Origin of the sequence: Mucilaginibacter aquariorum, from assembly GCF_024498135.1 — a bacterium.
Lineage (GTDB): Bacteria > Bacteroidota > Bacteroidia > Sphingobacteriales > Sphingobacteriaceae > Mucilaginibacter > Mucilaginibacter aquariorum.
Map to the genome: position 1 here is coordinate 461,372 of NZ_JANHOH010000001.1, position 57,671 is coordinate 519,042.

Annotated in this window: 51 protein-coding genes (1 of these 51 cut by a window edge); 31 read left to right on the forward strand and 20 right to left on the reverse strand. The window is 42.1% G+C overall.

The features are described from left to right. From NPE20_RS01905 to NPE20_RS01920, 4 genes are all read right to left on the reverse strand, one after another. On the reverse strand, positions 1–3,030 hold the 5' portion of the coding sequence (locus NPE20_RS01905; protein ID WP_256536900.1) for a GH92 family glycosyl hydrolase. Its footprint begins 9 nt before the window's first position; the window shows 3,030 of its 3,039 coding nt (coding positions 1–3,030); the start codon lies at positions 3,028–3,030; its stop codon lies beyond the left edge, outside the window. A 182-nt stretch (positions 3,031–3,212) separates the two neighbouring features. Continuing rightward, a complete protein-coding gene (locus tag NPE20_RS01910) occupies positions 3,213–3,992 on the reverse strand; it encodes an amidohydrolase (protein ID WP_256536901.1) in 780 nt (259 codons plus the stop codon). 57 nt (positions 3,993–4,049) lie between these two features. Further along, complete coding sequence (locus NPE20_RS01915) at positions 4,050–5,195, reverse strand: methionine aminotransferase (protein WP_256536902.1); 1,146 nt, start codon at positions 5,193–5,195, stop codon at positions 4,050–4,052. Between the two features lie 79 nt (positions 5,196–5,274). Further along, positions 5,275–6,519, reverse strand: coding sequence for a TPR end-of-group domain-containing protein (locus NPE20_RS01920; RefSeq protein WP_256536903.1), 1,245 nt, complete (start codon positions 6,517–6,519; stop codon positions 5,275–5,277). Positions 6,520–6,633: 114 nt separating this feature from the next. On the opposite strand from NPE20_RS01920, the gene NPE20_RS01925 reads away from it, so the two are divergent. The 4 genes from NPE20_RS01925 to NPE20_RS01940 all read left to right on the forward strand — a co-directional run bounded on the left by NPE20_RS01925 (position 6,634) and on the right by NPE20_RS01940 (position 10,191). Next, entirely contained in the window at positions 6,634–7,605 is a 972-nt protein-coding gene (locus tag NPE20_RS01925; RefSeq protein ID WP_256536904.1) for an ABC transporter substrate-binding protein, read from the forward strand. After that, positions 7,605–8,471, forward strand: coding sequence for an ABC transporter permease (locus NPE20_RS01930; protein WP_256536905.1), 867 nt, complete (start codon positions 7,605–7,607; stop codon positions 8,469–8,471). Before NPE20_RS01925 ends, NPE20_RS01930 begins: the two co-directional genes overlap by 1 nt. After that, positions 8,468–9,217 (forward strand): ABC transporter ATP-binding protein, encoded by a 750-nt coding sequence (locus NPE20_RS01935; protein WP_256536906.1) that lies wholly within the window; start codon positions 8,468–8,470, stop codon positions 9,215–9,217. Before NPE20_RS01930 ends, NPE20_RS01935 begins: the two co-directional genes overlap by 4 nt. 452 nt (positions 9,218–9,669) lie before the next feature. Beyond that, entirely contained in the window at positions 9,670–10,191 is a 522-nt protein-coding gene (locus NPE20_RS01940; protein ID WP_256536907.1) for a tetratricopeptide repeat protein, read from the forward strand. A 57-nt stretch (positions 10,192–10,248) separates the two neighbouring features. On the opposite strand, the gene NPE20_RS01945 is transcribed toward NPE20_RS01940, so the two are convergent. After that, positions 10,249–11,562, reverse strand: a complete 1,314-nt coding sequence (locus tag NPE20_RS01945) for a PQQ-dependent sugar dehydrogenase (RefSeq protein ID WP_256536908.1) — start codon at positions 11,560–11,562, stop codon at positions 10,249–10,251. 308 nt (positions 11,563–11,870) lie between these two features. Between NPE20_RS01945 and NPE20_RS01950 the strand changes: the two genes are divergently transcribed. Beyond that, complete coding sequence (locus NPE20_RS01950; RefSeq protein WP_256536909.1) at positions 11,871–12,635, forward strand: hypothetical protein; 765 nt, start codon at positions 11,871–11,873, stop codon at positions 12,633–12,635. 75 nt (positions 12,636–12,710) lie between these two features. On the opposite strand, the gene NPE20_RS01955 is transcribed toward NPE20_RS01950, so the two are convergent. Together NPE20_RS01955 and NPE20_RS01960 are read right to left on the reverse strand one after the other, a co-directional pair. Further along, positions 12,711–13,658 (reverse strand): aldo/keto reductase, encoded by a 948-nt coding sequence (locus tag NPE20_RS01955; RefSeq protein WP_256536910.1) that lies wholly within the window; start codon positions 13,656–13,658, stop codon positions 12,711–12,713. Positions 13,659–13,670: 12 nt separating this feature from the next. Next, entirely contained in the window at positions 13,671–13,895 is a 225-nt protein-coding gene (locus NPE20_RS01960) for a hypothetical protein (RefSeq protein WP_256536911.1), read from the reverse strand. A 330-nt stretch (positions 13,896–14,225) separates the two neighbouring features. On the opposite strand from NPE20_RS01960, the gene NPE20_RS01965 reads away from it, so the two are divergent. The 3 genes from NPE20_RS01965 (at position 14,226) to msrA (ending at position 16,299) form a co-directional block, all read left to right on the forward strand. Beyond that, on the forward strand, positions 14,226–15,152 hold the full coding sequence (locus NPE20_RS01965) for an MBL fold metallo-hydrolase (protein ID WP_256536912.1): 927 nt from the start codon (positions 14,226–14,228) through the stop codon (positions 15,150–15,152). A gap of 25 nt (positions 15,153–15,177) precedes the next feature. Then, positions 15,178–15,417, forward strand: coding sequence for a DUF3820 family protein (locus NPE20_RS01970; RefSeq protein WP_256536913.1), 240 nt, complete (start codon positions 15,178–15,180; stop codon positions 15,415–15,417). A gap of 228 nt (positions 15,418–15,645) precedes the next feature. Next, the gene (gene msrA / locus NPE20_RS01975; RefSeq protein WP_256536914.1) at positions 15,646–16,299 is read left to right on the forward strand and encodes a peptide-methionine (S)-S-oxide reductase MsrA; all 654 of its coding nucleotides are present in this window, start codon (positions 15,646–15,648) and stop codon (positions 16,297–16,299) included. Positions 16,300–16,508: 209 nt separating this feature from the next. Here msrA and NPE20_RS01980 read toward each other — a convergent pair whose 3' ends face one another. Then, entirely contained in the window at positions 16,509–17,840 is a 1,332-nt protein-coding gene (locus tag NPE20_RS01980; RefSeq protein ID WP_256536915.1) for an ATP-binding protein, read from the reverse strand. A 182-nt stretch (positions 17,841–18,022) separates the two neighbouring features. Between NPE20_RS01980 and clpB the strand changes: the two genes are divergently transcribed. Then, on the forward strand, positions 18,023–20,620 hold the full coding sequence (gene clpB / locus NPE20_RS01985; protein WP_256536916.1) for an ATP-dependent chaperone ClpB: 2,598 nt from the start codon (positions 18,023–18,025) through the stop codon (positions 20,618–20,620). A 113-nt stretch (positions 20,621–20,733) separates the two neighbouring features. On the opposite strand, the gene NPE20_RS01990 is transcribed toward clpB, so the two are convergent. Beyond that, on the reverse strand, positions 20,734–21,540 hold the full coding sequence (locus NPE20_RS01990) for a hypothetical protein (RefSeq protein ID WP_256536917.1): 807 nt from the start codon (positions 21,538–21,540) through the stop codon (positions 20,734–20,736). A 194-nt stretch (positions 21,541–21,734) separates the two neighbouring features. On the opposite strand from NPE20_RS01990, the gene NPE20_RS01995 reads away from it, so the two are divergent. Beyond that, positions 21,735–22,079 carry a phosphoribosylpyrophosphate synthetase gene (locus NPE20_RS01995; protein ID WP_256536918.1) on the forward strand — a complete coding sequence of 115 codons (345 nt, stop codon included), beginning with the start codon at positions 21,735–21,737 and terminating at the stop codon, positions 22,077–22,079. 72 nt (positions 22,080–22,151) lie between these two features. Here NPE20_RS01995 and NPE20_RS02000 read toward each other — a convergent pair whose 3' ends face one another. Further along, a complete protein-coding gene (locus NPE20_RS02000) occupies positions 22,152–22,718 on the reverse strand; it encodes a HEAT-like fold family protein (protein WP_256536919.1) in 567 nt (188 codons plus the stop codon). Positions 22,719–22,784: 66 nt separating this feature from the next. Between NPE20_RS02000 and NPE20_RS02005 the strand changes: the two genes are divergently transcribed. The 12 genes from NPE20_RS02005 to NPE20_RS02060 all read left to right on the forward strand — a co-directional run bounded on the left by NPE20_RS02005 (position 22,785) and on the right by NPE20_RS02060 (position 36,295). Next, positions 22,785–23,090: a DUF3175 domain-containing protein gene (locus NPE20_RS02005; protein WP_256536920.1), complete on the forward strand. Its 306-nt coding sequence runs from the start codon at positions 22,785–22,787 to the stop codon at positions 23,088–23,090. Between the two features lie 132 nt (positions 23,091–23,222). Beyond that, positions 23,223–24,491, forward strand: coding sequence for a M16 family metallopeptidase (locus NPE20_RS02010; RefSeq protein ID WP_256536922.1), 1,269 nt, complete (start codon positions 23,223–23,225; stop codon positions 24,489–24,491). A 19-nt stretch (positions 24,492–24,510) separates the two neighbouring features. Further along, a complete protein-coding gene (locus NPE20_RS02015) occupies positions 24,511–25,794 on the forward strand; it encodes a M16 family metallopeptidase (RefSeq protein WP_290427155.1) in 1,284 nt (427 codons plus the stop codon). Between the two features lie 232 nt (positions 25,795–26,026). Further along, positions 26,027–27,496: an IMP dehydrogenase gene (gene guaB, locus NPE20_RS02020; protein WP_256536923.1), complete on the forward strand. Its 1,470-nt coding sequence runs from the start codon at positions 26,027–26,029 to the stop codon at positions 27,494–27,496. 92 nt (positions 27,497–27,588) lie between these two features. Continuing rightward, positions 27,589–28,173, forward strand: coding sequence for an LOG family protein (locus tag NPE20_RS02025; RefSeq protein ID WP_256536924.1), 585 nt, complete (start codon positions 27,589–27,591; stop codon positions 28,171–28,173). Between the two features lie 120 nt (positions 28,174–28,293). Then, positions 28,294–29,922 (forward strand): acyl-CoA carboxylase subunit beta, encoded by a 1,629-nt coding sequence (locus NPE20_RS02030; RefSeq protein WP_256536925.1) that lies wholly within the window; start codon positions 28,294–28,296, stop codon positions 29,920–29,922. 47 nt (positions 29,923–29,969) lie between these two features. Further along, positions 29,970–30,431, forward strand: a complete 462-nt coding sequence (locus tag NPE20_RS02035) for a DUF3592 domain-containing protein (RefSeq protein WP_256536926.1) — start codon at positions 29,970–29,972, stop codon at positions 30,429–30,431. A 24-nt stretch (positions 30,432–30,455) separates the two neighbouring features. Then, positions 30,456–31,631: a dipeptidase gene (locus tag NPE20_RS02040; RefSeq protein WP_256536927.1), complete on the forward strand. Its 1,176-nt coding sequence runs from the start codon at positions 30,456–30,458 to the stop codon at positions 31,629–31,631. An 85-nt stretch (positions 31,632–31,716) separates the two neighbouring features. Then, a complete protein-coding gene (gene trxB, locus NPE20_RS02045) occupies positions 31,717–32,673 on the forward strand; it encodes a thioredoxin-disulfide reductase (protein ID WP_256536928.1) in 957 nt (318 codons plus the stop codon). 176 nt (positions 32,674–32,849) lie between these two features. Next, entirely contained in the window at positions 32,850–35,165 is a 2,316-nt protein-coding gene (locus NPE20_RS02050) for a family 20 glycosylhydrolase (RefSeq protein ID WP_256536929.1), read from the forward strand. A 16-nt stretch (positions 35,166–35,181) separates the two neighbouring features. Beyond that, entirely contained in the window at positions 35,182–35,928 is a 747-nt protein-coding gene (locus NPE20_RS02055) for a PliI family lysozyme inhibitor of I-type lysozyme (RefSeq protein ID WP_256536930.1), read from the forward strand. Between the two features lie 79 nt (positions 35,929–36,007). Next, positions 36,008–36,295 (forward strand): hypothetical protein, encoded by a 288-nt coding sequence (locus tag NPE20_RS02060; protein WP_256536931.1) that lies wholly within the window; start codon positions 36,008–36,010, stop codon positions 36,293–36,295. Here the strand turns inward: NPE20_RS02060 and NPE20_RS02065 are convergent. Further along, positions 36,243–37,016, reverse strand: a complete 774-nt coding sequence (locus tag NPE20_RS02065) for a DUF72 domain-containing protein (RefSeq protein WP_256536932.1) — start codon at positions 37,014–37,016, stop codon at positions 36,243–36,245. The two genes, NPE20_RS02060 and NPE20_RS02065, sit on opposite strands and share 53 nt — an antisense overlap. Positions 37,017–37,111: 95 nt before the next feature. Further along, positions 37,112–38,665, reverse strand: a complete 1,554-nt coding sequence (locus NPE20_RS02070; RefSeq protein WP_256536933.1) for a M20/M25/M40 family metallo-hydrolase — start codon at positions 38,663–38,665, stop codon at positions 37,112–37,114. A gap of 674 nt (positions 38,666–39,339) precedes the next feature. On the opposite strand from NPE20_RS02070, the gene NPE20_RS02075 reads away from it, so the two are divergent. The 6 genes from NPE20_RS02075 (at position 39,340) to NPE20_RS02100 (ending at position 45,529) form a co-directional block, all read left to right on the forward strand. After that, positions 39,340–41,397: a BatA domain-containing protein gene (locus tag NPE20_RS02075; protein WP_256536934.1), complete on the forward strand. Its 2,058-nt coding sequence runs from the start codon at positions 39,340–39,342 to the stop codon at positions 41,395–41,397. A gap of 21 nt (positions 41,398–41,418) precedes the next feature. Further along, positions 41,419–42,678, forward strand: coding sequence for a dihydroorotase (locus NPE20_RS02080; protein ID WP_256536935.1), 1,260 nt, complete (start codon positions 41,419–41,421; stop codon positions 42,676–42,678). Between the two features lie 3 nt (positions 42,679–42,681). After that, positions 42,682–43,350 carry a hypothetical protein gene (locus tag NPE20_RS02085; RefSeq protein ID WP_256536936.1) on the forward strand — a complete coding sequence of 223 codons (669 nt, stop codon included), beginning with the start codon at positions 42,682–42,684 and terminating at the stop codon, positions 43,348–43,350. 70 nt (positions 43,351–43,420) lie between these two features. Then, complete coding sequence (locus NPE20_RS02090; RefSeq protein ID WP_256536937.1) at positions 43,421–43,954, forward strand: DUF4199 domain-containing protein; 534 nt, start codon at positions 43,421–43,423, stop codon at positions 43,952–43,954. Between the two features lie 157 nt (positions 43,955–44,111). Beyond that, a complete protein-coding gene (locus NPE20_RS02095) occupies positions 44,112–45,101 on the forward strand; it encodes a WD40/YVTN/BNR-like repeat-containing protein (RefSeq protein WP_256536938.1) in 990 nt (329 codons plus the stop codon). Then, entirely contained in the window at positions 45,101–45,529 is a 429-nt protein-coding gene (locus tag NPE20_RS02100; RefSeq protein ID WP_256536939.1) for a hypothetical protein, read from the forward strand. Before NPE20_RS02095 ends, NPE20_RS02100 begins: the two co-directional genes overlap by 1 nt. Positions 45,530–45,602: 73 nt before the next feature. Here the strand turns inward: NPE20_RS02100 and rseP are convergent, their stop codons facing one another. The 7 genes from rseP to NPE20_RS02135 form a co-directional block, all read right to left on the reverse strand. Further along, entirely contained in the window at positions 45,603–46,934 is a 1,332-nt protein-coding gene (rseP, locus tag NPE20_RS02105) for an RIP metalloprotease RseP (protein ID WP_256536940.1), read from the reverse strand. 16 nt (positions 46,935–46,950) lie between these two features. Continuing rightward, on the reverse strand, positions 46,951–48,126 hold the full coding sequence (locus NPE20_RS02110; protein ID WP_256538664.1) for a 1-deoxy-D-xylulose-5-phosphate reductoisomerase: 1,176 nt from the start codon (positions 48,124–48,126) through the stop codon (positions 46,951–46,953). Between the two features lie 63 nt (positions 48,127–48,189). Next, positions 48,190–48,567 carry a four helix bundle protein gene (locus tag NPE20_RS02115; protein ID WP_256536941.1) on the reverse strand — a complete coding sequence of 126 codons (378 nt, stop codon included), beginning with the start codon at positions 48,565–48,567 and terminating at the stop codon, positions 48,190–48,192. 38 nt (positions 48,568–48,605) lie between these two features. Further along, positions 48,606–50,105 carry a GH3 auxin-responsive promoter family protein gene (locus NPE20_RS02120; protein WP_256536942.1) on the reverse strand — a complete coding sequence of 500 codons (1,500 nt, stop codon included), beginning with the start codon at positions 50,103–50,105 and terminating at the stop codon, positions 48,606–48,608. A gap of 2 nt (positions 50,106–50,107) precedes the next feature. Further along, the gene (locus NPE20_RS02125) at positions 50,108–50,836 is read right to left on the reverse strand and encodes a hypothetical protein (RefSeq protein ID WP_256536943.1); all 729 of its coding nucleotides are present in this window, start codon (positions 50,834–50,836) and stop codon (positions 50,108–50,110) included. Between the two features lie 9 nt (positions 50,837–50,845). After that, on the reverse strand, positions 50,846–51,814 hold the full coding sequence (locus NPE20_RS02130; RefSeq protein ID WP_256536944.1) for a glycosyltransferase family 2 protein: 969 nt from the start codon (positions 51,812–51,814) through the stop codon (positions 50,846–50,848). Between the two features lie 102 nt (positions 51,815–51,916). Beyond that, a complete protein-coding gene (locus NPE20_RS02135; RefSeq protein ID WP_256536945.1) occupies positions 51,917–52,867 on the reverse strand; it encodes a glycosyltransferase family 2 protein in 951 nt (316 codons plus the stop codon). A gap of 160 nt (positions 52,868–53,027) precedes the next feature. Between NPE20_RS02135 and NPE20_RS02140 the strand changes: the two genes are divergently transcribed. Beyond that, on the forward strand, positions 53,028–54,020 hold the full coding sequence (locus NPE20_RS02140; protein WP_256536946.1) for an energy transducer TonB: 993 nt from the start codon (positions 53,028–53,030) through the stop codon (positions 54,018–54,020). A 19-nt stretch (positions 54,021–54,039) separates the two neighbouring features. Here the strand turns inward: NPE20_RS02140 and NPE20_RS02145 are convergent, their stop codons facing one another. Continuing rightward, positions 54,040–55,569, reverse strand: coding sequence for a malate:quinone oxidoreductase (locus NPE20_RS02145; protein ID WP_256536947.1), 1,530 nt, complete (start codon positions 55,567–55,569; stop codon positions 54,040–54,042). 282 nt (positions 55,570–55,851) lie between these two features. Between NPE20_RS02145 and NPE20_RS02150 the strand changes: the two genes are divergently transcribed. Together NPE20_RS02150 and NPE20_RS02155 are read left to right on the forward strand one after the other, a co-directional pair. After that, on the forward strand, positions 55,852–56,367 hold the full coding sequence (locus NPE20_RS02150; RefSeq protein ID WP_256536948.1) for a hypothetical protein: 516 nt from the start codon (positions 55,852–55,854) through the stop codon (positions 56,365–56,367). A 272-nt stretch (positions 56,368–56,639) separates the two neighbouring features. After that, positions 56,640–57,650: a glutamine synthetase beta-grasp domain-containing protein gene (locus tag NPE20_RS02155; protein ID WP_256536949.1), complete on the forward strand. Its 1,011-nt coding sequence runs from the start codon at positions 56,640–56,642 to the stop codon at positions 57,648–57,650. Positions 57,651–57,671 lie beyond the last annotated feature (21 nt).

Sequence of the window (57,671 nt, forward strand, 5' to 3'; positions counted from 1 at the left end):
AGTTATTTCATCCGCAAAAATGTACGATTGGTTGCCTTTGCTTTCATGCCATTCGGGTAAAGCGCCGTATTGCTTGGCTATCAGTTTAATATACCGTGCCTTTTTGTTTATTGGCGCGGTGTATTGCTGTGTTTGAGGCTCAAGTTCTTTAACATCAATCTTGGTGTTAACAGTTGCGGCCAGTTTATAGTTTTTACCATCATCAGATAACCAGTATTGCACCGAAGACGGGAATACTATCCATGCCCGGCTATCCTGTAAAGCGCCAATGCTTACTTGCTTTATTGGTTTTACCTGCCCCATATCAATCACAGCTTCCAGATCATTATTCTGATAGCCCTGCCAGTTACCCACACGCCAGTTAGCTGTTCCGTGGATGCCGTTTATCAGTGTCTCATCGCCTTGTGCTGAATAATTGGGTAGATATTTATTGATAAGGGTTAATTTAATATCACCGCGGATCTTGGTAAAGGTAGCTTCATCAACAAAACTGCTTTTACCATCTTTAACTGCAATAGCTTTAACCGTTGTGTTTACCATTATGGCAATGGGCTTATTGTATTGGGTAGAAGCCGCGGTAGGCGTAGTGCCATCAAGCGTGTAATATATTTTTGCCAGGCTATCGGCGCAAGCTATCTCAACAGTAATAGATTGCTTAAAAGTTTTGGTGCCCGATGTAATGTAGGGGTTAGGTACGATCAGTTCATCGCTGATCTTTGAAGTTGGTTTCTCCAGTTCCTGCATAAACAGTTTGTTAGCAAGCGACCCTGTGAATACCTCAAAATCGCCGCCTTTGGCAACGTCCTCATAATCGATATATAATTTATTGTAAGGCTTTTTATTCAGGTTCATTCCCTGTACATAGTAATTGCCGCGCCCCACTGTAGCGCCCGGATTATGTATAGTGAATTTTTTGCCATTCTCCAGGTTAATAACCATTTTCTCAAACTGCGGTACGCCTATCTGATACTGTTGCTGCCCGGGTGCAATATTGTAGATGCCCAACGAGCTCATGATATACCAGGCCGACATTTGTCCGCAATCTTCATTGCCCGACAGGCCATCTGGTTTAGCGCTGTACTGCTCTTTCAAGATCTTGTTTACATAATACTGTGTTTTATCGGGCGAGTTGGTAAAGTTGTACAGGTAGGCTATATGATGGCTTGGCTCGTTGCCATGCGCATATTGCCCCACCAAACCTGTAACATCATCCTGCTGGCGCCCACTTAACTTTGCATTGGTGCTGAATAACTCGTCGAGCTTAGTCTCAAAGTTTGTTTTACCACCAAGGCTTTTTATTAATCCCTCAACATCCTGCGGCACTAAAAAGCTGTATTGCCATGCATTACCTTCGGTATAGTTGTTATTGATCTCGGTGGGTTCAAAAGGGGTATACCAGCCACCATTTTCCCTTGCCTGCATAAAACCATTTTGGTTGTTATGAACGTTTTTCCAGTATTGCGCCCTTTTAATGTATTCGGCATAATCCTGTGGTTTGTTCAGCATTTTTGCCATTTGGGCAATACACCAGTCGTCAATGGCGTAATCAAGTGTTTTTGCTACCGATTCATGCTCAACATCAGAATTAACAGCGCCTGTTTTGCGGTAATTATCCAAACCAAACTGGTTACGGTTAACGGCGGCTTTCATAGCGGTAAAAGCTTCTTCGGCGTCAAAGTCACGTATCCCCTTGGCGTAAGCATCTACAATTACCGGGATAGAGTGGTTGCCCACCATGCAATAGGTTTCGGTTGTAGCCAGCGGCCATATAGGCAATAAACCGCCTTGTTCGTAAACCGCCAAAAAGGTTTTTATAAAATCTGAAGTGCGTTTGCGGTCAATAATATTTAACAGCGGGTTTTCGGCACGATAGGTATCCCACAAGGAGAATGCTGTATAATAATTAAAGCCTTTTGCGGTATGTATCTTTTGATCAAGGCCTCGATACTGGCCATCCACATCGTTATAGATACTTGGGGCTACCATACAATGATACAGGGCCGAATAAAACATGATCTGTTTTTCTTTAGCGTGATCTGGTGCCGCTACTTTCTTTTTCCCGCGTGTCGCGGGTGAATTGTACCCGTAAGGGTTATACACCGCATTGGCTTGCTGTTGCTGTGATACAGCGGGCGCGCCGCCTTCAACCTGTATCTTTGATAACTCTTCGTTCCAGGCAAGTTTGGCCGCTTTAGCTACCTTCTTAAAATCAAAATCGGGTACTTCGGCATCCATGTTTTTCAAGGCACCTTCGTCACTTACCGAAGATATGCTCACTTTTGAGATCACCACTTTTGGGTCATCAAACCGGATAAACATTTTTACATTTTTACCCCTTACTTTGCTTTGGCCTTGCTGTACCTGATCGTTTAACGCTATGCCGTAAGCTTTAAATGGTTTTGAAAATTTCGCGTAAAAAAACAGATGCTGGTCGGTGGCCCATGACTTTGACCGACGAAAACCCCGTATCTCGTGATCATTAACCACCTCTATCCATGAATCCAGCACTTCATCACGGTGCTGCAGATCAATAATGATATTGCCTTGAGTGGCATTATTATAATCGTATTTATGTACGCCAACACGTGTGGTAGCTGTAAGTTCAACGCCAATGTTGTATTTATCCAGTTGGGTTGCATAATATCCGGGGGAAGCTTCCTCATTCTTTTTTTGAAAGCCAGAACGATAGTCGGTATTTTTTAGTTGAGGCTCGCCTGTAGTGGGCATAAAAAGCACATCGCAAAAGTCGGCAATACCCGTACCGCTCAGGTGGGTATGCGAAAATCCATAAACAAGACTATCTGTGTAATGATAACCAGAAACGCCGTCCCAACCCTCTAAACGGGTATCCGGACTTAACTGCACCATACCAAAAGGGGCAACCGCGCCCGGGTACGTATGCCCATGCCCGCCCGTGCCTATAAATGGGTCAACAAACTGGGTAAGGTCTTTCTTTTTCTTTTGCGCCAATGCGTTAAACGCGCTAAACAGGGCCAATACAATTACAACACCACGAACTATCAATCTCATTTAAAAACGTTTTTAGGAACACGCAAAATACTAAGATTAGCATGGAAATGAAAGAGGAAAGGATATTATCGTTTTGTGATGCCGGGCACAAAGCATTATGCGCCGACTTATTGTCCATCGTATTTTCACTATAAACTCCATCGCTGTTGTGCAGCTTGACAAAAAAAGGCAGAATAAGTTAACTATTCTATGATCTTAAACTTATCCGCATCCTTCAAAAAAGGCATGGCACGGCGCGCTTTTTTTACCTCATCGCCGATGATAGAGAAGGTATATACATCCTCTTCATCACGTTTGTAGTAAACTACATTGCCGTTAGGGTCGATACAGGTGGAGTCGCCGGAGTGGTAAACCTCGTTACCATCGTGGCCAACACGGTTAACGCCAATAACATACGACTGGTTCTCGACAGCGCGGGCGGGGATAAGTGTGCGCCAGTGCAGGGCGCGTTTTTCGGGCCAGTTGGCCACTATCATTAACAGGTCGTAATCTTCATCAACATTGCGCAACCAAACCGGGAAACGCAGGTCATAGCATATAGCCGGACAAATTTTCCAGCCGTTTAATTCAACTATCAGTTTTTTAGTGCCTGCGGTGTAAACGCTGTCTTCCTTGCCTAAAGCAAAAAGGTGGCGTTTATCGTAATGTTCATGAGTGCCATCCGGCCTAACCCATAATAAGCGGTTATAAAATTTACCTTTTTCTTTGATAATTATACTGCCCGTTACCACGCACTCAAATTTTTGAGCTATTTTTTGCATCCATTGCATGGTTTTACCATCCATGGTTTCGCCCAATGCTTCGGCATTCATGGTAAAGCCGGTATTGAACATTTCTGGCAGTATAATCAGATTAGTTTTTTCGCGTATGCCGGATAATCGCAACGAAATGTTTTGCAGATTTTTATCGGTGTTTTCCCAAAATAAATATCCCTGGTATACTGTAATTTTCAGATTATCCATAAACTGTGCTTTTTTTAGCGTGGAGGCAAAAATTTATACGTAAAAACTGCTGTAAGGTTAAACCTTTATCAATCTATCAACGGCTTTATCTAAAGTTTCTTGCATTTTGGCAAAACAAAATCGCAAAACATGCCTGTCGGTACCTTTGCGGTAAAAGGCTGAAACAGGTATGGCAGCCACACCAATTTCCTTTGTTAAGCGGATTGCAAAATCGGTATCTTTTTCATCAGTAATGGCATCATAAGTTACCGATTGAAAGTACGAACCCGAACATGGAAGCAAGGAAAACCTGCTTTGTTCTAAACCCTTACGGAAGTGATCGCGCTTATCCTGAAAAAACTCCGGAAGGTTTAAATAGGTATTCTCATCCTTTAAATATTCGGCAATAGCATGTTGTAAGGGCGTATTAACACTGAACACTAAAAACTGGTGTATCTTCCTAAATTCCTGCATTAAATAGGCAGGGGCAAGGCAATAACCCATTTTCCAACCTGTAGCATGGAAGGTTTTACCAAACGATGCTACTATCATACTACGCTGCTGCAGCTCCGGGTAGCGTGCCATACTGTGATGCTCCTGATTATCAAAAACCAGGTGTTCGTAAACCTCGTCGCTTAGTATCAGTATATCCTGGTTTTTAACTAATGCGCTTAATTCGTCAATATCCTCTTTGCTCAAAATTGTAGCAGTAGGGTTATGCGGCGAATTAAGGATGATCATCTTTGTTTTATTGTTGATGAGCCTTTTCACCATATCCCAGGCAATGCGATAATCTGGTGGTTCCAGTTCTAATGATTTTACCACACCGCCCATCAGTTTAATAGCGGGGGCATAGCAATCATAGGCCGGTTCAAAAATAATTACTTCATCATTAGGATGAATAACCGCGCTTATGGCCGTAAACACGGCTTGTGTTCCACCCGCAGTTATGGTTATTTCCGTTTCTGGATTGTATTGTGCACCGTATAGTTTTTCTGTTTTAATGGCCACTTGCTCGCGCAGGGCCATTACGCCGGCCATTGGGGCATATTGATTATGGCCATCTTGCATGGCTTTATTTACCAATTCTATCAGTTGCGGCGAGCAGGAGTAATCCGGAAAACCTTGCGAAAGATTTATTGCACCATACTCGGCAGCCAACGCCGACATAGTGGTGAAGATGGTGGTTCCGGTTTGGGGTAATTTAGAAATAACAGGTATCATGTAGCGGCTAAATTAACCAAAAAGGCGTTACACAATCAATGTTTTTACAATAAAGAGAATTTGTTTCTTTATTTATTTACTAAAGCTTCCAAAATGCGTCGGCATTATTGGTGCGATAACGCTCTATTATAAGGTTTGTATCCTTATTTCTATCTTCAGACCTGTCCGGGCTTTGTTTAAAATACTCTAATGGTAGTAGGCTGATGTAAGTGATGGTTTTATTCTTATCACGTGTTTCGTAATTATACTCATTACGCTGCGGACTATAAACCCGGTACAAGTTTTTAGCCATATAACTATCCAGGTAAAAATCCTTAGTTATTTTCTGGCGATTGTTCCAGTTAGCATCATCATTTATAAACAAAGGCTGATTTTTAATCAAGCGTTCGCGCACTTCGGCTATGCCTAATAGTTTGTTATTCTCATCTTTCACGTAGGCATTATTGGTTGGATCCATCCAAACCCATTTGCTAAGGGTTGGCAGGTACACCACATTAATAACGTGCGAATCATAATCAACATTCAAACTATCTTTAGGAAAACAATACACTTTGCGTGATTTCCAACCCATAGCCAGGTAACATTCGTTAAGGGTTGTGGCTAGTTCGCCACATGATACGCCTATCTTTTTTGAAGTTGCTTTGCTGATGATCTCGTTAGCATTTATAAGCTGTATGCCGCTTTCATGCTGCCCATCGTGCTGAACGGTATTGTGCACCCATTTAAGGATATTGATCGCCTTTGAAGCTTCATCACCTTTGCCAGCAATAGAATCGAGCTTAAATTTTTTGCGGATAGCCACCAAATTAGGGTCTGTTGCCGATTGATAAGTAAAAGCGGGCACTTTGCGCTGATCATCCGGGTTAAATTTTTCTGCTTTTTGCAGAATGTATTTGTAATCGCCTACCGAGCGCAGCAATTCGCTGATCTGTTTAAATTTTGGCTCGTTTTTGATATTGGCAAAGTCGGTATCCTCTTGTAAGTGGGCATAATTTATGTATCCATAATAAACAGCGCTATCCAAAGTGCTTATTGCTTCGGGTTTTTTATTGATCAAAGAATAAAGGCAGCTTACGTTATACCAGTTATTAGTTAAATAGCCTTTGTACATACGCTTATCCTGTGGGTTGAGTTGGTTGTATTGAGCCATTAGCTCGCTCATTAGTTTGATGCCTTCAGCATCGTCACGTTTGTCATATGCTTTTTTTACTAATCCGCTTTGTTTGTTGGCAAAATCATTAAACGGATTAGTATTTGCATTTTGCGCAAACAGGCAGCCTGCAGAAAAAAGGAAAATCCCCGAAAGTATAAGTTTAAATTTCATATTGGTTATTGGCTTAGCAAATATAATTGATAAACTCATTTAAGACGGCTTAACCCATCAAAACGTTACTTTTTAATGTTTTTCTTTTTTGGGTGTATTATATACCTTAGTACTATGAAATTTCTACGGATCTTACCTATACTGCTATTCACTATCATCATTGCATCCTGCTCGTCATCTACCAAAAACAATGTACCTGTTGTAGGTTTTATCGATGCTTTTGAAGATGCCACCATATCGCAGGCAAAAAATGGCTTTATTGATGCTTTAAAGCAGAACGGGTTTAGCGAGGAAAAAAAGAATATCAAAATAGAATATCGCAACGCACAGGGGAGTATCCCTACACTTACGCAAATAGTGAATTACTTTGTATCCGAGAAGGTAGATCTGCTGGCCACTTCAACCACACTATCAACCGTTGCCGCTATACAGAAAACCAAAACTATCCCCATTTTCCAGATGGTATCGCCAACACCTGATAGAATGAAAGTGACAGATGCTACCGGTAAAGCCCCTGCAAATCTGTACGGCACAATGGAAGAACTGAATTACATCGATACATCCTTCGCCATCATCCCAAAGCTGTTAAAGCCAAAAGGAACACGGTTAACTATTGGTATGATCTATAATCAATCAGAACCGCAATCTGCCGATGCTTTACAGCGGATACAGGGGCTTGCCGCTAAACTTAATGTAAAGGTAATTGCCCTACCATTAAATTCATCTGCCGATGCGCAACTGGTGACACAAGCTTTGCTCAATAAAAATATAGACGCGTTTTTTGCTAATCCGGATAATACCGTGTTTGCAGCCTTTGAAACGATATTGAAAAGTTGTAACGAAAAAAACATCCCCATATTTACCAGCGAAGCTGGATTGGTTCAGCGTGGTGCAGTGGCTGCCTTTGGTGCCGATATTTATCAATGGGGATATCAATCTGGTCTGCAAGCTGCCGAGTACCTTAAAACCCATAAAACCGATGGGTTGAAACTGGAGATGGTGAAGATCCGTAAGCGGGTTTATAATGCGGCGGCGGCCAAAAAGTATAACATTAATATTCCTGCTGAATTTGAAGCTGTAAAATAATGGATTTTTACCTCACCGCCTTATTGCAGGGACTATGTTTCGCGGGTATAGCGTTCGGGATCTATATATCCATGAAAATATTTAACATTCCCGATATAACTACCGATGGCAGCTATACGCTTGGTGGTGTAGTAACAGGAATAATGCTTACCCACAATCAACCCGGATATATTATTTTACCAACGGTACTTTTAGCAGGTGCACTGGCAGGTGCGCTTACAGGTATTATCCATACCAAATTAAAGATAAACGCCCTGCTTGCCGGTATTTTGGTAATGACAGCGCTTTATTCGGTGAACCTTACCATCCTCGGCCGTTCTAATTTGCCGCTATTAAGTATGCCCACCTTATTCTCGGTTGTTAATTTAATTACTAATGTTAATCAAAACTCACTCTTAATACTTATTGGCTTTGTTTTAATAGTAGCACTTATTATTGGCTACTTGCTTAAAACAGATTTTGGCATAGCTATGCGCGCCACAGGCAACAGCGAGCCTATGGTACGTGCCTTAGGTGTAAATACCGACCGCATGAAAATTACCGGTCTGGCCATTGCAAATGCCTTAACAGCGCTAAGCGGCTACCTTATTGTACAGTTACAAGGTTTTGCCGATATCAGTATGGGAATAGGTATTGTAATTGTAGGTTTGGGCTCGGTGATCATTGCCGAAACTATTATCAACTGGTTACAGATAACTTCTGTATGGCTGAGTTTGATTTTGGTAATGGCAGGGGCGGTGATATTCCAGTTTGTATTGGCCTTTACGCTATATATTGGGGTAGATGCCAACCTGTTAAAGCTTGTAACGGCGGCTTTTGTATTACTCATTGTAGGTTTTCCACGCTTAACCGGGAGGGCATCATGATTCAGCTAAGCAACATTAATAAAACCTTTAATACGGGTAAGCCTAACCAGGTAACAGCTATAAATAATATTGATCTGGATATTAAAACAGGGGAATTTGTAGTCATAGTAGGCTCAAACGGGTCGGGTAAAACAACCTTACTGAACCTTGTTTCGGGTAATATCCTGCCAAATTCAGGTTCAATAACTATCGACGGTAATAACGTTACCCGCCTGCCCGAACATAAACGTAGCAAATGGATAGCCCGCATCTTTCAGAACCCGTTACTGGGCACCGCTGCTGATCTGAGTATAATAGATAACTTTAGATTGGCCGCTTTGCGCACAAAAGCAAAAAACCTATCTATAGGTAAAAACGATCAATTTAAAAGTCTTGTAAAAGATAGGATAGCCACCCTGGGAATGGGTTTGGAAGATAAAATAGAACAGCCTATCGGTACATTATCCGGCGGACAACGACAGGCACTTACCTTATTAATGAGTGTAATGGATACCTGCAAAATCCTGCTGTTAGATGAGCCAACCGCTGCGCTCGACCCACGCTCTGCTGAAAATGTATTACGCATTGCTGATAGCCTGATCAAAGAATATCAGCTCACCGCCATACTGGTTACGCATAATTTAAAAGACGCCGGCAATTATGGTTCGCGCATTATACAAATGGGCGAGGGCGAGATATTAAAGGACATAGCAGGTACTGAAAAACAAAGTTTACACCAAAATGAGCTATTCAACTGGTTCGGATAAATAATGTAACTAATTAACTTCACAGTGTAATAAGGCGTTGCCTTTGGCTGGGTTTTACGCTTATACTGCGCAGGCCGGTATTCGCTGTAATCTAACGCAGGAAGACTTCCGTTTGCCATACTGAACGATAGTGAAGTATCTAATCGCCAACATGCAAATCAGTCAGGCAAAGTTCACCTATAGATCCTTCACTATCGTTCAGGACGACAAGTAATTGGCATGCCAATTTTGAAATCCACCACATATTCCGTACTTTCGCAGCAAATAATAATACAATGCAACTAATAAACTCTATCTGCAATACCTTTAAGCGGCCCATGGGCATGCTGCAGAAGAGCTATGCATCAAGGATACAACTCTTCTCTTAGTATACCTGCTTTACACAGGAAACACAATTTATTTTTTATTGAACAAACACCTAAAGCTTTACGCCCAGGGTTTATTTGAATTTTATGGACACATATTATACTGTTGAAGAAAAGTATCTACAGGCTGTGGATGAGCTAACTTACGGCGAAACCCCAAAAGCATTGAATTTACTAAATGAGCTGATTGCAAACGACCCATTATACGCACGTGCGCATTTCCAGATCGGTAAGATATATTATTACGATTTTAAAGATTATCAAACGGCAGGTTACCATTTTAAAACCTGCATGGAAATTGACCCTTTATTCTCTGATAACTATTTCGATTACTTAAGCCTGGTTGTATTTTTAAAAATGGATAAACAGGTTAACCTGATTGCAACAGCCGCGTTGAATACACCGGGTGTTAATGCATCATCCATTTATGAATTATTGGGCTTATATGCTGAAAAAAACAAGCTCTGGAATAAAGCACTGGAAGCTTACCGCAATGCCTATATGGAGGCTACAGCAAAAGAACAGCTCGAAAGTACCGAAGAAAGCATAGGCCGCGTAAAACTTAAAATGCGGCAGGGTATTGTATATCAATACACGCTTACCGGTTAATAAAAAAAGGTGCCCAATAATCAAATCAGGGCACCTTTTTTATTGTGATAGGTAATGCTATTTTTTGTAACTGATCTTGTAGATAGTTCCTTTAGAATCGTCGGTAACATAAATTGAACCATCGGGGCCTTGTGCTAAACCACAAGGACGGCGTACGGCGCTTCCTTTAGCCGTATTTTCCGGCGAACCCGAAAAGCCATCGGCAAATACTTCCCACTTACCATCAGGTTTTCCATCTTTAAATGGTTGAAAAACTACAAAATACCCAGCCTGTGGCTCGGGTGCGCGGTTCCATGAACCATGGAAAGCGATGAACGCACCGTTTTTATATTTCTCGGGGAATTGGTCGCCGGTATAAAATAACAAACCGTTAGGGGCAAGGTGGCCCGGGTATGCTGCGGCAGGGTTAATAAATTTATGGGTTGGGTCGCCATCTTTTTTACCATCGCCACCGTACTCGGGCGCCAATATCTTTTTGCGTTGTTCCTGGTCGTAATAAATATAAGGCCAGCCTGCATTATCACCCTTTTTAATGGCATACATACATTCGGCAGGTAAAATGGCCGATTGCTTGGTGTCAAACATATCGGGGAATATATCATGCAGGGCATCGCGGCCATGCTGCATTACAAATAGCTGGTTGTTTTGTTTATTCCAGTCCATACCAACAACGTTGCGCAGGCCGGTTGCATAACGCACGCCATCTTTATAAGTTTGGTTTAGCTTATCAGCCTTAAATTGCCAAATACCACCCGCAGAATCCAATATAGGACACCCAGGCTGGCCTAATGAACCTTTCTCACGATCTTTTATCTGGCAGGAATTTGAGTATGCGCCAATATTAACGTAAAGGTTGCTGGCATCGTCCAATACTATGGCCTTGGCTTCGTGCTGATTACGGTTTAATAAGCCTTTAACAACTGTTTCGCGCTTTGCAGGATCAATTACTTCGTTTTTATCATTCAGTTTATAACGATACACATCCTCATTTGATGAGGTGTATAAGTACCCATTTTTGATATAAATACCGGTACCTTCATAATCGCCAAAGCCGTTTTTAACTTCGGCTTTACCATTGTTTTCATGTAAAACCAAAATGCCTTTACCATCTTTTGGTTTACCCAGTTTTACAAAAATATCGCCCTGCGACGAAACTGCTATATGGCGCGTACCACCAAGGTCTTCGGCAAGTATTGCGGCATTAAAACCTTCTGGCAACGTTAACCCTGCAGATGCAGTTGCAACCCCGGCAGTTTTAGAACTATCAGTATTTTCGGCAGTACTTTTTTTGCTGTTGCCTGTACATGCGTTTAATAATACTGCCCCCGCAAACGCAGCTGTTAGTAAAAAAATGGACGATCTGTTTTTCATTGTTGTGAGTGTTTATAGGAAATAATATATAAGTAGACTAAAGGATTTATACTGGTGTATTGATGTATCAAATTAACTTAATATACAGTAAATATCGAAATCTGTTTTGTAGAAATATGGTGACACAGAGGTGAATAGGTACATTATTCATTAATAAATATTCCGCGGATGCATTGCAATACTATATTCTGGAATGCCGAATAAGCGCAGTACAATATTCCAAATATATTACGCTGACAAATATTATCACAAAACGATATTAAACTATCCTTTACATCTGCCGTCATAGATGTATAAATTTTAAGGATATGAGAAAGTCAGTTATACTATCAGCAATATTATTCGGGAGCTTGGTTTACAATAGTGCCCAGGCGCAAGTATCAGTACATATAGGTTTTAACATACCGGCACGCAGGGTGTATGTACCGGCCCCGCCGCCACAACCCGTTATGGTTTATGATAACGATGAGTTTGATGACAGCGACGATTATTATTATCTGCCCGAAGTTGAGGCTTATTACAGCATACCACGCCATTGCTATTACTACCAGGATGGTGGCAGTTGGGTATCTGCAGCATATTTACCGGGAGCTTACCGCAACTATGACTGGCGTACCGCCCGCAGATTTGAGGTAAGGGGACGACGCCCATATATGCGTCACGATCAATACCGGAGCAAATGGGGTGGCAGCTTTAACCGTGGCGACTGGAACCGCAGGGATAATAACTATGCCGACAGACGTAATAACAATCGTAACGATTGGAACCGCAGGGATGACAACAACCGTAACGACTGGAATAAAGGAAATAACAGGTTTGAAAGGCCAAACCGCGACAGGGGCAATCAGGGCGGCTGGGGACAACCAAACCGTAACGACCGCAACAACGACCGTGGTAATAGGGGTGGATGGGGCCAGCCATCACAACCAAACAGAAACGATAACAGAGGTGACAGCCGCCCGTCAAACAATGGTGGTGGCCGCGAAAGGAATCGTGGAGGTGGTGATAATAACAGTCAATTTGCTCAAAACAGGGGCGGCCAGGGCGGTCCACATCGCCCGGGAAGGTTCTAAAATTATCTCCCCAACATATATAATAAAAGCCATCACGCTTACAGCGGATGGCTTTTTACTTTTACTTACTCCGGCTTAGTAGGTGCTGGCTGTGGTTAACAGTTCAATGGCTTCGCCACTTAAATTTAGCTGTGTGGATTTTAACAGATCATTTAATTGCTGTATACTGGTAGCACTGGCAATGGGGGCAGTAATGCCGGGCCTTGCCATTATCCACGCCAATGCAACGCTTGCAGGTGTGGTCTTGTATTCGCTGGCTACTTTATCTAAAGCACTTAATATTTTATAACCGCGGCCGTTCAGGTATTTTTTTATTCCACCACCACGTTTGCTTTTGTCAAGGTCGGCCTCCGAACGATATTTACCGGTAAGGAAACCACTGGCCAAAGAATAATAGGTAATAACACCAATATTACTCTCACGGCATAACGATTCATAATGCCTTTCGTAATCTTCGCGGTTGTATAGGTTATACTCGGGTTGCAGGGTTTCATAACGGGCTAAGCCATTGTTTTTGCTTACCAGTAAAGCCTCGCGAAATCTATCAGCGTTATAATTTGATGCACCAATGGCTCGTACTTTACCTTGTTTTATCAGATCATCAAAAGTTTCCAGCGTTTCTTCTAAAGGCGTGTTGATATCATCGTCGTGCGCCTGATACAGGTCTATATAGTCGGTTTGCAACCTGCGTAACGATGCTTCTACCGCCTCGGTGATGTAGGCTTTAGAAAGGCCTTGTTTGCCCTCCATGGCTTTACCCACTTTGGTAGCTAATATTACCTTATCGCGTTTACCGCTTTGTCTAAACCAGTTACCTATTATAGTTTCAGATTCGCCACCCTTATTGCCCGGTACCCAGCGTGCGTAAACGTCTGCTGTGTCTACAAAATCGAATCCGGCGTCAATCAGGGCATCCAGCAGGGCAAAGGAGGTTTTTTGGTCGGCTGTCCAGCCAAACACGTTACCACCAAAACAAAAGGGTTGCACCATAATGCCCGACTTGCCTAATTCACGCTTTTCCATGTTATTTAATAATTATATTGTTGTTTGTATCTGTTCTGCCAGCTCATCTACCCAGCCCGAAAAATACGGTTCTGACCCGGCAATGCGTTCCCATTGGCCATGTTCGTTTCGGGCAATGGTTAGTTGCAGGCTCTCGTCCAGCGCGCTAAATTCGTAAATTCCGTCACTTTTCTGTGTAACTATCCCGTTAACAGGCGTATCAGATCCGGTGAGTACCGCTTCAAATTGTTGTTCCATAATGTAGTTGTTTACAATTTTAACAAGGGGATGGGCTTTGTGTTTGGCCTGGTTGTTATTAGGAGGTAGGATGGCGCATTTTATAGGTTCTCCTGTGGAATCAGATCAATATATAAACGAATTTGGCCACCAGAAAATTGCGTTAAGGATTGAAGTGGATACCGTACTTCGACAAGCTCAGTATGACAATATGTTAAGGCCTGTGCGCGTATGAGCGTAAAGCCTGGCCGAAGGCAAGCCCAGAATCATTAATTGGATAGGGCTTCAAAACTATTAGCATTGCATAGCTGTTAAACTTACAACCAATTAAATTTTACTTAAATAATGAATATGAAATATTTCCAGGTGGCACAGGGTGTATGGGGTATGCGGCTTTTGGTTGTGAACGTGTACATGATTGCCAACCGCCGTGGTATTGGCAAAGGCTGGGTTTTGGTTGATACCGGGCTAAAGGGTTCTGCTAAAAAAATAATTGCTATGGCCGAAGCATTGTTTGGCCCTGGTACAAGGCCGAGCGCTATAGTACTTACCCATGGCCATTTTGACCACGCAGGTTCGCTGCCCGAACTGCTGAAATACTGGAACGTACCCGTTTACGCCCATAAGCTTGAGCTACCTTATTTAACCGGAAAATCGTCCTATCCGCCTGCCGACCCGGAAGTGGGTGGGGGTTTTATGAGTTTAATATCGTGGATCTGGCCAACAAAACCTATAAATATTCGGAGGAACATCCGCGAGATTGATTTGTTGGACGGCATTCCTGAACTGCCGGAATGGAAGGTAATTCATACACCCGGGCATACGCCGGGGCATATTTCGCTGTATCTGCCGTTGAATACCACGCTGATAGCCGGCGATGCATTTACCACCACGCAGGCCGAATCGGCTTTTTATATGTTTACCTACCGGAAAAAGGTGAGCGGCCCGCCACGGTATATTACTACCGACTGGATAGCCGCGGCAAAATCGGTACGAAAACTTGCCGCATTGCAACCACGTATTGCGGCAACCGGGCATGGTATTGTTATGCGGGGCAAGGAGCTATCTACCCCGCTTAACCTGCTGGCAAACAGGTTTGAGCGTATTGCAGTGCCCGAAAGCGGGCGATATGTTGGGCATGGCGCCATCTCCGATGAAAACGGCGTACGTTATATACCACCCTATAAAGGCACCCTGAAACGGAATGCCGCTATTGCCATTACGGCCACCCTGCTAAGTTTTTTATTGGTACGTAAGGCGGGTAAGATATGGGCTTAAGCCAATATTATTCTACATTTACACCGTGGAAAACATAGTACCCGATCCCCAGATCTTAATTGATATTGTAAATACCCGCATGCCCTTTGGCAAGCATAAAGACACCCTGATTTGTGATATACCGGTAAGTTACCTGGAGTGGATGTATAAAAAAGGTTTCCCGCCGGGTAAGCTGGGTATGATGCTGAACACCGTATATGAAATAAAAACCAATGGCGTTGACCAGATTCTGAGGCAAATAAAATATAAGTACGGCAGGTATTAGAGGAAACCACTACCTGCTTCCGGTTAACTCACCCCCGCTACGCTGCGCTGGCGACCCTCTCTCCGCAAGCGGAAAGAAGGTGAAAATATATTAAACCCCTCTTTGCGAAGCAGAGGGGGTGGTCGAGCGACGCAAAGACCGGGTGAGTAAACTTACCCACACATGACTAAACGGCCAATCCGTCTCACCATACTTTGCGTAAATTGTATTAAATAAATTGATACAATTATGAAACGCATTCTGTTATATTTTGCAACCATACTAATTTTTACCGGCTGTGCCAACGGGCAAACCAAAAGCCGTAACGCTTTTGCACCGGTGCCAAAGCCTGCAGCAGGCGAGGCCGTGGCCACATTTGGTGGTGGCTGTTTCTGGAGCATGAGCGAGGCCCTGAGTGAATTACAGGGCGTTAGCAAAGTGGTATCGGGTTATGCGGGCGGTAAAACTAAAAACCCAAGCTATGAGGACGTAAGCAGCCAGAACACCAACCATGCCGAGGTTACCCAGGTTTACTATAACCCCAAAGTGATCAGCTTTGCTACGTTGGCCGAGGCTTTCTTTTTCGCGCATGATCCAACAACACTTAACCGTCAGGGTCCTGATGTGGGTACCGATTACCGTTCGATAGCTTTTTACCGTAACGATGCCGAGAAGAACACCTTGATAAACACCATTAAAAAAGTGAACGATACCAGGCACTACAGCAACCCCATTGTTACGCAAGTGGTACCATTCACAGCCTTTTATGCAGCCGAGAACTATCACCAGGGCTATTACCGTACCCATGGCGATAACCCCTACATCAGCAGTGTATCGCAACCCAAAGTAATGAAGTTTCGCAAGGCAATGAAAGCGGAGTTGAAGCCGGAGTTTCAGAAGTAAGAAAGCTTTAGTCTTATCACAACCTGTCATTTCGAACGAACAGAGGGGCGGGGTGTGAAATGGAGTGAGGAGAAATCTTTTACACTTTGCATCCGGACATGCAAGCAGCCCTGTTTGTTGTAAAAGATTTCTCCTCGTACCTCGTTCGAAATGACATGGCTTTTAAATGCAATCGTGCATGTTCCTTTTTAAATAAATTAAGCCTTTAATCAGGCGGCCACGGGCAATATAATTGTGAATGTGCTACCCTTGCCTTCTACGCTGTGAACGCTTATTTTGCCATCGTGGCTTTCTACAATATCCTTAACAATGCTCAAACCTATCCCGGTAGATTGCTCACCCTTTAGCCCGGTACGACCGACGCCGGAGAAGCGCTCAAAAAGTTTTGGTATCAGCTCATTAGGAATACCTACACCCTGGTCTTTCACCTGAACAATTATCTTATTCTTTTCGCGCTTAAGGTGTAGTTCCACCTTATCGGTTTCCTTTGAAAATTTTAACGCGTTACTGATCAGGTTATCAATAACCCTCGGGAATTTTTCGGGGTTAATTTGCGCGTAGACGGTTTTAATATCACTTATAAACACCACATTATTTTTGCCGCCCTTTTGTATATTCCAGGTGTCTATAATGCCCTGTAGAATGCCGTTAAGCTCGGTTTTATGGGTGTCAAAATTAGTGCTGTTATCGTAACGGGCAGCATCAAGCAGGTCGTCAATAATAGTACGTGCCTTCACACACGATTCGCGCATCATACTTAAACTATCCTGGGTATCCTCGTCAATATCCTCCAGTTCCATCAGCATCGCTAATGATTCAACAGCGGCAATTGGGTTACGTAAGTCGTGCGCTACGGTACCCAGTACCTGGTTTTTAAAATTGTTAGCCTTTTCAATTTCCTGGTTCTTATGGCGGATCTCTACTATCTGCCCGTAATAACTGGCCTTGTAAGAGAAAAAGTATCTGGATGTTAAATAGAATCCGGCAAGCAATATGGCCGAGATCATTTGGTTATACGTCATTTCGGTAGCGCTTACCTGCGCATGAAAAAGCATCATGGTAAACATTATTTCTACACTAACAAGCAATATAAGCGTCTCGTGATACTCAAACACAAACAGCACGCTCACAATACTTAAAGCAACAAGGTATAAGGTAAGGGCGTTACTGGGGTCGGATGTGGATATAAAGCTGGAGTACATGCCGCAGCCTATAAGATACAGGGAAAACACAAAAACAAATAAAGCCATACCCGCGGTAGCCCACCTGGTTTTACGCATATGCAGCACCAGTAAATGACTTATTAAATAAAACAGTGGTGTTACAATAATAAATACCCAGTTAACACGGTTAAACTCGGGGAAGTTCTGCGCTTTGGTCAAACTTTCGGGGAAAATATGGTAAAGTATCCGGATAATTATACTTAAGGTAAGAAATATAAAACTTGCCGTACGAACGCTTATCAAATTCTGATAAGTATAATAATTACGATAAGCTGTGCTGTATTTAGGAGAGAGTTTTGTGAAGAAATGAGTTTCCAAATTACTTTTTATAATAAGCTGTAAAATATTCAATGTTTAGGTCAGCTAAAAATACTGCAATTTCAATGGGATGTAGCTGAACTAATGTAAACTTTTTGACAAAATGTCGGTAAAGAAAAAAAATGAATGCCATTTGTTCATAAAACGAAATGTGGCAATTGTTTTGAGGCTATTTGGGCACTATGAATTTTAACAACTTTACCATAAAAGCCCAGGAAGCTGTACAAAAGGCATCCGAAATTGCGATCGGTAATCAGCAGCAAGCTATCGAGACCGCGCATTTATTGAAAGGTTTATTACTGGTTGACGAGAACGTTATTACCTACCTGTTAAAAAAACTAAACGTTAACGTTAACCGACTTAACGAAACGCTCGACGCGCAAATATCATCCTTCCCAAAAGTTAGCGGGAGCGAGGTTTATTTGTCATCAAGCGTAAATGCAGCCTTGCAGAAGGCAAACTCTTATTTAAAAGAATTTAAGGACGAATTTGTATCTGTTGAGCATATATTATTAGGCATATTATCAGCCGGGGACAAAATTTCCGGCATGTTGAAGGATGCCGGCGTTAACGAAAAAGATCTGAAAAAGGCCATTATTAGCCTGCGTGGCGATAGCAAGGTAACCAACCAAAATGCCGAAGCTACTTACAACGCGCTAAACAAATATGCCCGTAACCTAAATGAGTATGCCGAAAGCGGCAAGCTTGACCCGGTTATAGGCCGTGATGAAGAGATCCGCCGTGTGATACAGATCCTATCGCGCCGTACTAAAAATAACCCTATACTGGTTGGTGAACCCGGTGTGGGTAAAACCGCTATTGCCGAAGGTATCGCTTTCCGTATTATAAAAGGCGATGTGCCCGAAAGCCTGAAAACCAAAACCGTTTATTCACTTGATATGGGCGCGCTGATTGCAGGCGCCAAATACAAAGGCGAGTTTGAAGAGCGCTTAAAAGCCGTTATCAAAGAGGTTATCCAAAGCGATGGCGAGATCGTTCTGTTTATTGATGAGATCCACACCCTTGTTGGTGCAGGCGGTGGCGAGGGCGCTATGGATGCGGCAAACATTCTGAAACCTGCCCTTGCCCGTGGCGAGCTACGTGCCATTGGCGCGACAACGCTTAACGAGTATCAGAAATATGTAGAGAAAGATAAAGCGCTTGAACGCCGTTTTCAGAAGGTGATGGTGGATGAGCCGGATACTGCCGATGCCATTTCTATTTTGCGTGGATTGAAAGAACGCTACGAAACGCACCATAAGGTACGTATCAAGGATGAAGCTATTATTGCCGCTGTTGAAATGTCGCAACGCTATATATCTGACCGTTTCTTGCCCGATAAGGCTATCGATTTAATGGATGAAGCGGCCTCTAAGCTGCGTTTAGAGATGGATTCGGTACCGGAAGCGGTTGATGAACTGGAACGCCGCATTATGCAGCTTGAAATTGAGCGCGAAGCCATTAAGCGTGAAAAAGACGACCACAAGGTTAAAGAACTGAGTGAAGAAATTGCCAACCTATCTGCCGAGCGCGATTCATTACGTGCCAAATGGCAGGGCGAAAAAGACCTGGTTGATGGCATTAACCAAAAGGTTGAACAGATAGAGAATTACAAACAGGAAGCCGAACAGGCCGAACGTGCCGGTGATTATGGCAAGGTAGCCGAGTTACGCTACGGAACTATAGTGGAAGCCCAGCAGCAGGTTGATAAGCTGAAAGCTGCCTTGCTGGAAAACCAACAGGATAGCCGTATGCTGAAAGAGGAAGTTACCGCTGATGATATTGCAGGTGTAGTAAGCCGCTGGACAGGTATCCCGGTTAGTAAAATGATACAAAGCGAACGCGAAAAGTTGCTTAACCTGGAAGATGAGCTCCACAAACGTGTAGCAGGGCAGGAGGAAGCTATTGAAGCGATAAGCGATGCTATCCGCCGTAGCCGTGCCGGCTTGCAGGATAAACGCAAACCCATAGGTTCGTTCATATTTTTGGGGACTACCGGTGTGGGTAAAACCGAGCTGGCCAAAGCCCTTGCCGAATACTTGTTCAACGATGAAAACTCGTTGGTGCGTATTGATATGAGCGAATACCAGGAACGTCATTCGGTTTCAAGGCTGATAGGTGCGCCCCCGGGATATGTGGGTTACGATGAAGGTGGACAGCTGACTGAAGCCGTGCGCCGCAAACCTTACAGTGTAGTATTGCTGGACGAGATAGAAAAAGCGCACCCTGATGTATTTAACATCCTGTTGCAGGTATTAGATGATGGCCACTTAACCGATAACAAAGGCCGGGTGGTAAACTTTAAGAATACCATCATCATCATGACATCTAATATCGGTTCTAATATTATCCAGGATAACTTCCAGGATTTGGATGATAATAACCGCGAGGAAGTTATCGCCAAAACAAAGAACGACCTGTTTACCTTGCTGCGGGCAACCATACGCCCCGAGTTTTTGAACAGGATTGACGAGATCATTATGTTTACTCCGCTTAGCAGGGACGAGATAACCGATATTGTGAAACTGCAATTTAAGCAGGTACAGCAAACCCTTGCCGAAATGGGTGTAACCATCGAAGCATCTGATGAGGCTTTAGACTGGCTGGCACAATTGGGTTACGACCCGCAATTTGGTGCAAGGCCTTTAAAACGTGTTATCCAAAAGAAAATACTGAACGAGCTATCAAAGCAAATATTGGCCGGTAAGGTAGATAGAGACAGTAAGATAAAGCTGGATATGTTTGATAACAACTTCGTATTTATGAATGCAAGTGAATAATTTGATGTTAGGATATATTCATAAAAAGAGCGGCCTTTTGGGCCGCTCTTTTTGTAATACTTTAATTGGAGTAACGTTGTAGCAAGCTTTAACGAAATATCCGGGCCCGATGGCTATTTAGCATTTATATAAGTGTATTCAATTGTGCCGGATTGTATCTCGGGAACATTCTGCTTAATATACGTGCTTTCTACGTTTGCCTTAGTAGGATAGCCGTCACTATCGTATGTGTAGCTATAAACATAAGTGGTTGTTTCAGAAAAATCCATATGTGTCTCTTTTATTATTTCATTTTTATTGGCTAATGGCATCATCGACCTGGTAAACATATAAAACGCATTAAACATATTAAACATGTCACCGCTATATAGATACGGGCTTTTTTTATCTCCATACTCATAAACGGATCCCGAAGAAAACTCCCCTAAATCCTTTGAAGTAGACTTTACAAGATTGCCATTAAGATATTCAAATGCAACGTCATTGATAACATATTCATTACCATTTACATAAGAATAGATCATTCCACTTATAGTACCCGGCTCATTTGTTTTTAATACAATGGCGCTGTTTACTGCCGGGTTTGAAGGAAAGATGCGGTTAATTCCTGTTGGTACACCATTAGAATAGCTAAAATTAAGATAATCATATGAATACTGTCCTGCATTTTCCAGCCTTTTTAATGTGCCGTCAGCATTATATGCCAGAACGAAATCTTGAACAAGAGGTGTATACTTAGAAGATTCATGAACTTTAATCAGCTGATTTTTGTCATTATAGCTATACGCTGTAGTGATTCCGTTGTAAGAATCCACCACTTTGGATAATAATTTTTTACCAGTTGAGGGGGGATTGCCATTATCTTTTTTACAAGCAATAAAAGATATCGCAATAAAGGTTAGAAGTAAAAATCTTTTCATAATTGTGATAGATGCACCATTTTAAACACTTAATTGTCTGATGCTCAGGTAATCAAAGATGATGATTATATCTTATATATTGAAATTAAATAAATAAAATTGACTGTAAACATCATCATTCAATTTAAAACAACAGGCATGTTTTTGGGTTATTATATTATAATCATTATCACACCAAAATAAACGCTACTACCATGAAAAATTTTGAAACATTAGTGGATGCCACTAACGATTTGACGAAAAGAGGATATACCGCAAATTTAAGCCTTGAAGGCGACACCATAGATGATAAATCGAACAACATACATATGACTGCCAACGATTTCGAAATTGACGAGTTCTACCGTTTCGAGGGGCAAAGCAATCCGGATGATATGGCCATAGTTTATGGTATTAGTTCACCTAAGTATAATTTAAAAGGTATATTAGTTAACGCCTACGGTACCTATGCCGATGATAGCTCATCGGCAATAGCAGCCAAATTGCACCACCATCAGGTAAGTAATAACCTGCACGGTAGTGATAGGCCGACGCAGTAATTCACAAGTACAAAGTCAAAATTCAAAAGCTTTGCTGGCGACAGGCATTGTTTTTGAGTTTTGGCTTTTACTTTAGCCTTTAATTGCTGCAAGCAATTTCTTTCCTCTTGATTGTATGGCCGGGCCACCGTCGCGCAGCATGAATAGTACCTGGTTAGCCAATTCTTCCTTTATCCAATCGTATTGATCACATAAATTAAACAGGGTATCGGCCGCAAATACTTTAACAGCTATTTTTACTTTAGGATCTATCAGCCAGTCGAAACACTGCTCAACTACAACTTCCATATCTATAGCTGCTAACCTTGATCTGATACCTTCCGGTGCATCCGGCATGGTAAGGTTCATCATAATGCGGGTGTAATGCCTTTTGCAGCTGGCATTGGTAACATTTCCCATTCGCTGTACAAAATATTCCAGGTTATTAATATACCGTTCGGGTTCGGCCAAAATAGTAGTATCCAGCAGCCACGCGGCCCTAAAACCAACTTGTGTATCAGGGTGAAATGTAATATCTATTAGCCTGTTCAGGTCAAAGTTTTGTTCTCTTAATTTAACAGACAGGCGTTCAATAAACCCTTTTGTAGGGTCAACCATTAATTGCTGAATAAGCTGGTCGGTGGTAAGTATCGCATCCATCAGGAATATAAAATTATAAAAACTTTTTTCAGCAGCTCCTCTTTTATTAATAAAAGATATAGTGTTATGGCTGTGAAACATAAAGCGAAAAAAAGCGCGAAAAAGTGGTCGGCTAAAGTAACCGAAACCAGTGATGCGCTCGATTTGGACAGGGAAGTTTTTAAGTCAAAAGATCCGGAAGAAATTGCCGAATCATTAAAACACTCGGCCGATACAAGCCACAGGCGTAAGGGATCGCCTTTCCAAAGCGCCATGTCTATGCTTAGTTTTTATATCAATCGCGCCGGAAAAAACCTCACCAAAACCCAAAAGAAACCCCTGGAAAGGGCCAAGAACAAACTGCGTAAACTATATGGGCGCGAAGAAAAGTAACCGCTCAATTGCCTGTAACATTTTGCAATAATTACTGTCTGTAATTTATATACCTTCAAATCTTTACAACATTTAAACACTATGGCTTTGTAAAAATTATACATTTGCCTACCGTTAAATAATCGTTATTACATGGTTAAATTCAATCGATTTACGCTGAACAATGGCCTTAGGGTTATAGTTCATGAAGATAATACAACCCCAATGGCCGTGCTAAACATTCTTTATGATGTTGGCGCACGCGACGAAGACCCCGAACAAACCGGCTTCGCTCATTTATTTGAGCACCTTATGTTTGGCGGGTCGGCAAATATTCCTAATTATGATGGGCCGCTGCAACGGGTAGGGGGCGAAAATAACGCTTTTACCAGCAACGATATTACCAACTATTATATCACCCTTCCATCGGCCAACATAGAAACAGCTTTTTGGCTGGAAAGCGACCGGATGCTTAACCTTGCCTTTAGCGAGAAAAGCCTGGAGGTGCAGCGTAATGTGGTAATTGAGGAATTTAAACAGCGCTATCTGAACCAGCCTTACGGCGATGTTTGGTTAAAACTAAGGCCAATAGTTTATAAGCAGCACCCGTATCGTTGGGCAACCATAGGTAAAACCATTAAACACATCGAGGATGCTAAGATCGAAGACGTAAAAGCCTTCTTTAAAAAACATTATAACCCGCAAAACGCCATAATGGTAGTAGGCGGTGATGTTAAAACCGAAGACATAAAGGTACTGGCCGAAAAATGGTTTGGATCGATACCCGCTGGCGAAAAGTATGTGCGTAATTTACCGCAAGAGCAGCCTCAAAAAGAGGAACGCCGCGAAACCGTTACTGCAAAAGTACCGCTGAACGATGTATATATTGCTTTCCAGATGGAAGGGCGCGTTGATGAAAGTTATTACCCGGTTGAACTGATGTCTGATATTCTTTCAAGGGGTAATTCATCGCGTTTGTACCGCAACCTGGTAAAAGAAAAACACATATTTAGTGAAGTACATGCTTATATAACCGGCAGCCTGGACAAAGGCATGTTTGTGCTGGAAGGGAAACCGTTGGAAAATATAAGCATAGAGCAGGCCGAAGAAGCGCTTTGGCAGGAATTGGAGCGACTGAAAAATGAAGATGTACCTGCAGATGAACTAACCAAGGTGAAAAACAAAACAGAAGCAACCATGGTGTTCTCAGAGATGTCGCTTTTGGATAAAGCCATGAACCTGGCCTTTTACGAACTAATGGGCGATGCTGATGGTTTTAACCACGAGTCGGCCCGGTTTTTAGCCGTTACAGCAGAACAGATCAGGGCACATGCTAATACTATCTTCAAAAGAGAAAACTCTTCAACACTTGTTTATTTAGCACAGGGAGTTGAAGAACCGGTTGAAGTGATTAGCGAATAATGCATCAATAAAACTAAACATGAGCATTTTAAATAGAAAAACACCCCCGCAATTTAATGGGGTAGAAAATATAAACCTGATCCATCCCGAAAGTACCAAGCTGGCAAACGGCTGTAATATCTTCACTTTCAACTCGGGCGATCTGGATCTTGTACGCATTGAATGGATCTTTAGCAACCTGCGTTTCGACCCAAAAAAACCTTTGTTGAACGTGGCTGTAAACACCATGCTTACCGAGGGTACACACAATCTAACCGCCGCGCAAATTGCCGATAAGGTAGATTTCTACGGCGCTTTTTTGCAGGTTGATTACAGTTACGATCTTTCGCAGGTAACACTGTTTACGCTAACAAAACATTTGCAGGCCACATTGCCGGTTGTAAAAGACATTCTTACCGATTCTATTTTCCCCGAGAAAGAATTGGAAACTTTTGTACGCAATCAGCAGCAAAAACTACAGGTAAGCCTGCAAAAGAATGACTTTGTTGCCCGCCGTGTATTTAACAGGGCTTTATATGGCGAAACCATTTATGGCCTTGCTGCCGAGCCTGAAGATTTCAAGTCCCTGAGAAGGGAAGACCTGTTGACACATTATAAACAAATGTATCAGCCGGGCAATTGCAATATTATTATAGCAGGCAAAGCCGATCCGCAGATATTGGAAGCCGTAACCAAAACATTTGAAGGTGCTTGGGGCGAAGTAACCACACCGGCAGATACCACACAGCCCGAATTACAACCATCTGCCGAGCGTTTTATCTACCTGGAAAAAGCCGATGCATTGCAATCTGCTATCCGCATAGGTACACCGTTTGTAAACCGCACCCATCCGGATTTCCCCGGGCTGCAGGTTTTAAACACTGTTTTAGGGGGATACTTTGGTTCGCGGTTAATGGCCAACATCCGCGAGGATAAGGGTTATACTTATGGTATAGGTTCGGGGATGTCGTCATTCAAACAAACCGGCGCGTTCTTTATCGCATCAGAAGTTGGTGCCGATGTTTGTAAAGCAGCCGTAGTGGAGATCGAGAAGGAAGTAAATCTCTTAAAGGATGAGCTTATCCCGGAGGAAGAACTATCGCTGGTGCGCAACTTTATGCTGGGCTCGCTTTTGGGTAGCCTGGAGAATGTGCTTTCGCATGCCGATAAATTCAAAAACCTGCACTTTGCCGGTTTAGATTATGATTATTACGAACGTTATACCCAAACCGTAAAAAATATCACCGCCGAAGAACTAAAGGCGTTAGCCAATAAGTATTTTGATTTTGATAATTTTTATAAAGTTATTGTAGGGAAGTACTAATAGATGTGCAGATTTGCGAATATGCAGATGTGCAGATGAAAAAATAATTGCCGTTGGCTAAAGCCAACGGTTTTTTGTTTTAGCGCCGTTAGTTAACCCAAATAGGATTTAATAATGTAAAGCTAAAATCAAGCAATTGTCACCTTATCATCAATTCGAGATTGGGCTTTCCTAATTCCATAAATTTTGTTAGCTTTGCCCGGCAAATAATAACTCCAAATAATTATTTGCTATGCAGTTAGACCCATCCAAATTTGTCGCCGAAGGATTAACCTATGACGACGTACTATTACTCCCCGCTTATTCAGAAGTATTACCGCGCGAAGTTAACACGAGCACTTTTTTAACAAAAAAGATCCGTTTAAACATCCCGATCATTTCGGCCGCTATGGATACCGTAACCGAAGCCGGTTTGGCTATTGCCATTGCCCAGGCAGGTGGTATTGGTATGCTGCACAAAAACATGACCATACAGCAACAAGCCGACGAAGTACGTAAAGTTAAACGTTCGGAAAGTGGCATGATCCAGGATCCTGTTACTTTGCTGGAAGATGCCTTATTGTCTGACGCGGTTAACATTATGCGCGAGAACAGTATCGGTGGTATCCCGGTTATAGATGCCGAGCACAAGCTTAAAGGCATTATCACTAACCGCGATCTGCGTTTCCAGAAAGACCTTACCGTTAAGGTTAGCGAAGTAATGACCAAAACAAACCTGATAGTAGCACCACAAGGCACAAACCTTTTAGATGCTGCTGCCATACTGCAAGCCAATAAAATAGAAAAACTACCCGTTGTAAATAAGGATGGTATACTGGTAGGTTTAATTACATACAAGGATATTCAAAAAGTTAAAAACTTCCCTAACGCCTGTAAAGACGAATTTGGCCGCCTGCGCGTAGGTGCCGCCGTTGGTGTTGCTGCTGATAATATAGACCGCGTTACGGCCCTTTATAATGCCGGGGTTGACGTTATAACGGTTGACACCGCCCACGGTCACTCAAAAGGGGTTATTGATATGGTAAAAGCCGTTAAACAGCTTTATCCTGATCTGCAGGTGATAGCGGGTAACATTGCCACTGCCGATGCTGCCAGGGCGCTTGCCGACGCAGGCGCTGATGCGGTTAAAGTGGGTATTGGCCCAGGTTCTATCTGTACAACACGTATCATAGCGGGGGTGGGTGTACCACAGCTATATGCGGTTTACGAATGTGCCAAAGCACTTGAAGGAACTGGTATCCCGGTTATTGCCGATGGCGGTATCAAACAAACCGGTGATATTGTGAAAGCGATAGCCGCCGGTGCAAGCACCATTATGGCAGGCTCGCTGTTTGCAGGTGTGGAAGAAGCACCGGGCGAAACCATTATATACGAAGGCCGTAAATTTAAATCGTACCGTGGTATGGGTTCTATTGAGGCTATGGCTAAGGGTTCGAAAGACCGCTACTTCCAGGACGAAACCGATGTGGTAACCAAACTGGTTCCCGAAGGTATTGTTGGTCGCGTGCCGTTTAAAGGCAACATGGCCGAAGTGGTTTACCAGTACATTGGCGGTTTACGTGCCGGTATGCATTACTGCGGTGCTGCTAACATAGAAGATCTGCAAAAAGCAAAGTTTGTACGTATCACCGCTGCCGGTATGCGCGAAAGCCATCCGCACGATATTACCATTACAAAAGAAGCTCCGAATTATACAAGATAATTTCAATTAGTGATTTAGTGAGTTATTGAATTAGTGATTTAGCACTCTTCATTATTCACTAAATCGCTAATTCACCAAATCACTAATTAAAAATGCGAAGCATCTGCGTATTCTGTGGCGCCAACTTTAACGGCGACCCTCTGTTAAAACAAGCTGTTGAATTACTTGCTGATGTGATAGTAAGCAAAGATATTACCCTGGTTTATGGTGGTGGCAATGTTGGCGTAATGGGTTTGTTAGCCGATGCTGTAATGAGCCGTGGCGGTAAAGTAATTGGTATTATCCCTCAGTTTTTGATGGATAAAGAAGTTGGCCACAAGGGTATTACCGAATTACGCATTGTAGAGAACATGCATCAGCGTAAACAGTTAATGAACGACCTTTGCGATGGTATCATCATGCTTCCCGGGGGATTTGGCACACTCGAAGAATTCTTTGAAGTGCTTACCTGGCTGCAATTAGGCTTGCACAATCATCCGGTAGGGATCTTGAATATTAATGGCTTTTATGATATGCTATTAAAGCAGATGGATGTAATGGTAGAGCAACGCTACCTTAAACCCGCCAACCGCAAACTTGTACTTGCTTCAGTAGACCCAATAGAACTGGTTAACCTGATGGAAAACATCGACATAAAACCTGATGAAGTTTGGTTTAGGGACAGGAATCTGACATAGAGTTTGCAGATTGTAGTTGGCACTTTACTTCAATTGCTATGCATGCATAATAATATGCATTGATTTTAGGTTATTTCTAATTTATTTTCCTAAAATTACATAATCTATTATAGCATACGTATGGATCTGGAATTCAATAAGAATGAGGATATTAACAAGCAATTAGTTTACGAATTTAACACCCGGCTTAAAAAAATATACCTGGGTGGTGGCGAAAAGGCTGCTGCCAAACAAAAAGAAAAAGGCAAAATGCTTGCCCGCGAGCGTGTTGCATACCTGATTGATGACGATAAACCCTGGCTGGAAGTGGGCGCTTTTACTGCCGATGGCATGTACGCCGAACACGGCGGCTGCCCAAGTGGGGGCGTTGTTTGTGGCATTGGCTATGTAAGCGGCAGGCAATGTGTTATAGTTGCTAACGATGCAACCGTTAAAGCCGGTGCCTGGTTCCCTATAACAGCCAAGAAAAACCTGCGCGCACAGGAAATTGCCATGGAAAACCGCCTGCCCATTATCTACCTCGTAGACTCGGCTGGCGTATATCTACCATTACAAGACGAGATCTTCCCCGATAAAGAACACTTTGGCCGCATCTTCCGCAACAACGCGCAGATGAGCAGCATGGGTATCATCCAGATAGCCGCCATCATGGGTTCGTGCGTGGCGGGTGGCGCTTATTTACCTATCATGAGCGACGAAGCCATGATAGTTGAGGGCACAGGTTCTGTTTTCCTGGCGGGATCATATCTGGTAAAATCGGCCATAGGCGAAGATGTAGATAACGAAACTTTGGGCGGTGCAACTACACAGTCCGAGATCTCGGGTGTAACGGATTACAAACATCCTAACGACAAGGCCTGCCTCGATTCTATCCGCAATATCATGAACAAGGTGGGCGATTATAACAAAGCGGGTTTCGACCGTATAAAACCATCGGCCCCCAAATTAAATGAGAAAGATATTTACGGCATACTGCCTGATAACCGCGAGAAGGCTTACGATATGTACGAAATCATCAAGCGACTGATTGATGATTCGGAATTTGAGGAATACAAGGCCGGTTACGGTCAGTCCATCATCTGTGGTTTAGGTCGTGTAGATGGCTGGGCGGTTGGCATTGTGGCCAATCAGCGCAAGGTTATTAAATCAAAAAAAGGCGAAATGCAGTTTGGCGGGGTTATCTATTCCGATTCGGCAGATAAAGCAACCCGCTTTATTATGAATTGTAATCAAAAAAAGATCCCATTAGTTTTTCTGCAGGATGTTACCGGTTTTATGGTAGGGAGCCGCAGCGAACATGGCGGCATTATAAAAGACGGCGCTAAAATGGTGAACGCTGTAGCCAATTCGGTTGTGCCAAAATTCACCATTGTAATAGGCAATTCATACGGCGCTGGCAATTACGCCATGTGTGGTAAGGCTTACGACCCACGGTTGATCTACGCATGGCCATCCGCCAAAATAGCAGTAATGGGCGGGAGCCAGGCAGCCAAAGTTTTGGTACAAATGCAGGCAGCCGGTTTAAAAGCGAAAGGTGAGGTAGTGGATGATGTGAAAGAAGCGGAACTGCTAAAACAAACTACTGATAGATATAACGCCCAAACAACGCCATATTACGCAGCCGCAAGGCTTTGGGTTGATGGTATCATCGACCCGCTGGAGACCCGCAAGGTAATATCAATGGGGATAGAGGCTGCTAACCATGCGCCGATAGAAAAGGCGTTTAATGTGGGGATAATTCAGACATAATAATGTAGAGACGCGATACTTCGCGTCTTTTTCATACATTAGTTTTTATGAATATTGAGTTAAGCGATGCCAATTATATAGAAATAGTAGCTGGTATAATCGGAATAGCGTTTATAATTGCAGGGAATGCCTTTTCGACAAAGCGCAAAAAACTAATTAGTTCCGGAATAAGAGTAGAGGGTGTAGTTTATGCCATGGAGCAAGAGACCAGTCGAAACCATGGTGCTTATAAAATACTTTATTCTCCAATTATTAGGTTTGTTACTACTGAAAAAGAGTGGGTTACTGAAAAATACCTTTTTGGTGTAAGCTCAAAACACACGCTAATCAATCCTTCCTATAGGGAAGGGGATAAAGTGACTGTAATTTATGAACCGGGTAATGTAAAGAACTTTATAATAGACGATTTTAATGCAAAGGCAGTTAGCCCGTTGTTTATAATTTTGGGCACTTTAGTTATTATTAGTTCTATACTTCATTATGTTTACCAATCTGGTTTTCATTTTTAAACCGGTTAATATTTGTCTAAAAACATGAAAAAGCTGCTACTACCTCTATTTTTACTATTAATTGTAACCGCATCCGCCCAAAACGTCGATCAAATTCACCAAAAAGCAATCCTGATAGATACCCATAACGATGCGTTGTCAAACCAGCTCATTACCAAGGTAGACTTAGGCAAGTTGCAATCCACAGGCAACTTTGACCTGCCACGCGCTAAACAAGGTGGACTTGATGTGCAGGTTTTCTCTGTTTGGTGCGGCGATCAATATGGTAACGGCACAGCTTACGCTTATGCCAACCGCGAAATAGATTCGTTATACGCGCTTATTAAACGGTATCCCAATAAAATACAATTAGTACGCACAGCTGCCGATCTGAAAAAAACAGTAAAGCAAAATAAATTGGCAGCCATGATAGGGGTAGAAGGCGGCCACATGATAGAAAACAGGCTGGATTACATTGACAGTCTGCATAAACGCGGTATGGCCTATCTAACCCTTACCTGGAATAACAGCACCAACTGGGCAACATCTGCCCGGGATGAAACCTTACACGCAGATACTTTAAAACACAAAGGTTTAACAGAGCTTGGTAAACAGGTAGTTCAACACCTGAATAAGCTGGGTGTTATTATCGATCTATCGCATCCAGGCGAGCAAACCTTTAAAGATGTGATGGCCATTACCACAAAGCCTGTTATAGCATCGCACAGTTGCGTTTACGCCTTAAACCCGCACCGCCGTAACTTAAAAGATTACCAGTTAAAAGCCATCGCTAAAAATGGCGGCGTAGTATTCCTGAATTTTTACAGCGGCTTTATAGATAGCACTTACGAGGGCAAGCACGAAGCTTATCTTGTCAAACACAAAACCGAATTAGATTCGCTGATCAAGATCTATAACGATTACGACCTGGCCAGCATCCGACTGAATGTTATCAACAAAACCGAGGCTGACCAGTTTCGCCCGCCATTGAGCATGCTGGTAAAACATATTGATTATATGGTGAAGCTGATGGGAGCCGACCACGTAGGCATTGGCTCTGATTTTGACGGTGCCGAATCATACCCATTAGGTTTAGACAGCGTTACCGATTATCCAAAAATAACCGCCGAACTACTTAAATTGAATTACAGCAGAAAGGATATCGATAAAATATTGGGTGGTAATTTCATCAGAGTGTTGAAAGCCAATGTTGGTAAATAGTCATTAAGGTATGGCAATATACTGACGGTGGCCTATTGGCACAATCATGTATAAAGCTTAAATTCGCATCTCATTAAAAATACAAATGTCACAAGATATTGAACACGTAAAATGCCTTATCATAGGTTCTGGTCCGGCGGGTTATACCGCAGCAATTTATGCTTCCCGTGCCGATCTTCACCCGGTTATGTACACAGGTATGCTTGCCGGCGGGCAACTTACCCAAACTACTGATGTTGAGAATTTTCCGGGTTATCCGGATGGCATTATGGGCCCCGAAATGATGGAGGATTTTCGCAAACAGGCAGAACGCCTGGGTACCGATATCCGCTTTGGTTACGTAAGTTCAGTTGATTTCACCTCGCTACCGCACAAAGTGGTGGTAGACGAGAGCAAAACTATCTTGGCCGATACCGTTATAATTTCTACTGGTGCTTCAGCAAAGTGGTTAGGTTTAGAATCAGAGCAAAAATATAGCGGCTTTGGCGTTTCGGCTTGTGCTGTTTGCGATGGCTTTTTCTTTAAAGGACAGGATGTAGCTATAGTTGGCGCAGGCGATACCGCTGCCGAAGAAGCAACCTATTTGGCTAAATTAGCCCGCAAAGTATACATGATCGTACGCAGGGATGAGTTCCGTGCTTCAAAAGCAATGGTACACCGCGTGCTGAATACACCAAATATTGAAATACTATACAATACTGAAACCCTTGAAATACTGGGCGACGGACAAAGCGTGAATGCCGTTAAGGTTTTAAATAACGAAACCCAGGTAGAAAGAATATTAGATGTTACCGGCTTTTTCGTAGCCATTGGCCATAAGCCAAATACCGATATATTCCGTGGTTTTATAAATATGGACGAAACAGGTTATATTGTAACCCGTCCCGGTTCTACCGAGACTAATGTAGAAGGCGTATTTTGTTGCGGTGATGCACAAGATCATATTTACCGCCAGGCAGTTACAGCCGCGGGTACAGGTTGTATGGCAGCAATTGATGCCGAGCGTTACCTGGCTGCCAAAGAGCATGTGGTAACTGCCTAACGTAGAGACGCGATACTTCGCGTCTTATTGAATCTTAAAATACAAAAGGCTGCTTTCTATTTCAGAAAGCAGCCTTTTGTGCTTAATAGTGTATTTTTTACATGACATGTAATGCATTTTTTTTTAAATAATGCTAAATTCACCACCTCGTTATTCACCTGATTTTTGTTTTTACTATGAATAAAAGGATATCTGCGTTATTGCTTACTTTTTTAATTGCTTCATCATTTACTGTAAACGCTCAGGATACTGACCCTTATGCAGGGATCATCCCGGCGCCTGTATCTATAAAAAAAGCCCCCGGCGAATTTGTATTGAGCCAGGAAACCATTATACAGGCCGATACGCCAAGTAATAAGGCAGTACAGTTCTTCTCGTCTTTCCTGAGTAATAGTATGGCCTACAACAAACAGGTAGGTTTAAGAAATGCAAGTGTTAGTACAACCTCCATCTATTTAACATCAACAGGCACCGAAAACCTGCCTGAAGAAGGGTACAGGTTAACTATCACCCCGCAGCAAATTACGGTTGCCGGTAAGGGCGCGGGTTTATTTTATGGTGTGCAAACGCTTATTCAGCTAATGCCGCTTAACAGGGCCGCAACCGCTAAATTACCTGCTGTTGTAATTGAAGATTACCCGCGCTTTGGCTACAGGGGGATGATGCTTGATGTTTGCCGCCACTTTTTCTCGGTAGAGTTTGTGAAAAGGTACATCGACCTGATGGCAACATACAAGCTAAACACATTTCACTGGCATTTAACTGATGACCAGGGCTGGCGCATCGAGATCAAAAAATACCCAAAACTTACATCTATGGGCAGCATGCGTAAGGAAAGCGTTATCGGCAACTATAAAGACCGTACACCGTTGCAGTATGATGGTGTCCCGGTAGCAGGTTACTATACGCAAGATCAAATACGCGAGGTTATCAAATACGCGGCAGACCGCTACATCACCATTGTACCAGAAATTGAGATGCCCGGCCATGCTTTAGCCGCTTTATCAGCCTATCCCGAATTAAGCTGCGACCCCAGCCAAAAGTATGAGGTTTCGGGTAAATGGGGGGTATTTAACAATATCTATTGCCCTTCAGAAAAAACCTTTAGCTTTTTACAGGATGTATTAACAGAGGTAATAGACCTGTTTCCAAGCAAATACATCCACATAGGTGGCGATGAAGCCCCGAAAGATGTATGGAAGCAATCAAAATTTTGCCAGGACCTCATCAAACGCCTGAAACTAAAAGATGAGCACGGTTTGCAAAGCTACTTTATACAGCGTATGGAGAAATTTGTGAACAGCAAAGGCCGTAGCATTATTGGCTGGGATGAGATATTAGAAGGCGGGCTTGCACCAAACGCTACCGTAATGAGCTGGAGGGGAGAAGAAGGTGGTATACAAGCGGCCAAAGAAAGCCACGATGTGATCATGACCCCAAGCAGCCAGGCATTATACTTTGACCACGCGCAAGGAAAAATTAACCAGGAACCTGTAGGTATTGGCGGTAATGCCCCCATACAAAAAACATACGCCTACAACCCAACACCGGATGCTTTAACATCCGAACAGCAAAAATATATTAAAGGGGTACAAGCCAACCTTTGGACAGAATATATCACCACCGAAACGAAGGTGGAATACATGATATTGCCGCGTATGCTGGCCCTATCTGAAGTGGCCTGGACACCTTTGGCCAATAAAAATTATAAGGATTTTTCGGAAACCCGCTTGCCACAGCACCTGGCCAGGCTTGATAAAAATGGGTACAACTATCGCGTACCGGCCGCAATAGGTGCTGCTGATACAACCATGATAGGCAGTACACTTACTGTTAACCTTAAATCGCCGGTTAAAGGGGCTAAGATCTACTATACTATAGACGGTTACACCCCGCGCGAAACCGAGTTGTTATACACCGGCCCCATGAGCTATCCCGTACCGCTTAATGAATACCGCGACCTGAAAACCATTGTGGTAACTCCCACAGGCAAACGCAGCGTTATTACTGCTGCCAAGATGTTTAACAAGGCCCCATTAGCACCGGTACAATACACCGGGAATACTCCGGGGTTAAAATACGAGGCTTCGGCGGGTACATATGTTAATACCACACAGATAAACCCTGCCGCGGTAATAGATACCGGTATAGCAAAAAGTTTTAGCACTGCACTAAGCGCGTTTAAAAAAGCGTTTAACAAATACGGTGTGGTATTCAACGGCTATTTAAAAACTGATGTTGATGGTAACTACGGTTTTTCAACGGCTTCATCAAACGGTTCGGTCTTATTGATAGATGATGTGCCAATTGTAGATAACGATGGCCGCACCGGCCCTGTTGAGGTGCAGGGTGTAATACCATTGCTCAAAGGATATCACAAGATCACTATTAAATACGTGGATGCGAATACATCGGGTAGTGGTTTACGGGTTTATATGACCATACCGGGTAAACCAAAAGGAGAGGTGTCGCCAGATATGATGTTTAACTAAGCGCTATATTTTAAACATGAAATTTAGAAACTATTTATTCATATCGGCAATCGGGCTGTTTATAGCAGGCTGCGGCGGCGATGATAAAAAACCCGCGGCAAACAATAACGCAGTAGCCAAGCCTGCCCTGATGCAACCATTCCGCTTTCATAAGGCGATAGAGGTATCGCCGGGGCAAACCTACGATATAGTAAGCTGGGGCAGGGGCTCAACAGCTACCGGTGCTTTTGCTATTCTGCATTCAGATTCATCTAAGATGCAGTATAACACTACCACCGGCGACCTTGACGGCACAATTACCGATGTTTACAACGCCGATATGGACGTTGATGGCAACCCGGAGATACTGATCCAATCTAAGGGAAAGGATACGGTGAATTATGCCAAGATCTACGCGTTTGAGTTTAATAACAATAATGCCAATAAACTGGATTTTCCAAGACTAACTAACTCACAAAAAAAAGGGTATCGGGGTAATGATAATTTTTACATAAAAGAGGGTAAGCTGATCCGCGAGTTTCCTATTTATGATGGTAATGATGCCGCGGCTAAACCAACCGGAGCTAAACGCCAGCTGGAGTATAGCTTGCGCAGCAACGATTTTACTGTAAAGCAGCTAAGTAAAGATTCTACTTCAACAAAAGCCGATCAAGCAGCTGTTAAACAGGAAGTTAATCAGTCCGAACAGAAGCAAACTGTTAGCAAATCAAAAAAGCGCAGGCAAGCCGAAACCAGGAGACGCCGCCGCAGGAACAGAAACTAATTACGACAAACATATTTTTTCACCGGCAGGTGGTTTGGCTAATTGCAATTAACTGAACCACCTGTTTTATTTTCAGCAGATGATATTAGAAGAATTTTTGTACAGGCTTAAGCTGGAATACCATACGCTGGATAAGCTAACCCCGGAAACATACTATCAACGCCTGTCAAGCTTGTTTGTAGTGCTGGAACTGGATGGCGACAACCTTAACGAAGAACACGACCTTGGTTTAGACCAGATCCTTGATAAAATGAACGACATTAATGAGGATGACCTGCAGCAGGATCTGTCGCCGGAGGACTTAGCTGTACTTATTAAAAAAGTGAAGACTGGTTTGGCGATCCTGATAAATAAGATAGAGGAGTAGTTAAACCAACCATTTCCATCATTTCTTTAGCGTTATCTATCGCGTGTGTTTCTACATCATTATTAAAGTAAAACCAGCCTTGTTTAGCCTTTGGGTTTGCCTTAACGGCATCCACTACTTTCTGCAAATACGCTGTTGAATAGCGTGAACGGTACAACTCTGGCACACCATGGAAGCGGTAGTATATAACCGGCGTATTCTGTATCACGTCATCGGGCAAGGTAGGGTGGCTCATTCCGCAGAAAGCAATATTATGCTCGGCGAGTTTCTTGTATATATCATCTTGCCACCAGCTTACGTGCCTTGGTTCTAATACGTTGCTAAATGCCGGGTTTAGAGCTTTGAGGATCTTGTCCAGCTTTTCTTCGGTATAATTATAACTGGGCGGGATCTGAAATAATACCGTGCCTAACTTTTCTTGCAAGCCTTCGCCAATGGTATCATAAAAACTGCTTAGCAGGTCAACCGTATCGTTAAACTTTTTATAATGGGTGATAGCCCTTGGCGCTTTTACCGCGAACCTAAATTCCGGCGGACTCTTCTCATACCAGTTTTGTAAAAACGAAAGTTGCGGGAAACGATAAAAGGTTACATTCAACTCCAGCGTACTAAAGTGCCGGCAGTAATAATCAAACCATTTGGTCATGGCCAATTTTTCAGGGTAAAACGTACCCCGCCAATGTTTGTAGTGAAAACCCGAACAGCCGATGTGCCAATCCATGTATTTATAAAAACTGGCAAATGATTTTGTTTGAATCTACCAACAAAAAAGGCCTTAACAGCTATGCTAAGGCCTTTAAATATCAAATAAACTTCTTACAAACCATCAAAAGCGAAGATCTCTTTAACAAGTGGTTTGCGTGGCAGCATCTCTTTTTCGATGCTGGTTTGGTATACAAACGAAGCTACAATAATGGTGGCCTGTTTAAGATCTTCTATCTGCAGGTGATCGTAATTATCCTGGTTGCTGTGGTGGGTTTTGGTTTCGTAATCTATCGGATCTTGTATGAACTGGAAGCCTGGTATGCCCGCCCAGTCAAACGATAGATGATCGGTTGAACCCGTATTACTCATGGTAACCGTTTTTGCACCAAGGTCATTAAAAGGCGCAAACCATTGTTCAAATATGGGTTTAACCTCGCTGTTGCCCTGCGCAAATATGCCGCGTATTTTACCGGTGCCGTTATCCAGGTTGTAATAGGCAGATACCTTCGACTGTTCTGATTTAAGCTTGTAATCAATACCCATAAAATGATTTTTGGCGTAGTTGTATGAACCATAAACGCCCTGTTCTTCACCATCCCATAAAGCAATGCGGATGGTGCGCTTTGGTTTAAGCCCAAGCGAATCTAACAGCCTTACAGCTTCCATCATCACAATACAACCCGCGCCGTTATCGGTAGCGCCGGTGGCCGCCTGCCACGAATCAAGGTGACCGCCCAGCATCACCAGCTGCGATTTTAATTTAGGATCGGTTCCCGGGATCTCGGCAACAACATTATATCCTTTAATATCATCTGTTGATGATTTCGCGCTGATGTTTATAGCAAGCTCAACCGGGTGGCCACTTTGTATCAGGCGTTTTATTTTTTGGCCATCTTCATAAGCCATACTTAACTTTGGTATAGTTGCCGGCGCGGTAAGTTTATGCGCGCCCATATCCTGCACAAATACAGTCCCGTTATTATTGGAGCTCGATGCGCTTATCACACCAAAAGCGCCCGATTGTTTAAGCAATACATCAACTTTTGCGAGCGTTTTAAAGTAACCGCTAAATTGTTCTATCTCTTTACGGGTAACCATGTAGGTATCCTTCATGTTAGCCAATTCTTCATCGGTTAAGCGTTCTGCCGCGGGTTTAAAGTTTACATCTTTGTTGATAGCAGAACCAGTAACTAAAATAAACTTCCCTTTAAAATCATTCAGGTGTTGTTTAATATAAACGGTATCTGTAGCCTGGCCCGGCGTTATCACAATTACCTGTGCTTGCTGTAAGCCATTGGTAGCAGCACTCCATGGGTTAGGGTAGGCCATTACCGGCTGCACATATGGCGCTTTCATAATAATACTAAAATCCTGCAAATCCCATTGTTTGCCAAAATCGCCCCAGGGTTCAAGTTTGGCATTAACTAATCCCCATTTTTTCATGGTTTCAACAGCCCATGTAGCCGCACGTTTATAGCCCGCAGAGGCGGTAAGCCTTGGGCCGGATACATCAGTTATATAATGTGCAATTTGCGGTATTTGCGAACTGTTCATTTCGGCGCGACGAATGCGGCCAAAAACAGCGGTATCCGGCGACTGGGCAAATAAACTGCTGCAGGAAAACAAACCTGCTGCAAAAGCTAATTTTAGGTTGAGGTATTTCATTTCGTGGTATAGTTAGTTTAGGCTTAAAGCTACATGAATGTTATGGTAAGCCCAAATATCGGGAGTTAAGAATTGCAGCTCTTACTCACCCGGTCATTGCTTCGCTCGACCACCCTCTCTTCGCCTGCGGCGGAAAGAGGGTTTAAGAAGTTTTTAATTCCCTCCTTTGGGAGCTACCGTGTACCCACATCTTTTCGTTGGATATATTTTTTATGACCCATAGGGTCTACCGCTTTGTAGCCAATGAAAGAAAACGTTTTTGCTCCATAGGAGCTACCCCTTTATCGCCATTTTTAGGATGAATGAGACTAATTACGCTACTTTTCTACGAACGGGTAGCCTCTACGAGGCATAAATCATGTTCGTTATTTTTTCTACAAAGCGGTAGAGCCTACGGCTCATTATCCTTGCCAAATTTTAAAAGATGTGGGTACACGGTAGCCCGTTAGGAGAGAATCGCGCAAGCCTCATGCTTTATATCTACTCAGTGTAAGGGATTGCAGTGGATACCGGCCTGTGATTAAGGCCTTTGCAGTATGAACGTAAAGCCTGGCCCGTTGGCTAACGGGAACACCAAAATATAATTGTAATTTGTTGTTATTGGCTCAAATGGGAATGGTTTATCTGCACATTAATTTGCAAATTTGTAACACATCCAATCGGGCATAATATTAATGCATTTTTTATATCCTGCTTTTCTATTTACACTGTTAACGCTGGCCATACCTGTCCTTATCCACCTGTTCAATTTCAGGCGGTATAAAAAGGTGTATTTCAGTAATGTACAGTTCCTAAAAGAAGTAAAGGAACAACAGGCAAGCCGCCGTAATTTAAAGGAGAGGCTCATATTAGCATCGCGATTGTTGGCCCTTTTGTTTTTAGTGCTGGCTTTTGCAAGGCCATTTATTCCGGGTAAAGAGGGTGCTAATGTGGGCAAACAGCAGGTAGTAAGCATTTTTGTAGATAATTCTTACTCCATGCAAACTCCGAACCGTGAGGGCTCGTTGCTGGATGAAGCCAAACAAAAAGCCAAACAAATTGCAGCTTCCTATTCTATAAACGACCGTTTCCAACTGCTTACACAAGATTTTGAGGGAAAACATCAGCGCCTGCTAAACCGCGGGGAATTTAATGATGCGGTAGATAGGGTTAAGATAAGTGCGCAAAGCAGGGAGCTAAATCAAATAATAGCCAGGCAGCAAAGTTTGCTGAACATGCAGGCAAACTCGCCAAAACAAAGTTATATCCTGTCCGATTTTCAGAAGAACATACAAAGCAGATCACCAGTAGCAGATGTCGGATTCCCGGTAAACCTGGTGCAGCTAAAAGCCAATCCGCTGCCCAACGTAGCGGTAGATTCGGTGTGGATGCTGAACGCCACGCATCGCCCGAGCGAAAGTGAAAGGATAGTGGTAAGATTGAGGAACTATGCTGATAAAGCTGCGGAGAAGATCCCGCTTAAGCTGATCATTAACGGTGTGCAAAAAGCGATAGGCAGTTTTACGGTTAACGCCAGATCGGCACAAACAGATACGTTATCGTTCTCTGGCTTGCAAGGCGGCTGGCAGCGTGCCGAAATTCAGTTACAGGATAACCCCATTACGTTTGATAATAAGTTTTACTTCACCTTTAATGTGAACAAACAATTGCCGGTGCTGCTGATAAACGATGGTACCGCCAATAAATATTTAAGCGCTGTTTTTGCTGCCGATGCATTTTTTGCGCCAAAACAGGTGCCCGGTGGTAATGTAGATTATGCCGGTTTAAGCACGTATCCTATTATAATATTAAGCGATATTAAAACGGTATCGGCAGGATTAGCACAAGCTTTAAAAACATATGTAAGCAAAGGGGGGACGTTGGTAGTGTTCCCATCGGCCGATGCGGATCTGAATAGCTATAAAGCATTCCTACAGCCTATAGGTGCCGCTTATCCGCAAAATTTAGTAACCGAAGCCACTAAAGTATCAGCTATAAATTTACAAAGCCCGGTGTTTAAAAGCATCTTTGAAGTATCACCACAAAACCCCGATCTGCCTTTGGTAAAGAAATATTATGCTTTAACCAGCGGGAGCCGACAGGGCGAATACTTAATGCGGATGCAGGCAGGCCAACCACTATGGCAGGGCTCTACATTAGGCAGGGGCAAGGTGTATGTAGCTGCGGTGGCATTAGATGAAGACTTTAGCAACCTACCGGTTCATGCGCTATTTGTGCCGGTAATGTTCAGGATAGCATTGTTGAGCGGGCACGACCAGTCTTTATTTTATACCGCCGGCAATAACGAACCTATAGAGACCGTTCCGCTGCAATCAACAGAGAAGCAATTGGTAAAGCTGGTAAAGGATAACGAAACCATTATACCCGATGTGAAACAACAGGAGGGAAGCACCATGCTTTACCTGCCCGCGCAACTGAGCGAAACCGGTATTTACGACCTAAAAAAGCAAGATAGCACGGCCGCGGTTTTGGCTTTTAATGACAACAGGAGCGAATCTGATCTATCCTATCTAAGCCCCAATGACCTGGAGAAATTATTCCCTAAAAACGCCACTTTACTAAATAGTGATAAATTAAATGCAGATAGTATTGCAGGCCCTGCAAATTCGGGGCTTCAATTATGGAAACTTTGTATAATTTTGGCAATGATATTTCTGGCTGCCGAAACCCTGTTGATAAGGTATTATAAAACCAACAAAACAAGCGTTTCGCAACCCACAGATAGTAACTAAACCCACCATAAAACAGCGCTAATGAATTTGCTAATCAAATCCGCCACTGTTGTAGACCCCGCTTCGCCTTTTAATAATAAGGTTGCCGATATTTTAATTGAAAAAGGCGTTATCAGTAAAATAGCAAAATCAATTGATGAAGATGTAAAAACTGTAGATGCAAAAGGCCATTACGTTTCACCCGGATTTTTTGACCTGAACTGTAATGTTGGCGAACTGGGTTTAGAAACTAAGGAGGACCTGCAAACCGGAACGGCAGCTGCTGCCGCAGGTGGTTTTACAGGTATCGCTTTAATGCCCAACACACAACCACCCGTGCATTCCAAAGCCGAAGTAGAATACCTGCTTAATCGGGCTAAAAATAACCTGGTTGATATATATCCCCTTGGGGCTATCTCCAGCAAGCGCGAGGGCAAAGATATGGCCGAGATGTTTGACATGTTTAAAAGCGGCGCAAAGGCCTTTACAGATGGCAATCGCCCGGTACAGGATGCCGGCCTGATGGAACGTGCGCTACTATATGTACAAAACTTTGGAGCCAAGGTTATTTCGTACCCGGAGGATACCTCTATAGCCGGTAAGGCAAAGGTGAACGAGGGTGTAGTAAGCACCATGCTGGGTATGAAAGGTATCCCCGCGCTGGCCGAAGAACTGATGATAGCCCGTGACCTGTACCTTGCCGAGGATACTAATTCTGAAATTCACTTTACTACTATATCTACCGAGCATGCGGTAGAGCTGATACGCGAAGCAAAGCGCAAAGGCGTAAAAGTTACCTGCGATGTTGCCGCCCATAATATTGTATTAACTGATGAAGCCTTAATGGGCTTTGATAGCTTGTATAAAGTAAAACCGCCATTGCGTACCCAAAAGGATGTAGATGCTTTGGTAGCCGGCTTAAAAGATGGCACTATAGATGCTATTGTATCACAGCACACCCCACACGAAATTGAGTTTAAGGACGTGGAATTTGAAGTTGCCGAATATGGTATCATAGGTTTGCAAACAGCATTCTCGCTTGCGCTGCAGGCGGGTTTATCGGTAGGGCAGATAGTGGAAAAACTGGCTATTAACCCACGTAAAATATTAAAGGTTGATGTACCAACATTAACAGAAGGCGCTATCGCCAACCTGGTTGTATTCGGCACAGATGGCGAATGGGAATATACCCGCGCGGCTAACCGCTCAAAAAGTTTTAATTCACCATTTATAGGGCAGAACTTAAAAGGAAAAGTATTGTTAACCTGTAATAACAACCAAATCTCAAAATTTAACAACTAACTCATGACCGACCCAAAAGTAAGATCAGCCATTACAGGTGCTTTAAAGGCTTTTACACAATATGGCAGCTTTGATGCCGCCGCACTTATCGAAAAATTTGATACCGTTTTTGCATCAGATGATGACTTTTTAACAAAGGTAGATTCGCTTGATGCCGTTTTTGATGAGCATCCACAGTTGGAAGAGATCCGCGAGATCTTCTTTGATATGCTGATGATCAACTTTTTTAGCGAAGATGTAAAGAAACTGGAAGATGATTACCTGGAAACCCAGGAATGGGAGGATATTGAAGAACAAACGCTTGACCGTGGTAGCGAGTTGTTGAATTTGCTCCTGTATCTGAACGAATGCGAGGACGAAAATATAGATCCTGAATTGGAAGATTATTTGAAAGAGTTTTTACTTGTTGATGAGGATGAGTTTCAGGATGAATACCGCATATACGAGCCGGTTATCGCTCACCAGGTGCTGATTGAAAGCCCTGTAAGCGAGATAAGCAAAGTGGCCAAAACCATCGCCGAAGATTCTGAAGTGAAAGAGCTGTTTTACCCCATGATCTGCTTTTTTCAAAACCCGGAAGCTGGTGAGGCTGAAAAAAGTGCCATCGCGGATAACGCCGTAAATAAACCATTTGATATGGCTGTTTTAGAAATATTGCTTAGCTTTAAATAAAATTAATTAAACAAAACCCTTATCAATTATGTCTAACGAAAACAGAAGCGCTTTAATTAATAAGCTGGCATTGCGTAATGGCCTGCTTATTGGCGGTATTTCAATTGTATTAACACTTATTTTTTGGATAGTAGATCCGTTAATGCAGTACACCAACACTTGGGTGTCATTGCTCATGTTTGTAATAATAATTGCGCTGTTTGTTATTTTTGGTCTTGAGATAAGAAAAGCCGTAGGAGGTTACTGGACGTTCGGCGAGGCATTTAAGGGCCTTTTTGTGATGTCGTTATATGTTTCCATACTATCAATCGCTTTCCATTATATTTTGTTCAATTTTATTGATCCCACCTTGGCCCAAAGAGCTGCGGATGCAGTTATTGCCAAACTAAACGATAGCTTAAGCAAATCGGGCGTATCTCAGGAGAAAATAGATGAAATCTCTAAATCTATAACTGGAAAATTTGATGCTTCATTTAAAAATGAGGCTATAAATTTAGGTGTTGGCATTATTATTTACGCCGTAATTGACCTTATAATTGCCGCAATCATTAAAAAAACTCCGCCACTTGCGCCAATAATAGATGACACAGATCCAACTGTTTAAGTAATTATTATATGCTAAAGAAGCCGCTTTATAATTGAAGCGGCTTTCTTGTTTCCGACTTTAATATAAACCAGCCTGCGTGAATGCCTTTTGCAACAGGCTAGATATTATATTTTTTCTATTTTTCTTAATTTTTTTCTTAGACTGTTAACTCTTTATGATCAAAAAAATACATTTAGTGCCCCTCCTAATTGCGCTGTCTGCAATAGCATGCACTAAAAAGGTTAATAATAATGAAATTATTAAACTGCCAAATACCGCCCCTACTTACGAAGTGTTGTATAAAACCAATGTAGAAAAGTATTTCAACACCTTTTATGCGGATATTGACAACGCAATTTCGTTAAGCAGTACCTATACTGATATAGGCATACAAGTTTCAAAGCGTGTTAACGGGGCTGATTTTAAGACCGTTTATACAAACAGGGCGGAAGCATCGCCCGGTAAATTTGTAATGCACAACAAAACCGGTTATTTTGAAGCCGGCGACAATACCAATCGTCATATTTACAGAACGACAGACGGCGGTAATACTTGGGTTAAAGTTAATGACGTTGGATGGTATGTTGTGGGTTTTGCGTTGCCCGATGAAAACAATGTTTTTATGATAAGTAAAAGCACTGTTTATAAAAGCCAGGACAATGGCCTTACCTGGAATATAAGCCTTGCCGAAAATTTTCAAAAGTCACCCGGAGGCATATACTTTGTAAATAGCAACATTGGTTTCCTCACGTTTGATAATGGCGAAATAATGCAAACGACAAATGGCGGTCAAAACTGGAAGAGCATTAAATTACCTACTGAAAATACCATTTCTAAGCTGTTTTTTGTTGATGCAAACAAGGGCTTTGCGATGGCCGTGGGCGATGCCAAACTTTATTCAACAATTAACGGCGGTACTTCCTGGACGGCTACCCCCCTAAGTATCCCTGTGAATAGCCCCAATATGTTTTTTTATCCTGACGGCAGAGGCGTCATCGTCATATCGGGCCAGTGGGTTTATTACACTAGGGATTTTGGCAAAACAACTAAACTTTTCTTAAGCGTCCCCGGTGGCAACTCTGCTGTAAACATCAGCGAAATAAGCGATACCAAGCTGATATTAGCTTTTGGAAAAAGCATTTATAAGTTAAACATTGATAAATAATGAAAAAGACCTTAATATATCTAATTACTTGGTGCAGCATTGCCGGTTTATCCCCGGGGTGTAAAACCGAAACGACTAACCCGGCAATAAAGTTTGAAGGCACATGGACCGCAACCTACACCATGCAAAGCGGCAGTTTTACGGACGATTACAAGCTATATAGCTGGACCGCCAAACTTGTTATAAACGCCGATGGTACCGCACATGCTACACATGGGACCGGCAATCCCATTATTAATAATGACAGCGTTGAAGAGGATTTTAGCTGGGCTAGGATTGACGATCATACCATGTACCTGCGCTCAAAAAACTGGTCGGTAACCAATAACACCATGAATTACGAGATCCGTGAGTATAGCAGCAACTACATAAAAATGGATGGCTTTGATGATAACTTGCAATTTTGGACGCTGATTATTAAAAAGTAATATCTAGTTTCATAAAAAAGAGCCGCTTCGAATACGAAGCGGCTCTTTTTTAAATCCTTAAAAGAACAGGTACTTACTTCTTCATTACCTGTTTTACAATATCATTACCGAAGGCGAATACCATCAGTGATATTAACAGTACAAAACCAACTATTTGCGCACGTTCCAGGAACTTATCGCTTAGCGGCTTGCCTTTTATCATCTCTATAATAAGGAAAACGGTATGACCACCATCCAAACCTGGTATAGGCAGTAAGTTGGTTAACGCCAGTACCATTGAAAGGAAGCCCACAAGGCTCCAAAAACGGATCCAGTCTACATGGCTGCCAAACATTACAGCGATGCCTATAGGGCTTGATATGGCTTTACGTGCCTTAACCTCACCGGTAAATATCTTAACTATGCCTTTGGCATTGTCAGTGAACATGCTCCATGCTTTGGTAGCACCAACAGGTAACGACCCAATGAAACCATATTTAATAGTAGTATCCTTTGGCAGTATCTCTTTTATAGGGCGCGAGAAACCAAGTTTGCCATTTTTATCAATCTGTGCAGATAGGGTTAATAAACTATCCCTTCGCTTTACAGAAAGCTGTACAAGCTTGTTCTTATTAGCCAATAACTGACTTTGAAACTCATCAAAGAAGGAAATTTTAGTATTGTTAATACCAACTATACTGTCACCTTTTGTAAGGCCGGCTTTTTTTGCGGCGCCGAAAACCGAATCGACACTAAATTTGCCACGTGGGGCACGGCTTATAAATTCTTCAATACCGTAATCAGACAGGTCATTAAGTATGGTTGGAGGTACTTTAATATCTAAATTTTGGTCACCACGTTGTACGTTCAGTACCGTTTTATCCAGCAATACTTTTGAGCTGATCAGGTCTTCGAAACGCACAATTGGCTTGCCGTTAACCGAGTTGATCTTATCACCGGCTTTAAGCCCCATTTTTTGACCTATAATTCCCGGTACTATACCGTATTTGATATTGGCGTTAGGTGTATATGTTTCGCCATAACGAATAGTTAATACCCAAAATATGAATATACCCACAATGATGTTAACAATAATACCGCCAAGCATTACAATTAAACGCTGCCAGGCCGGTTTTGAACGGAACTCCCATGGCTGCGGCGGGCCTGCCAGCTGATCGGTATCCATCGATTCATCTATCATACCGGCAATTTTAACATAGCCACCAAGTGGTAACCAGCCAATGCCGTATTCAACACCTTTATAGTTGAATTTAAAAAGACTTACACCCCAGGCATCAAAAAACAGGTAAAATTTCTCAACCTTTATTCCGAAAGCACGGGCAGCTAAAAAATGCCCGAACTCGTGTAGTATCACCAAAATTGAAAGACCAAGTATTAATTGGCCAACCATTATTAAAACGCTCATTCGTTATATTTATATATTAAGATTGTATTGCCTTTAACGGCATTTGTTGTATTAAATTTTGCGCAAATATGCGTGTTTCTTTATCAGTATTCAAATAGTCGTGTAAGGACGGTTCTTTGATGTAATTAATTTTCTGCATACAGGTTTCAATTACATCGCTCATGGCTAAAAAGCCGGTCTCATTCTTCAGGAAAGCCGCAACCACAACTTCGTTGGCCGCATTAATTATACAGGGCATGTTACCGCCGCGGTTCAGGGCCTCATAGGCCAATTTTAAGTTACGAAAAGTATCCATATCCGGTTTCTCGAACGTTAGATTTGGATACTCCATAAAATCGAAGCGTTTAAAACTCGTTTTAACACGGTTAGGGTAGGTTAGGGCATACTGGATGGGCAATTTCATATCCGGCAGGCCCATTTGCGCTTTTATAGAACCATCATTAAACTGTACCAGCGAATGAACTATTGACTGTGGATGCACGATCACATCTATCTGATCTGCCTGCAGATCGAACAACCATTTTGCCTCAATAACTTCCAGACCTTTGTTCATTAACGATGCCGAATCGATAGTTATTTTGGCACCCATTACCCAGTTGGGGTGTTTAAGTGCCTGCTCGCGGGTAACACCAGCCAAAAAATCGGTTGTTTTACCTCTAAAAGGCCCACCCGAAGCAGTAATAATTATCTTTTCTATTTTGCTGTAATCTTCACCCACAAGGCATTGGAAAATAGCAGAATGCTCACTATCTACAGGTAATATTTTAACGTTGTGTTCTTTAGCCAGGGCGGTTATCATCTCGCCGGCCACTACAAGTGTTTCCTTGTTTGCTAACGCGATATCTTTGCCTGCTTTTATAGCATTAATGGTAGGTTCCAACCCGGCAAAGCCAACCATAGCGGTCAACACAATATCAATATCCGGATGGGTAACCGTTTCCTTAATAGCTTCGTGTCCGCTCAAAACTTTTACAGGCAAATGGGCAAGCGCCTCTTTAACCTGCTGATATTTTGTTTCATCGCAGATGATGGCATACTGTGGCACAAACTCAATTGCCTGCTCAATAAGCAGATATGCATTTGAATATGCTGTAAGCATAAAAGCCTTGAATAATGGAGTGTTTTCCCTAATCACTTCAAGCGTTTGTGTGCCTACACTACCCGTAGAGCCAAGTATGGCTATAGACTTGATATTGTTAGATTGCTTTATTGTTCTATTGTTGATCAACGTCAGAATGTTAATATTGCTGTATTGTTAAACTTTAAGTCGTTCGTCTGTGAACTTTATTAGTTGGTGAATTTCTCTCGGCAAAGTGTCTAAAGTAAAAGATAATCTTGCATGTATTTCCGGAGTTATTAGATTTCTTGCTAACGCCTTATTACACCAATCTACACACTCTTTAACTGAACCAAAACTATAATAGTAAAATTTTATTTTATCCTTTTTATGATATCTGCCAAATCCTTCGGCTATATTAGCCGAGATTGAATCAGCTGCGTTAACAAATTGTTTTCCAATCGTATCCTTTGCAAAGTAATCCCATTTTAAAACTATGCCCCAAACTTCATTATTAAATGCGAAGGAAGATTTATAACAAGTTAAATCGTTTAGTTGTAAATAAGTCTTTTCCATTAATCCTCTAACAAGTCAACAATAAAGCAATACAACAATTAAACAATATAAAATTTTAATTCGTCCGCTATTTTCCTGTCGTTTGATAATCGCGGAACTTTGTTTTGTCCGCCAAGTTTTCCCTGGCTGCGCATATAGTTTATAAAAGTATCCTTTTTTAAACTTCTGACTATTAAAGGTTGCAATATGTTACCCTCAATAAGGTCAAAATAGTAAATATTTTTTTGCTGTAAGGCTTTATCTACCTTTAATGCGAATGCTGCCAGATCATTTGGCTCCTTGCCAAACTCTATAAACCACTCATGGTAAGGCAGTTCGCCTGCCTTTGGCGATACTTGCGGTGCAACGGTAAACTCAATCACGTCTACATCTTCTTCGGCGGCTACACTCATTAATGCTTGTTCAACTTCTTCACCAATCACATGCTCGCCAAAAGCCGAGATATAGTGCTTTATACGGCCGCTTACAATTATCCTGTATGGGTTTTTTGATACAAATTTTACTGTATCACCCAAACTGTATCCCCATAAACCTGCGCTGGTATTCATTATCAACGCGTAATTCTTATCAAGTTCTACATCTTTAAGATTGATGCGGGTTGGGGTATCGTTAAAATATTCATCCGATGGGATAAACTCATAGAATATGCCCGCATCAACCATCAGCAATAAACCTTTTTCTTTTTGCGAATCCTGGAAAGCGATAAAACCTTCAGATGCGGGGTAAGTCTCGATGCTGTCTATTTTAAAGCCAATGCTTTCTTCCATGCGGGCACGGTAAGGTTCATAATTTACACCACCATGCACATATAGCTTAAAATTCGGGAATATATCTTTGATCTTTTTCCCGCCGGATACTGCAGATAACCTGTCGAAGTACATTTGGCACCAGGGCGGTATGCCCGATATCAGGCGCATATCTTCTTTAACGGTTTCCTGTACAATGGCATCAACTTTTTCTTCCCAGTCATCAATACAATTGGTTTGGTAGGATGGAAGCCTGTTTTTTTGCAGATAGGCTGGTACATGATGCGCTACGATACCCGATAGCCTGCCGGTTGATACACCGGCTTTTTCATCTAATACAGGGCTGCCTTGCAGGAATATCATTTTGCCATCAACAAAATCGGCATTGCCTGTTTCGTGGATATAGCTTAATAAAGCATTACGGGCGGCTTTGATATGCTCGGGCATGCTTTCTTTTGAAATAGGGATGTATTTTACCCCCGATGTAGTGCCTGATGTTTTAGCCAGATAAGCAGGCTTGCCGGGCCAAAGCACATCAGCCTCGCCATGTGTTACACGTTCTATATAGGGTCGAAGCTCCTCATAATCGCGTACGGGAACATTCTTTTTAAAATCTTCGTAAGATGTTATTTCGCCGAAATGGTGGTCTTTACCAAAAGCGGTGTTTTTGGCATCGTTTACCAAGTTGCTGAAAGTTTTTTGTTGAAGCGCAACCGCATTATAGCGAATGGTATTTAATTGTTTATTTACATACCAGGCAAATACCTTACTTAATGCTGCTTTTAAACCCATAGTTAGTTGGTTTCGGCGATATCATCGTCTACATCCTGGTGACTGTAAACCAATTTGCGATAGGTAACAGCCAGTATAATATTCACAAATGGATAGGTAAACAAAATGGTTACAGATACTATAGGATAGTTTTGTGAAAGTTTTGCAGGCAATGCAATAAGTAAAATAATGATGCCTAATATTAAAAGCACCTTTAGTAAATAGCCGCGTGTTAGTTCAAAGCTTTGTTTTAATGATTCAATAGGGCCTGACGCATCATCAACTATAAATGTGTTAAAGAACATACTGCGCAGAGCAAGAAAAAGCCCGCCTATACCAGCTATTAGTTCGATAATAAACTGAATGTTCGGGCTCTCGTCAAAATAATCTATCAGTATGCCCAGGTTGGTTACTATAAAAGCAAATATGAATATAACCGCCAGATAGCTCCAAACCATTTTGGCTTTGGGTATAACTTGTATAAACTCAAAATCGTAGTATTCGCTGTCAATAACAGTAAAGATCAATTTATATAGCCCCAGTGTAGTGTAAGCCTGCAGCCAAACCAAAATAAAAGTTACTACCATTGATCCCCAGAAATCTTCCGGTGAGTATATAAAGCCAATAATGAGGCCAAGTACCCCCAATAAAAAGAAGGAAATAACGGAGTATACTATAATAGTTACAAAGTTTTTTCTAAAAATATTCCATGCAGCCTTTACGGTATCTGCAACAGAAAAAGGATGGTACATACTACGTTTTTATGATCTTTTTAACACTACACGCTTCCAAAAATCCTGCATAAATCCTAACCCGTAGGCTATCAATTGAGTGAAGGCAGCGATAATGCTCAAAAATGCGATTTTTGCTGATTTATTTTTCATCCAGGAGTGAAAAAATATTAACAAAATGTAAATTGTTAATATAATATTACACAATAATGCAATACGCCATTGGGCAATGTTGGCAATAATGGTAAATAGCATGCCCAGGGTAGCAAACGCCGGAAAAAAATGTACCAGCTTAAGCTGCGACGGAAAGAATTTATAAATATTTATACGTGCGCGACCAAAAAAGTGGATCTGCTTATAAAACTTCAGGAAATCGGTACGGCGTTTATGGTAAACTACAGCATCTGGTATTAACCCTATTTTATAGCCTAACGAGTGGATACGGATACTATATTCGATATCCTCGCCCAGGCGAGTGATGATAAAACCGCCCGCTTTTTCCCAAACCTGGCGAGAGATACCCATATTAAAACTACGCGGATGAAATTGACCTATCCCTTTTTTGCCACCGCGGATACCACCGGTAGTGAAAGGCGAGGTCATGGAATAGCTGATGGCCTTTTGCAAGGGTGTGAATGACTCATGTGCCCCATCCGGCCCGCCGTAAGCATCCAGCCAGTTTTTGTTAAGCGAATCGTTCACTATCTGTAAATAATCTGCCGGTATCAGGCAATCCGAGTCGAAAACTACAAAGTAATCGCCTTTAGCACGTTCAAAACCAAAATTACGGGTAAAACCCTGGCCTTCATTGGCTTTTTCAAAGTAGCGGATATTAAGCTTATTCTCGTAGCTTTTTACAATATCTTCGGCCCTGTTAACCGAGCCATCTTCAATAACCAAAACCTCAAACTGCTTATAGGTTTGCTGTGTAAGGGTTTCCAGCAATTCAGAAATTTCTTGCGGGCGGTTATATAAAGGTATGATGATGGAAAAAAACATTCTTTAAGTTAGATGTGAGACATTAGATGTGAGATATGAGACTGGAATTTGGATGAGCGTTTGTGTGATCTCAAATCTAATGTCTCAAATCTCATATCTGTACTAAACCGTTTCTTCTATTTGATATCGGTTACGCTCTGGGGCGCTGCGGGCAACAAGCTCGGCAACAAAGCCCGTTAAAAATAGCTGTGAGCCTAATAAAATAGCCACCAATGCAAAATAAAACAATGGGTTATCTGTAGGTTGCCTTGGCACAATGTGGTGTGCAAGATCATATAACTTTTCGCTTATTAAGTAAATGGCAATTATTATACCCGCGAAAAAGCTAAGCGTGCCCATAGCGCCAAAAAAGTGCATAGGGCGTTTTCCAAACTTGCCTACAAAGAATATGGATAGCAGGTCTAAAAAGCCATTAATAAAACGTGTCCAACCAAATTTGGTTTTGCCATACTTACGTGCGCGGTGTTCTACTACCTGCTCGCCAATTTTGGTGAAACCTGCCCATTTGGCCAGCACTGGTATATAGCGGTGCATTTCGCCGTACACTTCAATATTTTTTACAACTGTATTACGGTAGGCTTTTAAGCCGCAATTAAAATCGTGCAGGTTATTTATACCGCTCATTTTACGCGTGGCCGAATTAAATAGCTTGGTAGGGATGGTTTTAGTTAAAGGATCGTAACGTTTCGCTTTCCAGCCGGATATCAGATCATATTTATCTTCGGTAATACGACGGTACAAAACAGGTATTTCATCGGGACTATCCTGCAGATCGGCATCCATAGTGATAACCACTCTGCCTTTTGCTGCTTCAAAACCAATATTTAACGCTGCCGATTTACCATAGTTACGCCTGAATTTGAAACCTTTTATAAAAAGATTATTCTCTTTTAATTTCATGATCATATCCCAGGAACCATCCGTGCTGCCATCGTCAACTAAAATAATCTCGTAAGTGAAACGGTTCTCGTCCATTACACGGCTTATCCAGGAGGTAAGCTCAGGTAACGATTCAACTTCATTGTAAAGTGGTACTACTACTGATATATCCATTTATTGGGAAGATGCCCGGGCTGCCCAAATCAGCCGCCCGCCTTGTGTTGCAAAAATATAAAAAATAGGGAACGGTAGCGTAACATTATTCAAAGCGGGCTGCTCTATATAAAATTTAATATTTTGCTTTAATTTAGCCACTGTAAACCTGATAAGATATATGCCTAAAACCTTACTGATTTTAATAGCTTGCTTTATAACAAGCTTTGTTTCTGCGCAACATAATGAAAACAAACCAACCACCCGCCCAGATTCTGTTGGATACTATATGCTTAACGAAACGACCATGGCATATAACGATCAGGATGCCAAATTTGTGCGCCTCTTAATAAAAACAGACTCAAGCATGTTTAGGGCTAATGATTATTACATGGATGGTACTACGCGCCTTATAGCAAAAACAACTGTAGATCAAATCAATTTTGAACGGGGCGCCAGGGGGATTTGCTATGAGTATTATCCCAATGGCAAGCGTAAAAGCATCAAGTATTTTGACAAAGGAGTGCTTGTAGGTGACGCTGTTACTTACTATACAAATGGCGGACTGCACACAATAGAAAATTATTCTTCCAAGGGGATTTATCTGAAACAATATTTGGATACTGCTGGAAATGTACTGGCAAACAATGGTACGGGCACATGGCTGAAAGTAGATGAAGAAAAGATATACGGTTATATGGAAGGCCCGGTTTTAAATGGTAAGGAAGATGGCCATTGGAAACGGTATGTGGCCGACACGGTGTATACTATTGTTTATAAACAAGGTGAAATTATTTCTGGTAAAGAATTTTTAAATAAAATTAATGTATTTGATGTTGCACCGAGTTTTCCGGGTGGAGATTTCGAGTTTGGTAAATATCTAGCCAGAAATATAAGATATCCGGCAATAGCTCGTGAAAATAATGTTCAAGGTAGGGTTGTTTTGACTTTTGTTGTTGAAAAGGACGGAGCCATAACAGAGATAAAAGTACTACGCAGTTTAGGAAGTGGATGTGATGAAGAATCCATTCGGGTACTATCATTATCACCAAACTGGAAACCCGGGCTTACCAAGGGCAAGCCCGTGAGGGTGAAATATGCTATGCCCATAAGCTTTATATTACAAAATGAAAATGCTCCTGCTAATAACAGACGGTCAAGGCGATCTTTCTAATACCTGTTAATTATTAGATTTATACTAACCCCAATACCTTGCTTGTACGTTCTCTTGTCGAATTAGCCAGGGCTTCATCATTAATAAGCGATTGACCGTAGGATGGGATCATTTGTTTGAATTTTTCCTGCCATGCAGCTGTTTTTGCTTCCTCTTTAAAGCAGCGGCTTATCAGGTCAACCATAATAGGTACAGATGTAGATGCACCGGGTGATGCACCTAACAGGGCTGAAATGCTGCCATCGGCAGATGTTACCACCTCGGTACCAAACTCCAGTACACCGGTACGTTTTGCATCTTTCTTAATTACCTGTACACGCTGGCCTGCAATATCCAATATCCATTCGTCGGCGGCAGCCCCCGGGAAATATTCCTTTAGGGCGTTTAACCTGTCTTTTGGCGATTGCAATACCTGGCTGATAAGGTATTTTGTAAGCGCCATGTTATCGCGGGCTACAGCAAGCAGCGGTAGTATATTGTTGAATTTTATTGAGGTGAAAAGATCAAGTAGCGATCCTTTTTTAAGAAACCGGGTCGAGAAACCTGCATAAGGCCCAAACAGTAATGCTTTTTTGCCATCAATCATGCGGGTATCTAAATGCGGTACCGACATTGGCGGCGAACCTACCGATGCTTTACCATATACCTTGGCGTAATGTTTATTAATTACATCTGGGTTGGTACAAACCAGCCATTGGCCGCTTACCGGGAAACCGCCAAAGCCCTTGCTCTCGGGTATGCCCGATTTTTGCAACAGGGGCAATGCGCCGCCGCCAGCGCCCACAAAAATAAACCTGGCGTTCAGTTTGCGTTTGTTACCGCTTATACGGTCGCTCACTTTTACTTGCCAGCTATTATCCTTATTGCGTTTTATATCATTAACGTCGTGGTTAAGACTAAGCGTAACTCCTGGTTTTTGTTTAAGTTTATCAATTAAACTGCGGGTAAGCGCACCAAAGTTTACATCGGTACCAATATCCATATAGGTAGCTGATACGCTGTGGCCTTCATCACGGCCTTCCATTACCAATGGTATCCACTTTTTAATTTGGGCGTGATCTTCAGAATATTGCATGCCTTTAAAAAAGTGGTGCTGCACCAAGGCCTGCTGGCGTTTTTTAAGATAGTCAACATTATCATCGCCCCAAACAAAACTCATGTGGGGTATTTTACTGATAAAGGTTTGCGGTTCGCCCGCATAGCCGTTCTCAACCAAAAAAGACCAAAACTCTTTGGTTATTTCAAATTGCTCGGCAATTTTTATGGCTTTTGATATTTCAATAGTGCCGTCCTTGCGCTGGGGGGTGTAGTTAAGCTCGCAAAAAGCAGAGTGCCCTGTGCCCGCGTTATTCATTGCGTCAGAGCTTTCGGCAGCAACGGTGTCTAATCGTTCAAAAATTTCTATGGTAAGATCGGGCTGTAGCTGTTTAAGCATTACCCCAAGTGTTGCGCTCATTATGCCCGCGCCAACTAAAACTACATCAACTGTTGTATTTGAACTATTATTGCCGTTATTCATGATATTATTGAATGCTAAAGATACATTCAAATAAATTATTTGATAGATTAATACGTATTATAAACTAATTAAATGATATAAGGTTTACACTAAGTGCAACGAGGGTAAAGCATTGCTGTGTGATAGCCTATATGATATACAGACGGCAATTTTAATAAAATTTATAGAAAAACGCCTCATTAAAATGCCTAAATTTAACAAACAAGTTAATGTAGCGTCTTTTTATAGGATATAATTGCCTGCAACAATAACACTACCATTTTGTAAAAACACAATTTACAGGTATAAGTGTTTTAAAAGAAAGCATAAATTATGTCCAGATCATTCCTTATTGTGACCGCATTACTTATAATAGTATGCTGTTCATGCAATAATAAGCCAAAACCGGTTTCAAACGATATTACTAAAACAGCCGTAACTGTTAATGGGAAAAAAGATAGTGTTATTAATAACCCGCAAAAAAACTACGGCAACGCTACAGTTGCCGAGCCTTGCGTAAAATGCCTTATACAGGTAGTGCAGCATACGGTTGAATATAAAGCATCAATGGCTTCAAAATCGATAAATAAAATAAAGTACGTGGTGAATTGGGCCGAAGCAACCCAACCGGCGAATGTTACAAATAAGCGTAAAACAACCAACGGTTTAAAAATTGATGTTGTAGAAAAAGAAAGGCCTGATAATAAGATAGCCTCATTTATTTATGATAATAATCGTTCTAAATTGTTTTTTATAGATAACAGCAAGGAAACAGATGTTAAAATTGATAAAAGCGACCTTAAAAACATAAGGAATAAATGCTATTGGGGTGTAGCTTCAAGTAAATAATTAAATTTTTTGTAAAAGCAGCGCAATCGTTAATTTGATTGCGCTGCTTTTTGTTTTATATCAATTTATTATGTAAGCATAGCTTATTGCGTGATATTTATTAGCTATTTAATGGATTTTAGAATTTTTTAATAGATTTATTGTTAATTTTTATAATTTTTATCAACATTGCTATGAAATTTATAAAAATAATTTAAATTCGCAGGGTAAATTGAAACAGATATTCTAAGTAACTATAATTAAACTTAAAAAATTACAAATTAATCATTAAAATGGCAACTAAACTTGAGTACATCTGGCTTGATGGCTACAAACCAACACAAAGCCTGCGTAGTAAAACAAAAATTGTTAAATCTTTTAGCGGTAAAGTAGAAGATTTAGATAACTGGAGCTTTGATGGTTCATCAACCGAACAGGCACCAGGTGGTTCTTCAGATTGTGTTTTAAAACCGGTTTTTACTTGCCCGGACCCACAACGTAAAGATGCATATCTTGTTATGTGTGAAGTATTAGATTCTAAAGGCGAGCCTCATGAGTCAAATGGCCGTGCGTTGATCCAGGATGACGATAATGATTTTTGGTTTGGTTTTGAGCAGGAGTATTTTTTATGGGATCCTGAAACAGACAAACCGCTTGGTTTCCCTAAAGGTGGTTACCCAGGCCCACAAGGCCCTTACTACTGTTCGGTAGGTGCTAACAATGCTTTTGGTCGCGATATTGTTGAAGAACACTTAGATGCTTGTTTAGAAGCAGGCTTAAATGTTGAAGGTATCAACGCTGAGGTTGCCGCTGGCCAATGGGAGTTCCAGATCTTTGCTAAAGGTGCTAAAGAAGCTGGTGACCAAATTTGGGTTGCACGTTACTTATTAGAAAGAATTGGCGAAAGCTATGGTGTTTCTATCAACTGGCATTGCAAACCGTTAGGTACTTTAGACTGGAACGGTTCTGGTATGCATGCTAACTTCTCAAATACAACTTTACGTACAGCAAACAGCAAAGAAACATTTACTGCTATCTGCGAAGCTTTCCGCCCTGCGGTTGCTGAGTGTGTTGCTGTATATGGTGCGCATAACGAGTTGCGTTTAACAGGTAAACACGAAACTGCTTCTATAACTGATTTCAGCTATGGTGTATCAGATCGTGGTGCTTCTATCCGTATCCCTCTGTATACTGTAGATCACGCATGGAGTGGTTATTTAGAAGATCGTCGCCCTAACTCTGCGGCTGATCCATACAAAGTAGCTGCGGTTATTATTAAAACGGTAAAATCTGCTAAAGTTTAGTACCCCAATACGTAATATACA

Coding starts and splice junctions, on each gene's coding strand:
- NPE20_RS01910 (WP_256536901.1), bottom strand. CDS start 3,992: ATGGATAATCTGAAAATTACAGTATACCAGGGATATTTATTTTGGGAA.
- NPE20_RS01915 (WP_256536902.1), bottom strand. CDS start 5,195: ATGATACCTGTTATTTCTAAATTACCCCAAACCGGAACCACCATCTTC.
- NPE20_RS01920 (WP_256536903.1), bottom strand. CDS start 6,519: ATGAAATTTAAACTTATACTTTCGGGGATTTTCCTTTTTTCTGCAGGC.
- NPE20_RS01925 (WP_256536904.1), top strand. CDS start 6,634: ATGAAATTTCTACGGATCTTACCTATACTGCTATTCACTATCATCATT.
- NPE20_RS01930 (WP_256536905.1), top strand. CDS start 7,605: ATGGATTTTTACCTCACCGCCTTATTGCAGGGACTATGTTTCGCGGGT.
- NPE20_RS01935 (WP_256536906.1), top strand. CDS start 8,468: ATGATTCAGCTAAGCAACATTAATAAAACCTTTAATACGGGTAAGCCT.
- NPE20_RS01940 (WP_256536907.1), top strand. CDS start 9,670: ATGGACACATATTATACTGTTGAAGAAAAGTATCTACAGGCTGTGGAT.
- NPE20_RS01945 (WP_256536908.1), bottom strand. CDS start 11,562: ATGAAAAACAGATCGTCCATTTTTTTACTAACAGCTGCGTTTGCGGGG.
- NPE20_RS01950 (WP_256536909.1), top strand. CDS start 11,871: ATGAGAAAGTCAGTTATACTATCAGCAATATTATTCGGGAGCTTGGTT.
- NPE20_RS01955 (WP_256536910.1), bottom strand. CDS start 13,658: ATGGAAAAGCGTGAATTAGGCAAGTCGGGCATTATGGTGCAACCCTTT.
- NPE20_RS01960 (WP_256536911.1), bottom strand. CDS start 13,895: ATGGAACAACAATTTGAAGCGGTACTCACCGGATCTGATACGCCTGTT.
- NPE20_RS01965 (WP_256536912.1), top strand. CDS start 14,226: ATGAAATATTTCCAGGTGGCACAGGGTGTATGGGGTATGCGGCTTTTG.
- msrA (WP_256536914.1), top strand. CDS start 15,646: ATGAAACGCATTCTGTTATATTTTGCAACCATACTAATTTTTACCGGC.
- clpB (WP_256536916.1), top strand. CDS start 18,023: ATGAATTTTAACAACTTTACCATAAAAGCCCAGGAAGCTGTACAAAAG.
- NPE20_RS01990 (WP_256536917.1), bottom strand. CDS start 21,540: ATGAAAAGATTTTTACTTCTAACCTTTATTGCGATATCTTTTATTGCT.
- NPE20_RS01995 (WP_256536918.1), top strand. CDS start 21,735: ATGAAAAATTTTGAAACATTAGTGGATGCCACTAACGATTTGACGAAA.
- NPE20_RS02000 (WP_256536919.1), bottom strand. CDS start 22,718: ATGGATGCGATACTTACCACCGACCAGCTTATTCAGCAATTAATGGTT.
- NPE20_RS02005 (WP_256536920.1), top strand. CDS start 22,785: ATGGCTGTGAAACATAAAGCGAAAAAAAGCGCGAAAAAGTGGTCGGCT.
- NPE20_RS02010 (WP_256536922.1), top strand. CDS start 23,223: ATGGTTAAATTCAATCGATTTACGCTGAACAATGGCCTTAGGGTTATA.
- NPE20_RS02015 (WP_290427155.1), top strand. CDS start 24,511: ATGAGCATTTTAAATAGAAAAACACCCCCGCAATTTAATGGGGTAGAA.
- guaB (WP_256536923.1), top strand. CDS start 26,027: ATGCAGTTAGACCCATCCAAATTTGTCGCCGAAGGATTAACCTATGAC.
- NPE20_RS02025 (WP_256536924.1), top strand. CDS start 27,589: ATGCGAAGCATCTGCGTATTCTGTGGCGCCAACTTTAACGGCGACCCT.
- NPE20_RS02030 (WP_256536925.1), top strand. CDS start 28,294: ATGGATCTGGAATTCAATAAGAATGAGGATATTAACAAGCAATTAGTT.
- NPE20_RS02035 (WP_256536926.1), top strand. CDS start 29,970: ATGAATATTGAGTTAAGCGATGCCAATTATATAGAAATAGTAGCTGGT.
- NPE20_RS02040 (WP_256536927.1), top strand. CDS start 30,456: ATGAAAAAGCTGCTACTACCTCTATTTTTACTATTAATTGTAACCGCA.
- trxB (WP_256536928.1), top strand. CDS start 31,717: ATGTCACAAGATATTGAACACGTAAAATGCCTTATCATAGGTTCTGGT.
- NPE20_RS02050 (WP_256536929.1), top strand. CDS start 32,850: ATGAATAAAAGGATATCTGCGTTATTGCTTACTTTTTTAATTGCTTCA.
- NPE20_RS02055 (WP_256536930.1), top strand. CDS start 35,182: ATGAAATTTAGAAACTATTTATTCATATCGGCAATCGGGCTGTTTATA.
- NPE20_RS02060 (WP_256536931.1), top strand. CDS start 36,008: ATGATATTAGAAGAATTTTTGTACAGGCTTAAGCTGGAATACCATACG.
- NPE20_RS02065 (WP_256536932.1), bottom strand. CDS start 37,016: ATGGATTGGCACATCGGCTGTTCGGGTTTTCACTACAAACATTGGCGG.
- NPE20_RS02070 (WP_256536933.1), bottom strand. CDS start 38,665: ATGAAATACCTCAACCTAAAATTAGCTTTTGCAGCAGGTTTGTTTTCC.
- NPE20_RS02075 (WP_256536934.1), top strand. CDS start 39,340: ATGCATTTTTTATATCCTGCTTTTCTATTTACACTGTTAACGCTGGCC.
- NPE20_RS02080 (WP_256536935.1), top strand. CDS start 41,419: ATGAATTTGCTAATCAAATCCGCCACTGTTGTAGACCCCGCTTCGCCT.
- NPE20_RS02085 (WP_256536936.1), top strand. CDS start 42,682: ATGACCGACCCAAAAGTAAGATCAGCCATTACAGGTGCTTTAAAGGCT.
- NPE20_RS02095 (WP_256536938.1), top strand. CDS start 44,112: ATGATCAAAAAAATACATTTAGTGCCCCTCCTAATTGCGCTGTCTGCA.
- NPE20_RS02100 (WP_256536939.1), top strand. CDS start 45,101: ATGAAAAAGACCTTAATATATCTAATTACTTGGTGCAGCATTGCCGGT.
- rseP (WP_256536940.1), bottom strand. CDS start 46,934: ATGAGCGTTTTAATAATGGTTGGCCAATTAATACTTGGTCTTTCAATT.
- NPE20_RS02115 (WP_256536941.1), bottom strand. CDS start 48,567: ATGGAAAAGACTTATTTACAACTAAACGATTTAACTTGTTATAAATCT.
- NPE20_RS02120 (WP_256536942.1), bottom strand. CDS start 50,105: ATGGGTTTAAAAGCAGCATTAAGTAAGGTATTTGCCTGGTATGTAAAT.
- NPE20_RS02125 (WP_256536943.1), bottom strand. CDS start 50,836: ATGTACCATCCTTTTTCTGTTGCAGATACCGTAAAGGCTGCATGGAAT.
- NPE20_RS02130 (WP_256536944.1), bottom strand. CDS start 51,814: ATGTTTTTTTCCATCATCATACCTTTATATAACCGCCCGCAAGAAATT.
- NPE20_RS02135 (WP_256536945.1), bottom strand. CDS start 52,867: ATGGATATATCAGTAGTAGTACCACTTTACAATGAAGTTGAATCGTTA.
- NPE20_RS02140 (WP_256536946.1), top strand. CDS start 53,028: ATGCCTAAAACCTTACTGATTTTAATAGCTTGCTTTATAACAAGCTTT.
- NPE20_RS02150 (WP_256536948.1), top strand. CDS start 55,852: ATGTCCAGATCATTCCTTATTGTGACCGCATTACTTATAATAGTATGC.
- NPE20_RS02155 (WP_256536949.1), top strand. CDS start 56,640: ATGGCAACTAAACTTGAGTACATCTGGCTTGATGGCTACAAACCAACA.